This window comes from Polaromonas sp. P4_F6 (assembly GCF_056401275.1).
This window is the reverse complement of record NZ_JBFUJQ010000009.1, coordinates 1-57671: the sequence shown is the minus strand read 5'-3', so window position 1 is coordinate 57671 and position 57671 is coordinate 1. Positions and strand designations below refer to the sequence as shown.

Annotated in this window: 39 protein-coding genes (1 of these 39 running past the window's edge); 26 read left to right on the top strand and 13 right to left on the bottom strand. The window is 63.8% G+C overall.

Going from position 1 to position 57671, the window contains the following annotated elements:
- From AC1DUN_RS19240 to AC1DUN_RS19225, 4 genes are all read right to left on the bottom strand, one after another.
- On the bottom strand, positions 1–684 hold the 5' portion of the coding sequence (locus AC1DUN_RS19240) for a LysR family transcriptional regulator (RefSeq protein ID WP_477715364.1). It extends 249 nt beyond the left edge of the window; the window shows 684 of its 933 coding nt (coding positions 1–684); it begins with the start codon at positions 682–684; its stop codon lies beyond the left edge, outside the window.
- A 197-nt stretch (positions 685–881) separates the two neighbouring features.
- Entirely contained in the window at positions 882–1862 is a 981-nt protein-coding gene (locus AC1DUN_RS19235) for a Bug family tripartite tricarboxylate transporter substrate binding protein (RefSeq protein ID WP_477715363.1), read from the bottom strand.
- A gap of 41 nt (positions 1863–1903) precedes the next feature.
- Positions 1904–3124: a CaiB/BaiF CoA transferase family protein gene (locus AC1DUN_RS19230; RefSeq protein ID WP_477715362.1), complete on the bottom strand. Its 1221-nt coding sequence runs from the start codon at positions 3122–3124 to the stop codon at positions 1904–1906.
- The gene (locus AC1DUN_RS19225) at positions 3117–4082 is read right to left on the bottom strand and encodes a hydroxymethylglutaryl-CoA lyase (RefSeq protein WP_477715361.1); all 966 of its coding nucleotides are present in this window, start codon (positions 4080–4082) and stop codon (positions 3117–3119) included. The genes AC1DUN_RS19230 and AC1DUN_RS19225 overlap by 8 nt, the downstream gene beginning before the upstream one ends.
- Before the next feature lie 98 nt (positions 4083–4180).
- Between AC1DUN_RS19225 and AC1DUN_RS19220 the strand changes: the two genes are divergently transcribed.
- The gene (locus AC1DUN_RS19220; RefSeq protein ID WP_477715360.1) at positions 4181–4909 is read left to right on the top strand and encodes an IclR family transcriptional regulator; all 729 of its coding nucleotides are present in this window, start codon (positions 4181–4183) and stop codon (positions 4907–4909) included.
- 30 nt (positions 4910–4939) lie between these two features.
- Here AC1DUN_RS19220 and AC1DUN_RS19215 read toward each other — a convergent pair whose 3' ends face one another.
- Together AC1DUN_RS19215 and AC1DUN_RS19210 are read right to left on the bottom strand one after the other, a co-directional pair.
- Positions 4940–5866, bottom strand: a complete 927-nt coding sequence (locus AC1DUN_RS19215; protein WP_477715359.1) for an aldose 1-epimerase — start codon at positions 5864–5866, stop codon at positions 4940–4942.
- 68 nt (positions 5867–5934) lie between these two features.
- Positions 5935–6846, bottom strand: coding sequence for an SMP-30/gluconolactonase/LRE family protein (locus tag AC1DUN_RS19210; RefSeq protein ID WP_477715483.1), 912 nt, complete (start codon positions 6844–6846; stop codon positions 5935–5937).
- Positions 6847–6995: 149 nt separating this feature from the next.
- Between AC1DUN_RS19210 and AC1DUN_RS19205 the strand changes: the two genes are divergently transcribed.
- Positions 6996–7808 (top strand): SDR family NAD(P)-dependent oxidoreductase, encoded by an 813-nt coding sequence (locus AC1DUN_RS19205; protein ID WP_477715358.1) that lies wholly within the window; start codon positions 6996–6998, stop codon positions 7806–7808.
- A gap of 3 nt (positions 7809–7811) precedes the next feature.
- Here AC1DUN_RS19205 and AC1DUN_RS19200 read toward each other — a convergent pair whose 3' ends face one another.
- Positions 7812–8777, bottom strand: coding sequence for a LysR substrate-binding domain-containing protein (locus AC1DUN_RS19200; protein WP_477715357.1), 966 nt, complete (start codon positions 8775–8777; stop codon positions 7812–7814).
- A gap of 107 nt (positions 8778–8884) precedes the next feature.
- On the opposite strand from AC1DUN_RS19200, the gene AC1DUN_RS19195 reads away from it, so the two are divergent.
- The 12 genes from AC1DUN_RS19195 (at position 8885) to AC1DUN_RS19140 (ending at position 24879) form a co-directional block, all read left to right on the top strand.
- The gene (locus AC1DUN_RS19195) at positions 8885–10336 is read left to right on the top strand and encodes an aldehyde dehydrogenase family protein (RefSeq protein ID WP_477715356.1); all 1452 of its coding nucleotides are present in this window, start codon (positions 8885–8887) and stop codon (positions 10334–10336) included.
- Between the two features lie 54 nt (positions 10337–10390).
- Positions 10391–11356, top strand: coding sequence for an ABC transporter substrate-binding protein (locus AC1DUN_RS19190; RefSeq protein ID WP_477715355.1), 966 nt, complete (start codon positions 10391–10393; stop codon positions 11354–11356).
- Positions 11357–11419: 63 nt separating this feature from the next.
- On the top strand, positions 11420–12490 hold the full coding sequence (chvE, locus tag AC1DUN_RS19185; RefSeq protein ID WP_477662875.1) for a multiple monosaccharide ABC transporter substrate-binding protein: 1071 nt from the start codon (positions 11420–11422) through the stop codon (positions 12488–12490).
- A 118-nt stretch (positions 12491–12608) separates the two neighbouring features.
- On the top strand, positions 12609–14114 hold the full coding sequence (gene mmsA / locus AC1DUN_RS19180; protein WP_477715482.1) for a multiple monosaccharide ABC transporter ATP-binding protein: 1506 nt from the start codon (positions 12609–12611) through the stop codon (positions 14112–14114).
- Between the two features lies 1 nt (position 14115).
- Positions 14116–15333: a multiple monosaccharide ABC transporter permease gene (mmsB, locus tag AC1DUN_RS19175; protein WP_477715354.1), complete on the top strand. Its 1218-nt coding sequence runs from the start codon at positions 14116–14118 to the stop codon at positions 15331–15333.
- 55 nt (positions 15334–15388) lie between these two features.
- The gene (locus AC1DUN_RS19170; protein WP_477715353.1) at positions 15389–16927 is read left to right on the top strand and encodes a sugar ABC transporter ATP-binding protein; all 1539 of its coding nucleotides are present in this window, start codon (positions 15389–15391) and stop codon (positions 16925–16927) included.
- Positions 16920–17963: an ABC transporter permease gene (locus AC1DUN_RS19165; RefSeq protein WP_477715352.1), complete on the top strand. Its 1044-nt coding sequence runs from the start codon at positions 16920–16922 to the stop codon at positions 17961–17963. The genes AC1DUN_RS19170 and AC1DUN_RS19165 overlap by 8 nt, the downstream gene beginning before the upstream one ends.
- On the top strand, positions 17960–18994 hold the full coding sequence (gene yjfF, locus AC1DUN_RS19160; RefSeq protein WP_477715351.1) for a galactofuranose ABC transporter, permease protein YjfF: 1035 nt from the start codon (positions 17960–17962) through the stop codon (positions 18992–18994). Before AC1DUN_RS19165 ends, yjfF begins: the two co-directional genes overlap by 4 nt.
- 19 nt (positions 18995–19013) lie before the next feature.
- Positions 19014–20750: an IlvD/Edd family dehydratase gene (locus AC1DUN_RS19155; protein ID WP_477715350.1), complete on the top strand. Its 1737-nt coding sequence runs from the start codon at positions 19014–19016 to the stop codon at positions 20748–20750.
- 52 nt (positions 20751–20802) lie between these two features.
- Positions 20803–21732, top strand: a complete 930-nt coding sequence (locus AC1DUN_RS19150) for a dihydrodipicolinate synthase family protein (protein WP_477715349.1) — start codon at positions 20803–20805, stop codon at positions 21730–21732.
- Positions 21733–21881: 149 nt separating this feature from the next.
- Positions 21882–22589 carry a haloacid dehalogenase type II gene (locus tag AC1DUN_RS19145; protein ID WP_477662868.1) on the top strand — a complete coding sequence of 236 codons (708 nt, stop codon included), beginning with the start codon at positions 21882–21884 and terminating at the stop codon, positions 22587–22589.
- 49 nt (positions 22590–22638) lie between these two features.
- Complete coding sequence (locus tag AC1DUN_RS19140) at positions 22639–24879, top strand: malate synthase G (RefSeq protein WP_477715348.1); 2241 nt, start codon at positions 22639–22641, stop codon at positions 24877–24879.
- Here the strand turns inward: AC1DUN_RS19140 and AC1DUN_RS19135 are convergent.
- Positions 24876–25427 (bottom strand): hypothetical protein, encoded by a 552-nt coding sequence (locus AC1DUN_RS19135; protein WP_477715347.1) that lies wholly within the window; start codon positions 25425–25427, stop codon positions 24876–24878. The genes AC1DUN_RS19140 and AC1DUN_RS19135 overlap by 4 nt on opposite strands.
- Positions 25428–25751: 324 nt before the next feature.
- On the opposite strand from AC1DUN_RS19135, the gene AC1DUN_RS19130 reads away from it, so the two are divergent.
- From AC1DUN_RS19130 to AC1DUN_RS19120, 3 genes are all read left to right on the top strand, one after another.
- Complete coding sequence (locus AC1DUN_RS19130; protein WP_477715346.1) at positions 25752–28310, top strand: DUF1631 family protein; 2559 nt, start codon at positions 25752–25754, stop codon at positions 28308–28310.
- Between the two features lie 115 nt (positions 28311–28425).
- Complete coding sequence (locus AC1DUN_RS19125; protein WP_413326692.1) at positions 28426–28863, top strand: OsmC family protein; 438 nt, start codon at positions 28426–28428, stop codon at positions 28861–28863.
- Between the two features lie 26 nt (positions 28864–28889).
- Positions 28890–29168: a hypothetical protein gene (locus AC1DUN_RS19120; RefSeq protein WP_477715345.1), complete on the top strand. Its 279-nt coding sequence runs from the start codon at positions 28890–28892 to the stop codon at positions 29166–29168.
- A gap of 17 nt (positions 29169–29185) precedes the next feature.
- Here the strand turns inward: AC1DUN_RS19120 and AC1DUN_RS19115 are convergent, their stop codons facing one another.
- Both AC1DUN_RS19115 and AC1DUN_RS19110 read right to left on the bottom strand, forming a co-directional pair.
- Positions 29186–29521, bottom strand: a complete 336-nt coding sequence (locus AC1DUN_RS19115; protein ID WP_477715344.1) for a hypothetical protein — start codon at positions 29519–29521, stop codon at positions 29186–29188.
- Positions 29522–29573: 52 nt separating this feature from the next.
- Positions 29574–30926, bottom strand: coding sequence for a zinc-binding metallopeptidase family protein (locus AC1DUN_RS19110; protein ID WP_477715343.1), 1353 nt, complete (start codon positions 30924–30926; stop codon positions 29574–29576).
- A 260-nt stretch (positions 30927–31186) separates the two neighbouring features.
- Between AC1DUN_RS19110 and AC1DUN_RS19105 the strand changes: the two genes are divergently transcribed.
- The 4 genes from AC1DUN_RS19105 to AC1DUN_RS19090 all read left to right on the top strand — a co-directional run bounded on the left by AC1DUN_RS19105 (position 31187) and on the right by AC1DUN_RS19090 (position 34521).
- Positions 31187–31825 carry a hypothetical protein gene (locus AC1DUN_RS19105; RefSeq protein WP_477715342.1) on the top strand — a complete coding sequence of 213 codons (639 nt, stop codon included), beginning with the start codon at positions 31187–31189 and terminating at the stop codon, positions 31823–31825.
- A gap of 212 nt (positions 31826–32037) precedes the next feature.
- The gene (locus tag AC1DUN_RS19100; protein ID WP_092132274.1) at positions 32038–32229 is read left to right on the top strand and encodes a 4-oxalocrotonate tautomerase; all 192 of its coding nucleotides are present in this window, start codon (positions 32038–32040) and stop codon (positions 32227–32229) included.
- A gap of 16 nt (positions 32230–32245) precedes the next feature.
- Positions 32246–33724, top strand: a complete 1479-nt coding sequence (locus tag AC1DUN_RS19095; RefSeq protein WP_477715341.1) for an MFS transporter — start codon at positions 32246–32248, stop codon at positions 33722–33724.
- A gap of 2 nt (positions 33725–33726) precedes the next feature.
- On the top strand, positions 33727–34521 hold the full coding sequence (locus AC1DUN_RS19090; RefSeq protein WP_007872781.1) for a class II glutamine amidotransferase: 795 nt from the start codon (positions 33727–33729) through the stop codon (positions 34519–34521).
- Positions 34522–34527: 6 nt separating this feature from the next.
- Here AC1DUN_RS19090 and AC1DUN_RS19085 read toward each other — a convergent pair whose 3' ends face one another.
- Both AC1DUN_RS19085 and gshB read right to left on the bottom strand, forming a co-directional pair.
- Positions 34528–35160, bottom strand: a complete 633-nt coding sequence (locus tag AC1DUN_RS19085) for a histidine phosphatase family protein (RefSeq protein ID WP_477715340.1) — start codon at positions 35158–35160, stop codon at positions 34528–34530.
- Between the two features lie 52 nt (positions 35161–35212).
- Positions 35213–36169, bottom strand: coding sequence for a glutathione synthase (gene gshB, locus AC1DUN_RS19080; RefSeq protein WP_477715339.1), 957 nt, complete (start codon positions 36167–36169; stop codon positions 35213–35215).
- Positions 36170–37139: 970 nt separating this feature from the next.
- Between gshB and AC1DUN_RS19075 the strand changes: the two genes are divergently transcribed.
- A complete protein-coding gene (locus AC1DUN_RS19075; protein WP_477715338.1) occupies positions 37140–38768 on the top strand; it encodes a methyl-accepting chemotaxis protein in 1629 nt (542 codons plus the stop codon).
- Positions 38769–38774: 6 nt separating this feature from the next.
- Here the strand turns inward: AC1DUN_RS19075 and AC1DUN_RS19070 are convergent, their stop codons facing one another.
- Positions 38775–39773 (bottom strand): S1C family serine protease, encoded by a 999-nt coding sequence (locus AC1DUN_RS19070; RefSeq protein ID WP_477715337.1) that lies wholly within the window; start codon positions 39771–39773, stop codon positions 38775–38777.
- A gap of 543 nt (positions 39774–40316) precedes the next feature.
- On the opposite strand from AC1DUN_RS19070, the gene AC1DUN_RS19065 reads away from it, so the two are divergent.
- The 4 genes from AC1DUN_RS19065 to AC1DUN_RS19050 all read left to right on the top strand — a co-directional run.
- The gene (locus AC1DUN_RS19065) at positions 40317–42536 is read left to right on the top strand and encodes a type I secretion system permease/ATPase (protein ID WP_477715336.1); all 2220 of its coding nucleotides are present in this window, start codon (positions 40317–40319) and stop codon (positions 42534–42536) included.
- On the top strand, positions 42533–44080 hold the full coding sequence (locus AC1DUN_RS19060) for an HlyD family type I secretion periplasmic adaptor subunit (protein ID WP_477715335.1): 1548 nt from the start codon (positions 42533–42535) through the stop codon (positions 44078–44080). Before AC1DUN_RS19065 ends, AC1DUN_RS19060 begins: the two co-directional genes overlap by 4 nt.
- 121 nt (positions 44081–44201) lie before the next feature.
- The gene (locus tag AC1DUN_RS19055; protein ID WP_477715334.1) at positions 44202–45200 is read left to right on the top strand and encodes a lysozyme inhibitor LprI family protein; all 999 of its coding nucleotides are present in this window, start codon (positions 44202–44204) and stop codon (positions 45198–45200) included.
- 16 nt (positions 45201–45216) lie between these two features.
- Positions 45217–57671, top strand: a 12455-nt coding sequence (locus AC1DUN_RS19050; protein WP_477715333.1) for a tandem-95 repeat protein, incomplete at its 3' end; no start/stop codon positions are given.

Below are 57671 nucleotides of genomic sequence, written 5' to 3'. Positions count from 1 at the left end.
GTGCAGGACCTGGCCATCGGAGCAATCGAGCGGCCCGCCCGGCTTGAGGTGCACCAGCTCGCCGCCCACCTGGAAGGCCCAGCCCCGCGTCTGCGAGGCATCGCTGGACAGCGTGAGGCAGTCAAAACGCGCCAGCTCGCTGGGGTGCTGCGGCGTGCCGTGGGTCTTGAGGTAGCGCGGCGTGGCCACGCATAGGCGCCGGTTGTCGGCCATGCGCACGCTGACCAGCGAGGAGTCGGGCAGGTCGCCCACGCGCACCGCGCAGTCAAAGCCCTCGCCCGCCAGGTCCACCACGCGGTCGCTGAGGTTTAGCGAGATCGTCACGTCGGCATGCTGCTCGCGAAAGCGGGTCACCAGCGGCGCGACGTGCCGGCGCCCGAAGCCCGCCGGCGCCGTGATGCGCAAATGGCCGCTGGCCTTGACGCCGCCGGCCGACACGCTGGCCTCCGCATTGGCCAGGTCGGCCAGCAGGCGCTGGCAGTCTTCGAGGAAGGCGCTGCCTTCATGCGTGAGCGCGATGCGCCGCGTGGTGCGCACCAGCAGCTTCACGCCCAGCCGCTCTTCCAGCGCGTCCAGCCGCCGGCCCATGATGGCCGGCGCCACGCCCTCGGATTTGGCGGCCGCCGTCAGGCTGCCGCGCGCCACCACCGAGACAAAGGATTCCAGCTGTTTGAGTTTGTCCATGCGCCTTCATTATGCGCATGAATGTCAGTAATCAACAGAGAACCGCTGCTTATTCCGCTGTTCACTCTGGAGTGTCGTGTGAATACAAAAGCTGGCCTGGCGCGGGCAGTTCCGCCGCCAGCACGCTACCGGTCTGCGATTCCGTCATGAGCAGCTCGCGTGTGTCCGCCCGGCCGGGGGGCGCTCAAGAGGCCGGCTCAGTCCGGCTTGACGTGTGCAAGCTGGATCACCTTGCCCCATTTGTCCTGCTCCATGCGCTGGAACGCGGCCAGTTTCTCCGGCGTGCCTCCGGCGGGTATGGCGCCCAGGTCCGTCAGGCGTTTGGCCACCGCCGGCTGTTTGAGCGCCGCGTCCACCTCGGCGGACAGGCGCTTGACGATGTCGGGCGGCGTGCCGGCGGGTGCATAGAGCGCATACCAGGACGAGGCCTCGAAGTCCTTCATGTTCAGCGCCTCCGCGACCGTGGGCACATCGGGGTACTGCGGCAGGCGTTGCGCGGTGGTGACGCCCAGCATCCTGAGCTTGCCGCTTTTCACAAAGGGCGTGCTGGTCAGCAGGGTGTCGAACATCAGCTGCACCTGGCCCGCCACCACGTCGCCGATGGCGGGACCCGAGCCCTTGTAGGGAATGTGCGTCATGAAAGTGCCTGTGCGGTACTTGAAGTACTCCGGCACCAGGTGTGAGGAGCCGCCGTTGCCGGCCGACGCAAAATTGATCTTGCCGGGGTTGGCCTTGAGCCGCTCCACGAGTTCCGGCAAGGTCGCCACCGGCAGCACCCGCGGATTGGCCACCACCACGATAGGCACGGTCACCACCAGGGACACGGGCGCGAAATCCTTGTTGGCGTCGTAGGGAATCTTCTCGTGCAGCCTGGGGTTGATGGCCATGGTGCCTATGCTGGCCATCATCAGGGTGTAGCCGTCCGCCGGTGCTTTGGCCGCCTCGCCCACGCCAATGAAACCGTGGCCGCCCGCCTTGTTTTCCACAATCACCGGCGTCTTGAGCGACTCGCCGATGGCCTGCCCCAGGACGCGCGCCGTGATGTCGGTCGGCCCGCCCGCAGGGAAGGGCACGATGATGCGTATCGGCTTGGCGGGCCAGGCGGTTTGCGCCCAGGCCGTGAGCTGGGCCAGGCCCAGGCCTGCGGCCAGCAAAACCGCTTTCAGGTTTTTGTTCATGTCTGTCTCCGTGGGTGTTCTGTGGTTTTGTTCTGGAATGCTCAGCGCGTGATGCCGCCGGCCTGCAAGGCCGCGATGGCCTCGCTTGAATAGCCAAGCTCCTGCAGCAGCTCCCGCGTGTGCTCGCCCAGCCGCGGCGGGTTCATGCGCACGCCCGGCCGTTCCCCGCCCAGCGTGAGCGGCAGCAGCACGGTGGAGGTGGTTTGCCCCGCGCGTTCGCCGTCAGCCAGCGTGATGGGCGCCAGGCCGCCGGTGGCCTTGAGGTGCGGGTCCTCGAACAGGTCTTGCGGCCGTGTGATGGGGGCGAACGGCAGCGCGTGTTTTTCGAACACAGCGCCCAGCTCGGCGGCGCTGTGCCCCGCCAGCTGCGAGCGCAGCAGCGGCATCAGCCAGTCGCGCGCGCGCACGCGGTCGTTGTTGCTTTGCAGCCGCGGGTCGGCCCGCAGCTCCTGCAGGCCGAAGGCCTCGCAGAAAACCGCCCACTGCGTGTCGCTGACCACGGCGAGGAAAATCTGCTCGCCGTCCTTGACCGTGAACACGTCGTACACCGCCCAGGCCGAAATCCGGCTGGGCATGGGCGCGGCGGGCTGGCCGGTCACGGCGAACTGCATCATGTGCTGGGCCACCAGGAACACGTTGTTCTCGAACAGCGCGGCCTGCACTTCCTGGCCCTTGCCGGTTTTTTCGCGCGCGGCCAGCGCCGCCATCGCGCCTATCGCGCCGAACATGCCGCCCATGATGTCGTTGACGCTGCTGCCGGCGCGCAGCGGGTCGCCGGCGCGGCCCGTCATATAGGCCAGGCCGCCCATCATCTGCACCACCTCATCGAGCGCCGTGCGGTGGTCGTAGGGGCCGGGCAGGAAACCCTTGTGGCTCACGTAGATGAGCCGCTCGTTGAGCCGCGAAAGGCTGGCGTAGTCCAGGCCCAGCTTCTTCATGGTGCCGGGCTTGAAGTTTTCGCTGACCACGTCGGCCGTGGCGACCAGCTTGAGCACCAGTTCGCGCCCTTCGGGCGTCTGCAGGTCCACGGCAAGGCTTTTTTTGTTGCGGTTGAACATGGGGAAAAAGCCCGCGCCCGAGCCGATCAGCTTGCGCGTGTTGTCCCCGGCAATCGGCTCGACCTTGATGACCTCGGCCCCCAGGTCGGCCAGCAGCATGCCGCAGGTCGGCCCCATGACCATGTGGGTGAATTCGACGACGCGCAGGCCCGCGTAGGGCAGTTCCCTGGCGGGCCCGTTCGGTGGCGCGCTGGTATCAGACATGGACGGCTCCTTGCACAAAGCCCTTGGGCAAACCCGCCTCGGGTGTCATGCCGTAAATCGCCTCGCCCGGCAGCCCGGCCCGCAGCGGTTCCCGTGCGGCCATCAGCCTGGCGAGGTCCACGCCGGTGGCAACACCCATGGCCTCGAACATAAAAACCAGGTCTTCGGTGACCACATTGCCCGAGGCGCCCGGCGCATAAGGGCAGCCGCCCAGGCCGCCCAGGGACGAATCAAAGGTGCGCACGCCTTCCTCGTAGGCGGCCAGGCAGTTGGCCAGGCCCAGGCCGCGCGTGTTGTGCATATGGGCCGCGCCGGCGTGTTCGCCGATTTCCGTGCGCAGCCGGCGGAACAGGCGTCTGACCTGCGCCGGGTTGGCGTAACCCGTGGTGTCCGAGAGGCCCGACTCGTCGGCGCCCGCGGCAATGCACTGCGCGGCCAGGCGTATCACCTCGTCCTCGGCGACCTCACCCTGCAGCGTGCAGCCGAAGGCGGTGGAAATACCGGCCTCGACTTTCACGTGCGGCGCGGTGTCGCGCCGCAGCGCTGCGATGGCGCGCACCTCTTCGACCATCTCCTCGCGGGTCTTGCGCACATTGGCCAGCGAATGCGCGGCGCTGGCCGACACCGGCAGGGTAAGCTTGTGCACGCCGGCCGCCAGGGCCGCCTGCGCGCCGCGCAGGTTGGGCACCAGCGCCATGACGGTCAGGCCGGGCAAGGTCAGGGCATGCCGCACCACCTCGGCGGCGTCGGCCATCTGCGGCAGCAGCCTGGCCGGCACAAACGATGCGACTTCGATCTCGCGCAGGCCGGCTTCGTAAAGGGCGCTGATCCAGCGCAGCTTGTGCGCCGTCGGCATCACGGCCTTGACCGACTGCAGTCCGTCGCGCGGGCCGACTTCGCTAATCAACACCTCGGGAGGCGGCCGGGATGCCCGGGAGGCACTTGCATTCAGGGTCATAGTTCTGTAGGATGGAATATAGTTCTCTCTAATGAAATATTCCGCGCTAAACGCCGGCTTGTCAAGCCGCGCGCCGCGCCAAGCCTTGAAAGCCGCGTATGCCCCGCAAAGCCCAGATCGAATCCCTGGCCGACAGCCACGCCGCGCCCGGCGGCGCCGCCGCGGTGGACCGCGCCCTGACCCTGCTGTCGGCCTTCCGGGCGGGCGACACCTCGCTGAGCCTGGCGGAACTCGCGAGCCGCACGCAGCTGTACAAAAGTACGACGCTGCGCCTGCTGGCCTCGCTGGAGCACGCGCGCCTGGTGCAGCGCCTGGACGACGGCAACTACGGGCTGGGCAACGAGGTGGCGCGGCTCAACGCGGTGTATGCCGCCTCGTTTTCGCTGGACCGCGTGGTGCTGCCGGTGCTGCGCGAGCTGGTCGCGGCCACCGGCGAGAGCGCGGCCTACCATGTGCGCCAGGGCGAGGCCCGCCTGTGCCTTTACCGGGTGGACTCGCCGCAGCCGATCCGCGACCACATCCGGGCCGGCGACTTGCTGCCCGCCGACCGCGGCACGGGCGCCCGCATCCTGATCGCCTTCGACACCGACAGGGCAAAGGCCGCCGGGCGAAAAGACCACCAGCTTTACGCCAGGATCCGCGAGCAGGGTTACTACACGGCGGTTGGCGACCGGCTGGCCGAGGTGGCCGGCATTTCAGCGCCGGTGTTCAGGGCCGACGGCCTGCTGGCGGGCGCGGTGACACTGACCATGCCGGCCAACCGTTACAGCGAAGCCCATGTCAAGCCGGTGCTTGAGGCCGCCCGCCGCCTGACGGGCCAGCTTTAAGGGGGTGAAGGGTTAAGAGCCTGTATCGGCTCAGCCCTGCGCGGCCAGGGGCTCGATGCGCCACTGGATCTTGAGCGAAAACTGTTCCCCCGGCCCCAGCACACGCAGGCCGGGCTGGCCCGGCAGGTGGAAGGCATCGATGGGCTGCGTGATGGGCTCAAAACAAAAGGCGCTCCCCTGCGGCGGCCGGTAGACCAGGCAGAAGTGCTGCGCGGCGCCGCCGTCGCGCTCAAAGTCCGGCATGCCGGCCGTGACCTGCAGGCCCAGTTCGGGCCAGGCGATGCTGGCCTTGCCGCCCCAGCCGGTGTAGCCGTTGTCGATGAGCGGGCCGTTGGCCGGTGCGCCCCCGTTGAGGTCCCAGCCCGCCGGGAATTCGGTGGTGTGCGCCACCGGCAGCGGGTCGTCACCGCAAAGCCAAAGGCCTTGCACAGGCGCGGTGATCCGCGTTTGCGGCGTGCGCGGGAACCAGGGATGCACGCCCAGGCCATAGGGCAGCGGCGCAATACCCAGGTGGCGCACCTGCACCCGCTGGTCCAGCCCGCCGTCAACCAGCCGGAAGGTCTGCACGGCTTCATAGTCATACGGGTTGCCGTCGAAGCCGTGTGACACCAGCGTCATCACCAGCGTGTCGGCGGCGGGCTGCGAGAGCTCCCAGGGTTGCAGCCAGCCGTCGCCGTGGATGGGATAAGGCTCGCCCTGGCGGTTGGGCCGCATCGCATGAAACTGCCCCGCGTGCCTGAAGCCGCCGCCGCTGATGCGGTTGGACCACGGCACCATGGCAAACGATGCGGTTTGGTAGAGGTCTGCGGTTTTGCCGTCCCAGGGCCGCCAGAGATCCAGCAGCCCTTGCGGACGCTCGAGCTGCCAGGCGGCCACGCTGCCGCCCAGCGAGGGCAGCAGCCCCAAGTGCTGGCCGGCGTGGCGCAGCCAGGCAACAGGGTGTGCGGGATCGGTCATCGAAAGTCTTTCACGGTGAAGGCGGATGGATGCGGATGAAGGGGGGTAGCGGTGCTTTGTTCGCGGCGTCAGCCGCCGAACAGGCCGGCCGGCACGCCCGGGCTGTCCATGGCCACCGCGAACAGGCCGCCGGCCAGCGGCTGCGCGGCGAGTTGCTCCGGCGTGAGCCCGGTGCGGGCCGTGCTGATAAACAGTGTGCGCAGGTCCGGCCCGCCGAAGGCGCAGTTGGTCACATGACTGGTGGGCAGCGGCACGCGGCACAGCTCCTGGGCGGTAACCGGGTCGTGGCAGCTGACGCAGGCTCCACCCCAGTGGGCGATCCACAGGCGGCCTGCCGCGTCGGTGGTCATGCCGTCGGGCACACCATCGCCGGCCGCAAAGGCAAGCCAAAGCCGCTTGTTCGACAAGGTCCCTGCCGCGCTGTCGAAGTCGTAGGCATGGATGCGGCCCTTGACCGTGTCGTTGAAATACAGGCAGCGCCCGTCGGCCGACCAGGTCGGGCCGTTGGTCACCGCAAAACCCTGGTCATGGCAGGTGCAGCGGCCGTCGGGGTCGTAGCGGTACAGCCCGCCGGTGGGGGCCACGCAATCAAAATCCATGGTGCCCGCCCAGAAACTGCCCTGCGCATCACACTTGCCGTCATTGAAGCGATTGCCCGGCAAGGCCAGTTCCGGCTGGTGCAGGTAGTGCGGCTCGCCGCCCGTAGCCGGGTCAAACAGCGCAAAGCCGCGCCGCAGGGTGACGATCAGGCCGGGCGCATGGGCCCGTTCGGCCAGCGCGGAAATTTCCTCGCCAAAAGACCAGCTCTTGCGCTCGCCGGAGGCTGGGTCAAAGCGATGCAGGCGGCGCCCCAGAATGTCCACCCAGTACAGGGCCTGCTCACGCGGCGACCACAAAGTGCCTTCACCCAGCAGGGCCCCCGCCGGGTCCACGCAATGCGCCGTGCCGGGTGCCGGCGTGGCCGCTTGCGGCCCGTGCATGTCCGCGGGGGTATCCTGAATCGATGTCACTGATGTCTCCCTGTTGCGGGCCTGTGCATGGCGCTTTGGCTCTTGACGCGATGCATGATATCAATGCATAGTGATGTTGAAAACCTATTGTTTTTAAATCAATCTATATATAAATTGCAATGTCAAATACTTCGAGCCCCGTCTCCATGCGTTCCGCTCCCGCGAGCGACACCCTCTCCGTCTTTCCCAGCCTGAAAAACCGGTCGGTGTTTGTCACCGGCGGAGGCAGCGGCATAGGCGCCGCCATCGTGACGGCGTTTGCCCAGCAGGGTGCGCGTGTCGCATTCATTGATGTCGCGAAGGAAGCCAGCGAAGCGCTGGCCCAGCAACTGGCGGATGCGGGACATGCGCGCGCCTGGTGGCGCGTTTGCGACGTGCGGGACGTGGCCGCGCTGCAAGCGGCGATCGCCGAGGCGGCGCAGGCGTTGGGCGATTTTTCGGTGCTGGTCAACAACGTGGCCAGCGATGACCGCCACAGCCTGGAATCCGTGACGCCTGCCTACTATGACGAGCGCATCGCGATCAACGAGCGGCCCGCCTTTTTTGCGATCCAGTCGGTGGTGCCCGGCATGCAGCGGCTGGGCGCCGGCTCCATCATCAACCTGGGCTCCACCGGCTGGCAGGGCAAGGGCGCCGGCTACCCCTGCTATGCCATCGCCAAGTCTTCGGTGAACGGCCTGACGCGCGGCCTGGCGAAAACGCTGGGCCGGGACCGCATCCGCGTCAACACCGTGTCGCCGGGCTGGGTCATGACCGAGCGGCAGATCAAGCTCTGGCTGGATGCCGAAGGCGAGAAGGAACTCGAGCGCAACCAGTGCCTGCCCGACAAGCTGCTGCCCCACGACATTGCGCGCATGGTGCTGTTCCTGGCCTCCGACGACGCCGCGATGTGCACCGCGCAGGAGTTCAAGGTGGATGCCGGCTGGGTCTGAGTTTCAAGCCAGGTCTGCTTCCAGCCTGCGGCCGTAGAGCGTCAGGCTCGCCGCCTTCAGCGCCTTCATCATGACCTTGGCGGCGGGTGAAGGCAGCCGGTCGGTGCGGGTGATGATTCCGAAGGCGTCCATATGGCAGGGCATGTCCAGCGGCAGCATCGCGACGAGGCCGTGCGCCGCGTAATACCGCGCCACGTCGGCCGCGACCACGGCCACCATGTCGCTTTGCTGCAGCATGCGCGTGATGAAAAGCAGTGCCGAAGACTCGACCACGTTGATGGGCGGCGCCAGCCCGTCCTCCTGGAACATCAGCTCGAAGCGGTGCCTCAGCACGCTGCCCGCGGGCGGCACGATCCAGGCAGCCGCCACCACGTCGCGCAGGGTCAGGCCCGACACCCCCAGCAAGGGATGGCCCGGCCTGGCCATGGCGCACACCGGCTCCTCGACCAGCGGCTCATAACGCAAATGGGTCTTGTCGTGCTCGGCAAAAAGGCGCGCCACCAGGATGTCGAGCTTGCCCTGCTCCAGCCGCTCCAGCAGCACCGGGCTGGTTTCGATGTCCAGCGAGATGCGCAGGCTGGGGTGCTCCTGCTTGACCACGGCCACCGCGGGTGGCAGCAGGGCCAGCCCCGGCGAGGTGATCGCGCCGACGGCGACATGGCCGAAGTGCCCGGTCTTGAGCGCGGTGAGTTCGTCATGCGCCTGGTTCAGGCTGGCCAGCGCCATGCGCGCATGCCGGATCATGGTTTCGCCATACCAGGTCGGCCGCATGCCGCGGGGCAGGCGCTCGAACAGCGGCACCTCCAGGACGTCTTCCAGGTCCTTGAGCAGCTTGGAAGCCGCCGGCTGGGTCATGCTGAGCACCTGCGCCGCGCGGTGGATATTGCCTTCCTCGGCCAGCGCCACCAGCAACAGCAGCTGCCGGGTTTTGAGCCTTGCGCGTATGAACCAGTGGTTGTAGGTGGTCATCGGGTTTTCCAGAATGCGTAGAGCGATATCAATTCTGTCAAAAAAACGATTAGATTGATATCAAAATCGATTCTAGACTGCGTTGTTATGAAAAAGCATCTCTTCTCATGAGATTCGGCGAACTGCAGCACACCGCCCGGCATTACATCAATGGGCGCTGGGAAACCGGCACCACCACGGGCATCAGCAGCAACCCCTCGGACACCCGCGAAGTGGTGAGCGAGTACGCGCGCGCCGACCGCAACCAGACCGAAGTGGCGATACGCGCGGCCTCCGAGGCCTTGCCGCACTGGAGCCACAGCACCCCGCAGCGCCGCGCCGACGTGCTCGACCAGATAGGCAGCGAGATCCTGGCGCGCAAGGATGAGCTGGGCATGCTGCTGGCGCGGGAAGAAGGTAAAACCTTGCCCGAAGGCGTAGGCGAAGCCGCGCGGGCGGGCCAGATCTTCAAGTTTTTCGCGGGCGAGGCGCTGCGTGTCCAGGGGGAGACCCTGGCGTCGGTGCGGCCCGGCATCCAGGTGGACGTGACGCGCGAACCCGTCGGCGTGGTGGGCATCATCGCGCCGTGGAATTTTCCGCTGGCGATCCCGGCCTGGAAGATCGCGCCGGCACTGGCCTACGGCAACACGGTGGTCTTCAAGCCGGCCGAGCTGGTCGCGACCTGTGCCTGGGCCCTGGCCGAAATCATCAGCCGCTGCGGGCTGCCCGCGGGCGTGTTCAACCTGGTCATGGGCAGCGGCCGGGAAGTCGGGCAGGCGCTGGTTGACCATCCCCTGGTCAATGCGCTGAGTTTTACCGGCTCGGTGGCGACCGGCGAGCGCATCCTTCAGTCCGCGGCCGCGCGCCGCGCCAAGGTGCAGCTTGAAATGGGCGGCAAAAACCCGCTGGTGGTGCTGGCCGATGCCGACCTTGATCAGGCCGTCGAATGCGCGGTGCAAGGTTCGTATTTTTCGACCGGCCAGCGCTGCACCGCCTCGAGTCGCCTGATTGTGGAGGCATCCGTGCACGACGCCTTCGTCGCCCGGCTGCGTCACCGCATCGCCGCGCTCAAGGTGGGCCACGCGCTGGAGCAGGGCATAGAGATAGGGCCCGTGGTCGACCAGGGCCAGCTGGACAACAACCAGTCCTACCTGGAGATAGGGCGCAATGAGGGCGCCGAGCATGTCTGGGGCGGCGAGTTGCTCGAACGCGCCACACCGGGACATTACATGAGCCCGGCGCTTTTCCTGGCCAGGCCGGAGCACCGCATCGCGCGCGAAGAGATCTTCGGGCCGGTGGCCTGTGTGCTGCAGGCCGATGACTTCGAGCACGCGCTGGCCCTGGCCAACGACACGCCCTTCGGCCTGTGCGCGGGCATCTGCACCACCTCCCTGAAGCACGCCGCGCATTTCAAGCGCAACGCCGAGGTCGGCATGACCATGGTGAACCTGCCGACCGCGGGCGTCGACTTTCATGTGCCTTTCGGCGGGCGCAAGGGTTCGAGTTACGGCCCGCGCGAGCAGGGCCGCTACGCCGCGGAGTTTTACACGACGGTCAAGACCGGCTATGTGCTGGCCTGACCCACTTCGGATCACGGGAGACTTGTCAGTTTAATTTCAACCAAAGGAGACAACATGAAGATCCAACGCCGTACCCTCGCCGCAGCGCTCGCCTGCGCCCCCCTTGCCGGTTTGCTGCCGGCTTCCGCATGGGCGCAAAAAGCCATCGTGCTGGGTTTCAGCCAGGTGGGCGCCGAAAGCGAGTGGCGCACCGCCAACACCGAATCCATCAAATCAGCCGCCAAGGACGCCGGCATCGAGCTCAAGTTTTCGGATGCCCAGCAAAAGCAGGAGAACCAGATCAAGGCCATCCGCTCCTTCATCGCGCAAAAGGTGGACGTGATCGCCTTCTCGCCGGTTGTCGAGTCGGGCTGGGAAACCGTGCTGCGCGAAGCCAAGGCCGCGAAGATCCCGGTGGTGCTGACCGACCGTTCCGTCAATGTGAAGGACACCTCGCTGTATGTCTCCTTCATGGGCTCCGACTTTGTCGAAGAAGGCCGCAAGGCGGGCCGCTGGCTGGTGGAGAAAATGAAGGGCACCAGCGGGCAGGTCAACATCGTCGAGCTGCAGGGCACCGTGGGTTCCGCGCCGGCCATAGACCGCAAAAAAGGTTTTGAGGAAATCATCAAAGCCGACCCGAAGTTCAAGATCATCCGTTCGCAGACAGGCGACTTCACCCGGGCCAAGGGCAAGGAAGTGATGGAAGCCTTCCTCAAGGCCGAGGGCAAGAAGATCAATGTGCTGTACGCGCACAACGACGACATGGCCATAGGCGCGATCCAGGCGATTGAAGAAGCCGGCATGAAGCCGGCAAAGGACATCACCATCATCTCCATCGATGCCGTCAAGGGCGCTTTCGAGGCCATGATGGCCGGCAAGCTCAACGTCTCCGTGGAATGCAGCCCCTTGCTGGGCCCGCAATTGATGGCCGCGGTGAAGGACATCAAGGCCGGCAAGCCGGTCCAGAAACGAATCGTTACTGAAGAGGGGATTTTCCCGATGGAAGTGGCAGCCACGGAGTTTCCCAAGCGTAAGTACTGATGGGGCGCCTGCAAGGGCGCGCGGATACTCAAGAATCATTGACAACACACAAGGAGACAATTCATGAAGCGTATTTTTCTGAAGACTTTGCTGGCCAGCCTGGCCCTGGCCGCCGTCGGTATCGCACCGCTGGCCCATGCGCAGGACAAGGGCAGCATCGGCATCTCGATGCCGACCAAGTCCTCTGCCCGCTGGATCGCCGACGGCGACAACATGGTCAAGGTGCTCAAGGAGCGCGGCTACAAGACCGACCTGCAGTACGCCGAGGACGACATCCCGAACCAGCTGGCCCAGATCGAGAACATGATCACCAAGGGCGTGAAGGTGCTGGTGATCGCCTCCATCGACGGCACCACCTTGTCCAAGGCCCTGCAAAACGCGGCCGACAAGGGCATCAAGGTCATTGCCTATGACCGCCTGATCAAGGGTTCCAAGAACGTGGACTACTACGCCACCTTCGACAACTTCCAGGTCGGCGTGCTGCAGGCCACCACCATCGTCGACAAGCTGGGCCTCAAGCAGGGCAAAGGGCCCTTCAACATTGAACTTTTCGGTGGTTCGCCCGACGACAATAACGCTTTCTTCTTCTACGACGGCGCCATGAGCGTGCTAAAGCCCTACATCGACAGCGGCAAGCTGGTGGTGCGCAGCAAGCAAATGGGCATGAACAAGGTGGGCACCCTGCGCTGGGACGGCGCGGTGGCACAGGCGCGCATGGACAACCTGCTGTCGGCTTACTACGGCAAGGAAAAAGTCCACGCAGTGCTGTCGCCGTATGACGGCCTGTCCATCGGCATCCTGTCCTCCCTGAAGGGCGTGGGCTACTGCACCGCGCAGCAACCCTGCCCGGTGGTCAGCGGCCAGGACGCTGAAATTGCTTCCGTCAAGTCCATCCTGAAAGGCGAGCAGTACTCGACCATCTTCAAGGACACGCGCGAGCTGGCCAAGGTTACGGCCAACATGGTGGACGCCATGCTGTCGGGCAAACAGCCCGAGATCAACGACACCAAGACTTACAACAACGGCGTGAAAGTGGTGCCCTCCTACCTGCTCAAACCCGTGGCCGTCGATGCGTCGAACTGGAACCAGGTGCTGATAGGCAGCGGTTACTACAAAGAATCCCAGATCAAGTAAGCATTCGCTGAAAACAAAACGGAACAAACGGCCCCACGCCGCAAGGCGCGGGGCCGTCAACGCCAAGAGGTGGCAATCACCTTGCATCAAAGGACAGGCATTGGAAACGATTCTGGAGATGCGCGACATCCGCAAGACCTTCCCCGGTGTTGTCGCGCTGAACAAGGTCAACCTGCGCGTGCGCGCCGGTGAGATCCATGCCATCGTCGGCGAAAACGGCGCCGGAAAATCGACCCTGATGAAGGTCCTCTCCGGTGTCTACCCGCATGGCTCTTACAGCGGCGACATCGTCTACGAAGGGCAGGAGCGCCGCTTCCTCGGCATCCACGACAGCGAGCAACTGGGCGTCATCATCATCCACCAGGAGCTGGCCCTGGTTCCGCTGCTGTCCATCGCCGAGAACATCTTCCTGGGCAATGAGACCGCGCAGCACGGCGTGATCGACTGGATGGCCGCGCACAGCAAGACGCAGGCCCTGCTGAAAAAAGTCGGCCTCAAGGAATCACCCGCCACGCTGATCACGGACATCGGCGTGGGCAAGCAGCAGCTGGTGGAAATCGCCAAGGCCTTGTCCAGGCAGGTCAAGCTGCTCATCCTCGACGAGCCCACGGCCAGCCTCAACGAAAACGACAGCCAGGCGCTGCTGGACCTGCTGCTCGAACTCAAGGGCCATGGCATCACCTGCATCCTTATTTCGCACAAGCTCAACGAAATTTCACGCGTGGCCGATGCGATCACCATCCTGCGCGACGGCAGCACCGTGGAAACGCTGGACTGCCGCGAAGAGGCCGTCAGCGAGGACCGCGTCATCCGCGGCATGGTGGGCCGCGAGATGGCGGACCGCTACCCGCCGCGCCAGCCGGAAATCGGCGAGACCGTGTTTGAAGTGCGCGACTGGAACGTCTACCACCCGCTGCACACGGACCGGAAATTCATCAAGGGCGTGAGCCTGCAGGTGCGGCGCGGTGAGATCGTCGGCATTGCCGGGCTGATGGGGTCGGGGCGCACGGAGCTTGCCATGAGCATCTTCGGCCGCTCCTGGGGTCGCCGCATCAGCGGCCAGGTGCTGCTGAACGGCAAGCCCATCGACGTCGGCACGGTGGAAAAAGCCGTTCGTCACGGCCTGGCCTATGTGACCGAAGACCGCAAGGGCAACGGGCTGGTGCTGAACGAAGACATCCAGTTCAATGTGTCGCTGGCCAATCTCAAGGGCGTGTCGACCGCGACCGTGATCGACAGCGGCAGCGAATACCAGGTGGCGCAGCGCTACCGGGAAAAACTGCGCATACGCTGCTCCGGCGTGGGCCAGAAAGTCCTCAACCTCTCGGGCGGGAACCAGCAAAAGGTGGTGCTCGGGAAATGGTTGTTCACCAGCCCCGAGGTGCTCATCCTCGATGAGCCCACGCGCGGCATCGACGTGGGCGCCAAGTACGAGATTTACACCCTGATGGCCCAGCTTGCGGCCGAGGGGAAATGCATCATCGTCATTTCTTCGGAAATGCCGGAACTGCTGGGTATGACGGATCGCATCTACGTCATGAACGAAGGCCGCTTCATCGCCGAGATGCCGACGGCCGAGGCCTCCCAGGAAAAAATCATGCGCGCGATCGTGAAAGCAAGCTGAAATGAAGAACGAATCCTCCAACGCCACCATGCCGCCGGCCAAAGCCGCTTCCGCAGGCGACAAATCACCGCTGGACTACCTGAAGCACAACTTCCGCGAGTACGGCATGCTGGTCACGCTGGTGGCCATCATGGCTTTCTTCCAGTACATGACCGAGGGCACGCTGATGCAGCCCCTGAACCTGACCAACCTGGTGCTGCAAAACAGCTACATCGTCATCATGGCGCTGGGCATGCTGCTGGTCATCGTGGCGGGGCACATCGACCTGTCGGTGGGCTCGGTCTGCGGCTTCATAGGCGCATTGGCCGCCGTGCTGATGGTGCAGTACGACTGGAACTTCGTGCCGGCCTCGCTGCTGTGCCTGGCTTGCGGCGCGCTGATAGGCGCGGTGCAGGGGTGGTTCGTCGCCTTCTTCCGGATTCCTTCCTTTATCGTCACGCTGGCGGGCATGCTGGTGTTCAAGGGGCTGGCGCTGGCGCTGCTGCAGGGCCAGTCGGTGGGCCCCTTCCCCGAGTCCTTCCAGAAGCTCAGCTCCGGCTTCATGCCGGACCTGCTGAGCAGCGAAGGCCTGCGCATGACCTCGCTGCTGCTGGGCGTGGTGCTTGCCGCCGTGCTGGCGGCCGCCGGCCTGCGCGCGCGGGCCCGCCAGATCAAGCACGGCATCCAGGCCGAGCCCGCCGCCATCTTTTTTGTCAAAACCGCGCTGTTCGCCGCGCTGCTGGTGTATTTCAGCTACCTGCTGGCGTCCTACCAGGGCCTGCCCAATGTGCTGATCGTGATGGCCGTGCTGATCTTCCTGTTCCATTTCATCACGGGGCACACGACCATAGGGCGGCGCGTCTATGCGCTGGGCGGCAACGAAAAGGCGGCCAAGCTCTCGGGCATCAAGACCGAGCGCCTGTCTTTCTACACCTTCGTGAACATGGGCGTGCTGGCCGCGCTGGCGGGGCTGGTGTTCGCCGCGCGCCTGAACACCGCCACGCCCAAGGCCGGCCTGGGTTTTGAGCTCGACGTGATTGCCGCCTGCTTCATCGGCGGGGCATCGGCCTCGGGCGGCGTCGGCAAGGTCATGGGCGCGGTGATAGGCGCGTTCGTGATGGGCGTGATGAACAACGGCATGTCCATCCTGGGCGTGGGCATCGACTACCAGCAGGTCATCAAGGGTGTGGTGCTGCTGGCCGCCGTGTTTGTCGACGTCTACAACAAAAACAAGGCATGAACCCTGCGGCCGTCCCCAAGGCGAATACCGCAGCGCTAAGCGCCAAGCTTGCCCCATGACCCCGGCCGATACCCCCACCGACGTCGCTCCCGTGCTGGAGCTCTCGGGCATCCACAAGCAGTTTGCCGGCATCGATGCGCTGCGCGATGTGCGCCTGCGCCTGTATCCCGGTGAAATCCATGCCCTGATGGGGCAAAACGGCGCGGGCAAGTCCACGCTCATCAAGGTCCTGACCGGCGTGCTGGAAGCCAGCGGCGGCCGGATGGAGCTGGCCGGCCAGCCGGTGTGGCCGGCTTCTCCCCTGGCCGCGCAGCGCCTGGGCATCAGCACGGTCTACCAGGAAGTCAATCTCTGCCCCAACCTGTCCGTGGCGGAAAACATTTTCGCGGGCCGCTATCCGCGGCGCGGCTTTGCGCAGGGATACGGCATCGCCTGGGCCGAGCTGAACCGCCGCGCGCGCGAACTCGTCGCGCGCGTCGGCCTGGACATCGACGTCACGCGCCTCTTGTCCAGCTACCCGGTCGCGGTGCAGCAATTGGTGGCCATCGCGCGCGCCATCAGCATAGAAGCCAAGGTGCTGATCCTCGACGAGCCCACTTCCAGCCTCGACGACGACGAAGTGCAAAAACTCTTTGAGGTCATGCGCCGCCTGCGCGGCGAAGGCCTGGCCATTGTGTTTGTGACCCACTTCCTGAACCAGGTCTATGCGGTGTCCGACCGCATCACGGTGCTGCGCAACGGCGGCTGGGTCGGGGAATGGCGGGCCAGCGAGCTGGGGCCGCAGGCATTGATCGCGGCCATGCTGGGCCGGGAGCTGGCCGCGCAATCCGCAAGCGCCCCGGCAAGTTCCGCGTTCGATGACGCGGTGCCGGCGCTATTGCAGGCCGAAGGCCTGGGCCAGGCCGGCCAGTTGCAGCCCGTGGACCTGCGCGTGCGTGCCGGCGAGGTATTGGGCCTTGCCGGCCTGCTGGGCGCGGGCCGCACGGAGCTGGCGCGGCTGCTGTTCGGGCTGGAGGCGCCGGACCGCGGGGTGCTCAGGATAGACGGCGAGACAGTGGCTTTCTCCAGCCCCGCCGACGCGATCCGCCATGGCCTGGCCCTGTGCCCCGAGGAGCGCAAGACCGACGGCATCGTGGCCGAGCTGTCGCTGCGCGAAAACATCGCGCTGGCGCTGCAAGCCCGCATGGGCATGCGCCGGTTTTTGTCGCGGGCCGAGCAGACCGCGCTGGCCGAACGTTTTGTCCAGGCCATGGGCATCAAGACCGCGAGTGTGGACACGCCCATAGGCTTGCTGTCGGGCGGCAACCAGCAAAAAGCCATGATCGCGCGCTGGCTCGCGACCGAGCCGCGCCTCTTGATCCTGGACGAACCGACGCGCGGCATCGACGTGGCCGCCAAGCAGGAAATCATGGAGCAGATCCTGCGCCTGGCGCAGGCCGGCATGGCCGTGATCTTTATCTCCTCCGAAATGAGCGAGGTGGTTCGCGTGGCGCACCGCATCGTGGTGCTGCGCGACCGCCGCAAGGTGGGCGAGCTGCCGGCGGGCAGCAGCGAAGACGCCGTTTACGAACTGATTGCGGCTGAACATGTCTGAAAAGAAACCCCTACTGAGCATCATGCGGCACCGGCTGGCCTGGCCGCTGCTTACGCTGCTTTTGCTGCTGGTCGTGAACACGGTGTTCAATGCCAGCTTTCTGCATGTCGAGTGGCGCGACGGCCACCTCTACGGCAGCCTGGTAGACATCCTCAACCGGGCCGCGCCGCTGGTGCTGGTGTCGCTGGGCATGACCATGGTGATCGCCACGCGCGGCATCGACATTTCCGTGGGGGCCGTGGTGGCCATCGCCGCCGCGCTGGCCGCCTGGATGATAGGCGGCTCGGTAGCGGCGGGCGTGAGCCGCTTCCCGATGCCGCTGGCGATTCTGGCGGCGCTGGGCATCGCGCTGCTGTGCGGGCTGTGGAACGGGCTGCTGGTCGCCAGGGTGGGCATGCAGCCCATCATCGCCACGCTGATCCTCATGGTGGCGGGCCGCGGCATCGCGCAGCTCATCACCGGCGGGCAGATCATCACCATTTATTACGCGCCGTTTTTCTTCCTGGGCAGCGGCTACCTGCTGGGCCTGCCTTTCTCGCTGTTTATCGTGGTGCTGGTGTTTGCCCTGCTGTACCTGGCGGTGACGCGCACCGCCCTCGGGCTGTTCATCCAGGCCGTGGGCATCAATCCGACCGCGGCGCGTGTTGCCGGCGTGCAGGCGCGGCGCCTGATCGTCGCGGCCTACGCTTTTTGCGGCCTGTGCGCGGGCATTGCGGGCCTGCTGATCAGCTCCAACGTCAAAAGCGCCGACGGCAACAATGCGGGCCAGCTGCTCGAGCTTGACGCCATCCTGGCGGTCACGCTGGGCGGCACCGCGCTCACCGGCGGGCGCTTCAGCCTGGTGGGCAGCGTGATAGGCGCGCTGATCATCCAGACCCTGACCTATGCCATTTATTCGCTGGGCGTGCCACCCGAGATCAACCTGGTGGTCAAGGCCGTGGTGGTGTTTGCCGTGATGCTGCTGCAGTCGCCGGAGTTTCGGGCCGAGGTCGCCATCTGGGTGCGGCGGCCGGCCCTGCGGGGGATGCGGCCATGAGCGCGACGCTGAAAGCACCTGGCGCAGAGGTCGCGCCCCGGCCGCTGCCGCCGGCTGCGCCGGCTTCGCGCTTCAATCCCAAATACCTGCCGCTGGCGGCCACCATTTCGCTGTTTGTCGCCATGGCGAGCCTGGGCTCGGTGCTCTACACCGGCTTTTTTTCGGCGCAGGTCTTCCTCAACCTGCTGGTGGACAACGCCTTCCTGGTCATCGTCGCCGTGGGCATGACTTTTGTGATTCTTTCGGGCGGTATAGACCTGTCCGTCGGTTCCGTGGTGGCGCTGACCACCATGGTGTCGGCCGCGCTGGTGGAGCACCACGGCTGGAGCCCGGCCGCGGTGATTCCGCTGGTGCTGCTCATGGGCACGGCTTTCGGCGCCTTCATGGGATTTTTGATCGAGCGTTTTCGCCTGCAGCCCTTTATCGTGACGCTGGCCGGGATGTTTCTGGCGCGCGGCCTGTGCTACCTGATCAGTGTCGACTCCATCAGCATCACCAACGAGTTCTATTCGGAGGTCTCGCAGCTGCGCATTCCCCTGTGGGAGGATGCCTCGCTGTCGATCAGCGCCCTGATCGCCGCCTTGGTGCTGCTGGCGGCGGTGTTCATCGCGCACTGCACGCCTTTCGGCCGCACCGTCTATGCCGTCGGCGGCAATGAGCAGTCCGCGCTGCTGATGGGCTTGCCGGTGCGCCGCACGCTGGTGGGGGTTTACACGCTTTCCGGGTTTTGCTCGGCGCTGGCCGGCGTGGTTTTCACCTTCTACATGCTGTCGGGCTATGGGCTGCACGCCACCGGCCTGGAGCTGGACGCCATCGCCGCCGTGGTGATAGGCGGCACCCTGCTCAGCGGCGGCGTGGGGTATGTGGCCGGCACCCTGTTCGGCGTGTTGATGCTGGGCATCATCCAGACCCTGATTTCTTTCGACGGCAGCCTGAGTTCCTGGTGGACGCGCATTGTCGTCGGCGTCCTGCTGTTTGTTTTTTGCCTGCTGCAACGGCTGCTGGTGAAGCGCACACCCACCTCTTCCTGAAACGACCCTACACCACCCCATGACAAGCACCAAAAGAAAATTACGTTCCACCGAATGGTTCGGCTCGGCCGACAAAAACGGCTTTATGTACCGCAGCTGGATGAAGAACCAGGGCATTCCCGACCATGAGTTCGACGGCCGGCCCATCATCGGCATCTGCAACACCTGGTCGGAACTCACGCCCTGCAATGCGCACTTCCGCAAGATCGCCGAGCATGTGAAGCGCGGCATTTCGGAGGCGGGCGGCTTCCCGGTGGAGTTCCCGGTGTTCTCCAACGGCGAGTCCAACCTGCGGCCCACGGCCATGCTCACGCGCAACCTGGCCAGCATGGATGTGGAAGAGGCGATTCGCGGCAATCCGATTGATGCCGTGGTGCTGCTCACCGGCTGCGACAAGACCACGCCCGCATTGCTGATGGGCGCGGCGAGCTGCGACATCCCGGCCATTGTGGTGACCGGCGGGCCCATGCTCAACGGCAAGCTTGAAGGCAAAAACATAGGCTCCGGCACGGCCGTGTGGCAGCTGCACGAGTCGTTGAAGGCGGGTGAAATCCAGCTGCACCAGTTCCTGGCGGCCGAGGGCGGCATGTCGCGTTCCGCCGGCACCTGCAACACCATGGGCACGGCCTCCACCATGGCCTGCATGGCCGAGGCGCTGGGCACTTCGCTGCCGCACAACGCGGCGATTCCCGCGGTCGATGCGCGCCGCTACGTGCTGGCGCAGATGTCGGGCGCGCGTGCCGTCGAGATGGCGCGCGAAGGGCTGACGCTGTCGAAAATCCTCACGCGCGAAGCTTTCGAAAATGCGATCCGCGTCAACGCCGCCATAGGCGGCTCCACCAACGCGGTGATCCACCTCAAGGCCATCGCCGGCCGCATCGGCGTGCAACTGGACCTGGAAGACTGGACGCGCATAGGCCGCAACACGCCCACCCTGGTCGACCTGCAGCCTTCCGGCCGTTTCCTGATGGAAGAGTTTTATTACGCCGGCGGCCTGCCCGCCGTGCTGCGCCGCCTGGGGGAGAACGGCCTGCTGCCGCATCCCAATGCACTCACCGTCAACGGCCGGGCTCTATGGGACAACGTGCGCGAGGCCCCGCAGTACAACGACGAGGTGATCCGTCCACTCGACAATCCCTTGATCGCTGATGGCGGCATTTGCATACTGCGCGGCAACCTGGCGCCGCGCGGCGCGGTGCTCAAACCTTCCGCGGCCTCACCGGAGCTGCTCAAGCACCGCGGCCGCGCGGTCGTGTTCGAGAACCTGGAGCACTACAAGGAGCGCATCGTCGACGAGAACCTCGACATTGACGCCAGCTGCGTCATGGTCATGAAAAACTGCGGGCCCAAGGGCTACCCCGGCATGGCCGAGGTCGGCAACATGGGCCTGCCGCCCAAGCTGCTGCGCCAAGGTGTCAAGGACATGGTGCGGATCTCCGACGCGCGCATGAGCGGCACCGCCTACGGCACCGTGGTGCTGCACGTGGCGCCCGAAGCCGCGGCCGGCGGGCCGCTGGCCGCCGTGCGCGACGGCGACTGGATAGAACTCGACTGCGAGCAGGGCCGCCTGCACCTGGACATCAGCGATGCCGAACTTGCCGAACGCCTCGCGGCGCTGCAGGGCAAGGCCGCCGCGGGCATGCGCGGCGGCTACCAGCGCCTGTACGTCGACCACGTGCTGCAAGCCGACGAGGGCTGCGATTTTGGTTTCCTGGTCGGCTGCCGCGGCTCCGAAGTTCCCCGCCATTCCCACTAGGCAGCCGGTCTGCGAACCTGTGAAGCTTCCTCCAACCTGACCCCCTACCTCTATGACCACGCCCCGCCAGCCGCGCTACCGCGGCATCTTCCCCGTCGCTCCCACCACCTTCACCGAAACCGGCGAGCTGGACCTAGAGAGCCAGAAGCGTTGCATCGACTTCATGATCGACGCCGGCTCCGACGGCATCTGCATCCTGGCCAACTTCTCCGAGCAGTTCGTGCTGTCGGACGAAGAGCGCGAAACCCTGACCCGCACCGTCCTCGAACATGTGGCCGGGCGCGTACCGGTGATCGTGACCACCACCCACTTCGGCACCAAGATCTGCGCCGAGCGCAGCCGCCGCGCGCAGGACATGGGCGCAGCCATGCTGATGGTCATGCCGCCCTACCACGGCGCCACTTTTCGCGTCAGCGAGCCTCAGATCTACGAGTTTTATGCGCGCCTGTCGGATGCGGTGAACATCCCCATCATGATCCAGGATGCGCCCGCCAGCGGCACCGTGCTGTCGGCCTGCTTCCTCGCGCGCATGGCCCGCGAGATCGAACACGTCGCCTATTTCAAGATCGAGACCGCCGGCGCGGCGTCCAAACTGCGCGAGCTGATCCGCCTGGGCGGCCGCGCCGTGGAGGGGCCCTGGGACGGCGAGGAGGCCATCACGCTGCTGCCCGACCTCGACGCCGGCGCGACCGGCTCCATGACCGGCGGCGGTTACCCCGACGGCATTCGTCCCATCATCGAGGCGCACCGCGCCGGTGACCACGAAAAAGCCTACGCCCTTTACCAGCAGTGGCTGCCCTTGATCAATTTCGAAAACCGCCAGGCCGGGCTGCTGGCCGCCAAGGCCTTGATGAAGGAAGGCGGCGTGATTGCCTGCGAGGCGCCGCGCCATCCTTTCCCGGCCATGCATCCGGATACGCGCGCCGGGCTGCTGGCCACCGCCAGGCGGCTGGATCCGCTGGTGCTGCGCTGGGGGCGCTAGGCGCCGGGGCCGCCCCGGGCGCGGGGTCCAGGCCTGCGCCGTCGCTACCGGCCAATGGCTTGTTGGCGAAATTACGGCTGTAAATGTCATGGATTAAGCGATTTCACGTTAATTAATCGCGGTCCTTGTATCAAATACAGTAGAGGGCCATGGAAAAGCCCCGTTCCCATCCGCCCGCCGCGCTACGCGCGGTGCTGTTCGACGCCTATGGCACCCTGTTCGACGTGTACAGCGTGGGCCTGCTGGCCGAGCAGCTGTTCCCCGGAAAAGGCCAGGCGCTGGGCCTGCTGTGGCGCGACAAACAGATCGAATACACACGGCTGGTGACCACCAGCAACGGTGGCGCGCACTACCAGCCGTTCTGGGAGCTCACGCGCGCCGGCCTGCGTTATGCCTGCAAGCGCCTGGGCCTGGACCTGGGGCCGGGCCAGGAAGACCAGCTCATGAACCAGTACCGCCACCTGTCGGCCTTTCCGGAAAACCGGGAGGTCCTGCAGGCCCTGAAGGCGCGCGGCGTGGTCACCGGCATCCTGTCCAACGGCGACCCGTCCATGCTGGGCGTGGCAGTGCGCTCCGCCGGGCTTGAGGGCCTGCTGGACCACGTGATCAGCGTGGACGGCATCCGCAAATACAAGACCGCCCCCGAGGCCTACGCGCTGGGGCTTGAGGCCACCGGGCTGGAGGCCAGGCAGATCGCCTTCGTGAGCTGCAACGGCTGGGATGCGCTGGCCGCCACCTGGTACGGCTACCGCACGCTGTGGGTCAACCGCTACCAGCTGCCGTTCGAAGAACTGGGCACGCAGCCCGTGTACACCGGCAGCAGCCTGCGCGATGTGCTGGCGCTGCCTTTCCATTGACACCCGTTTTACGTTTTATTCTTGGTTTATTGAAAAAAGGGACAACACCATGAGCACCCACTCCGCCAGCAACACCGCGCGCACCGCCAGCTACCGCCTTCAGGTCGCGACGGAGCTTTACCGCTTCATCGAGGACCATGTGCTGCCCGGCACCGGCGTAGCCAGCAGCGCGTTCTGGAAAGGCTTTGACGGCATCGTGGCCGACCTGGCCCCGAAAAACATCGCCCTGCTGGCCGAGCGCGACCGCCTGCAGGCTGAGCTCGACGCCTGGCACAAGGCCAACCCCGGCCCCATCGCCGACATGGCGGCCTACCGCGGCTTCCTGGAAAAGATCGGCTACCTGGTGCCGCAGCCCAAAAAAGTCGGCATCACGACGGCCAAGGTGGACGACGAGCTGGCGCTGCAGGCCGGCCCCCAGCTTGTGGTGCCCATCCTGAACGCGCGCTACGCGCTCAACGCGGCCAACGCGCGCTGGGGCAGCCTTTATGACGCGCTCTACGGCACCGATGTGATCGCCGAAACCGACGGCGCCGAAAAAGGCAAGGGCTACAACCCGGTGCGCGGCGCCAAGGTGATTGAATACGCGCGTTACGTGCTGGACCGCACCGTGCCGCTGAAAAAAGGCTCCCACATCGACTCGACCGGCTACGCGGTCAGGGGCGGCGAGCTGGTCGTCACGCTCAAGGACGGCAAGAAGGGCCAGAAGACCACCACGCTCAAGGACAGCAGCCAGTTCGTGGGCTACCAGGGCAAGACCTCGGAGCCCACGTCGGTGCTGCTGCAGCACAACGGCCTGCACCTGGACATCCGCATGGACCGCGACACCCCCATAGGCCGCACGGACGCGGCCGGCGTGAGCGACCTGGTTGTCGAAGCGGCGCTGTCGACGATCCTGGACCTGGAGGACTCTGTCGCCGTGGTCGACGCCCAGGACAAGGTGCTGGCCTACCGCAACTGGCTGGGCATTTTGCAGGGCACGCTGACCGAAAGCGTGACCAAGGACGGCAAGACCTTCACCCGCGGCCTGAACCCGGACCGTGAATACACCTCGCCCAAGGGCCAGCCCGTCACCTTGCACGGCCGCTCGCTGATGTTCGTGCGCAACGTCGGCCACTTGATGACCAACCCGGCGGTGCTGTACACCGGGGCGGACGGCGCCACGCGCGAAATCCCCGAAGGCATCCTGGACGCCGTGGTCACGACCACGATCGCCATCCACGACCTCAAGCGCAAGGGCAAGCCCGGCATCAAGAATTCGCGCAAAGGCTCGGTCTACATCGTCAAGCCCAAGATGCACGGCCCGGCCGAGGTCGCGTTTGCCGCCGAACTCTTCAGCCGCGTTGAAAAAATGCTGGGCCTGCCGGGCAGCACCGTCAAGCTCGGCATCATGGACGAAGAGCGCCGCACCAGCGTCAACCTCAAGGCCTGCATCGCCGCCGCTTCCAGCCGGGTGGCCTTCATCAACACCGGCTTCCTGGACCGCACCGGCGACGAGATGCATACCGCCATGCATGCCGGCCCCATGATCCGCAAGGGCGACATGAAGACCAGCGCCTGGATCGCGGCCTATGAGAAAAACAACGTGCTGGTGGGCTTGTCCTGCGGCCTGCGCGGCAAGGCGCAGATCGGCAAGGGCATGTGGGCCATGCCCGACCTCATGAAGGCCATGATGGAGCAGAAGATCGCCCACCCCAAAGCCGGCGCCAACACCGCCTGGGTACCCAGCCCCACGGGCGCCACGCTGCACGCGCTGCACTACCACCAGGTCAAGGTCGGCAAGGTGCAAAGAGAGCTGGAAAGGGTGGACGCCAACAAGGAGCGCGACGCGCTGCTTAACGGCTTGCTGCAAATCCCCGTGACACGCACGCCGGCCTGGAGCGCCGAAGCCAAACAGCAGGAGCTGGACAACAACGCCCAGGGCATCCTCGGCTACGTGGTGCGCTGGATAGACCAGGGCGTGGGCTGCTCCAAGGTGCCCGACATCCACAACGTGGGCCTGATGGAAGACCGCGCCACGCTGCGCATCTCAAGCCAGCACATGGCCAACTGGCTGCTGCACGGTGTGGTCACCCAGGCTCAGGTGACGGAAACCTTTGAACGCATGGCCGCCGTGGTTGACAGGCAAAACGCCGGCGACCCGCTGTACAAGCCCATGGCCGGGCACTTTGGCAGCTCGGCGGCCTACAAGGCGGCCTGCGACCTGGTCTTCAAGGGCCTGGAGCAGCCCAGCGGCTACACCGAGCCCTTGCTGCACGCCTGGCGCTTGAAGGTGAAGGCCGGGACAGCTTAAAGCTCGCCCGCATCCACCAGCTGCCGCTGCCGGATCACCACGCGCAGGCTGGGATGGCCCGGCCTGCCCGAGCGGAACAGCATCACCTCGGCGTCCGCGCCGGTCCATGATGCGCTGTCGGCCGCGGCGCCCGGCGCGGCGCCGAAGGCCGCCAGTTCCGGGCCCAGCTTTGCGCGCAGCGACTGCAGCAAGGCCGCCTGGGCTTTGGCCAGTGCTTCCTCGGCGCCCGGGCCGGAGGCGGGGTTGAGCAGCACCAAGTCCATCTGCGCGAGCTTCTGGTGCGCGAAAAACAGGGTCTGCTCGAAATGGGCGCCCTCGCAGAGCGCGTCGGGCACACGCAGCGAGCCCAGCGCGCCCGAGGGCAAACGCCGTGGGGACCGCACCGGCTGGGCGCCGGGCAGGGCGGCGGTGACCTGTTCGGGGCTCATGCCCAGCAGGGCGGCGTTGTCCAGCACGGTATGGGACCAGGCGCTGGCACACATCCAGAGCGCGCTGGCCGCCAGCCAGGGCAGCCGAAAACTGGCGAAAACAGGCCCAAATGACGCCAAAACAGGCTCCGTGGAGGTTCGGGGCCGCTGCGGCGCTGAAAGTGTTGCGCCGAACCGACCTTTACAAAGAAGCGCCGATCTTACAAAAAACCCTCCTCCAGCCGTGCGTTCGGGGGATTTAAGCGGCAGCTTGCGCCGAGTTGTCCGAAGAGCGCGGCACAAATCGTATGTGTGCAGGAGAAACCAAATGAAACACTTTGCAAGCATCTCAAAGGAAACACGGTTGGCCTTTACCCTTGACATCTGTCTGGCCCCCGGCACGTATGGTTGCAAGCTGGCTGGCTGAGCGCTCTCACCTTTTATTTCCGGAAATCCTGGCTCCAGATGGCTTCGCAACCTGACGTTCTTCAATCCTGTCTCCAGTCGGCAGCCACAGCGGCGCGGTCTGCTCTGGAAAAGTGCGTGGAAGATGCCGTGGCGGGCCTGCAGGTGGCCGAAACCCAAAGCATGAAGGTGGCCGAACGCGACGAACTGGCCACGGCCTGGCGCGAACTGCTCAAAAACAAAGCCGCCTGGAGCGTGCAATACCCCGCCGACCTGCTGGTCCGTTTCAAGGCCAATGTGGCCGCCGCGGCCCAGGCGGCGCGAACGCCCGAAGCCTCAGGCGAGCAACTGGCCGCTTCGGCCGCGGCCTCGTCCAGCGCCTTTGCCGCCCTGAGCCATGCGAGCTTCTCGCTGGTCGACGACCAGGACGTCTCCAAGGCGATTGAATCCTCCCGGCTGCTCCAGCAGGTGTTGCCGGCCGTGGACCACATCCTGGCCGAACTCAACAAGCTGATCAGCACGGTGCAGGGCCTGCCCAATGTGAGGCCGGAACTCAACCCGCTGCGCCCCGAAGTCTTTGCGCAAACCCTGCGCGAAATGGCGGTGGCGAGCAAGGCCGAGCCGGCGGTGGTCTCGCTGTGGCTCAAGTACATGGCCGACCCGCTGGGTCGTGAGCTCAAGCGGCTGTATGAGCGGCTGGTCAACCAGCTCGAACTCGCCAACGTCCAGGGCGCCAGCTACCGCGTGCTGCCCACGCCGGCCAGTGTCGGACGCGGTCGCGGCCGCGGCGGAAACGGCTCCAGCCCGACGGGCCCCGGCGGCGCTGCCGAAGGTGACGCAAACGGTGGTGGCGGTGGCGGCGAAGGCGGATTTGGCGAGGGTGGCGGCCAGCCCGTGCCGCAATACGCCGACCTGTCCAACTACGAGATCCGGGACGAGCTGTTCCAGGACTTTTTGTTCAACGGCGGCAGCAATGCCCACCACGGCCTGGCGCCCTCTTATTACGAGACCGTCGAGGAGGAGCTCGCCGCCCTCCACGCCACGCCAGACTCCGGTTCCGCGCCGCTGGCCGAGTCACGCCCCGGCTACATGTCTGACTATGAGGGCATGCCGGCCGTTGACCGGCCGCAGCGCCTGGTCGACGAGCGCAGCCAGCTCAGCCCCCAGGTCTGGGGCTCGTATGCCAAACCCCGGGAGCGCGCCATCGTGCGCACCCAGCTCAAGAAGGAAGCCCGCCAGGTCGGCCAGGTGCTGGGCCTGGAGGTGGTGCGCAAGCTGGTCAACCAGGTGGCGCAGGACCCGCGCCTGCTGGTGCCGGTGCGCGAGGCCATCGTGGCGCTGGAGCCTTCGCTGCTGCGCCTGGCCATGGTGGACCCGCGCTTTTTCAGCGACGAAGGCCATGCCGGGCGCCGCGTCATGGAGCGGGTGGCGCAGCGCAGCTTCAAGTACAACGACGAATTCAGCCCCGAGTTCCTGGCCTTCTTCGAGCCGGTCACCCGCGCCTTCAACGAGCTCAACAGCCTCACGATTGAGGACGCCCAGCCCTTCGGCATGGCGCTGGCCAAACTGGAGTACGGCTGGGACGAACAGGACCAGCTCGAGGCGGAAAACCGCAACAACGTGCTGCAGGCCCTGCGTTTTGCCGAAGAGCGCCAGACGCAGGCCGACCAGATCGCCTTTGAGCTCAGCACGCGCTCCGACCTGGACAAGGTGCCCGGCCTGGTGCTCGATTTCCTGTTCGGCCCCTGGGCGCTGGCCATGGCCCACGCCAAGCTCGTCGACACGCGCAACCAGATAGACCCCATGGGCTTCGGCTCGGTGGTGCCCGACCTGCTCTGGAGCGTCAAACGGGAAGTGACCCTCAAGCGGCCGGCCAAGCTGATCGAGATGATCCCCAGCCTGCTGGCCAAGCTGCACGAGGGGCTGGAATTGCTGGGGCAGGATCCGCGCGAGAGCGAGCCCTTTTTTGAAGGCCTGATGAAGTTGCACCGGCCGGTGCTCAAGCTGCGCCGCCTCAAAAGCCAGCGCGACGCCGAAGAGTCGGGCGCCATGCCGCTGGAGCCCGAGGAACTGCCGGCCACGCCCGAGCAGCGCCTGGCCAAAGCGGCCGCCCACCCCTGGCTGGCGCGCGACGAACTCGATGCCGCCGGTTTTGAAGACACGCTGCCGACGGCGCCGGGCGAGCTCATGCCGCTGGAGGAAGAACACGCAACATCCTCGGGCATGGAGACCGCGGACTCCGTGGGGGAAGAGGTCGACTCCTCCCATGCCGAGCTGCTCGCCGAGCGGGAGGCTTCGACCAACGCCGTGCCGGCCCTGGCCCAGGGCGATGCCGAGCGCCTGCTGATGAGCTTGCGCGCCGGCCACTGGGTTGACCTCTACTCGCGCCGCCGCTGGCTGCGCGCCCAGCTGATCTGGGCCAGCACCAAGGGCACGCTGTTCATGTTCGTGAGCCACGGCGGCCAGCCGCACTCCATGACCAAACGCAGCTGTGAACGCCTGATCCGGGAACGCCTGCTCAGGCCGGTGGACAGCCAGGGCGTGGTGGCGCAGGCACTGGATGCGGTCGCCTCGGAAGTCGTTTCGCCGGCCACCCAGGCCGAGCCGGAAACCGCGTAACACCCCCGAGCCCTTGTAGGCAGCGCGCGGCGCGCCGCACGCGGCGCTGTCCGACATCCGCGCTCGCCGCCGGCGCGCACATTGGTGAATTCGCTTTCACCTTCAAGGGGCTTCCATGATTGAAAAAAATGCTTCCGTTCACTGGGAAGGCGCCGGCAAAAAAGGCCAGGGCCGCATCAGCACCGACACCGGCGCGCTCAAGAGTTATCCCTATGGCTTCGGCAGCCGGTTCGAAGATGACCGCAGCGGCACCAACCCGGAAGAGTTGCTGGGTGCTGCGCATGCGGCCTGTTTCACCATGGCGTTTTCCTTTGCCTGCGATAAGGCCGGTTTTGCCACCGCCTCGGTCGACACCCGTGCCAAGGTCCGCTTGGTACCCCAGGGCGACGGTTTTCTGATCGACCGCATCGCGCTGACGCTGGAGGCCAGCATCCCCGGCATCGACGAGGCCAAGTTCCAGGAAATCGCCGAGGGGGCCAAGAAAGCCTGCCCGCTGTCAAAAGCCCTGGCCAGCGTGCCCGAAATCACCCTTGCGGCCACCCTGCTCAAATAAGTGACCTTGCACTGGAGCACATTCCCATGAGCCCCAAGACCAATTTTTCATTTGAAGTGCAGTACGAGGAAGGTACGGACGCCGGCAAGGACGAGCGCGACGGCGTGATGGCCTCGTTGGGCCCGTCGCTTCAAAAGCTGTTCGCCGCGGGCGACCCCGCGGCCACCGTGACGGTGAGCGACAGCCACAAAGGCGGCGGCAACAAGCTCGTGGAGCTGACCACCACGCTGCAGGACGGCGAGATCGCCGGCATCCTGCTGGCGTTCTCCGGCCAGCACGGCGTCCGCGTGAGCGCGCTGGAATAGGCGCCGGCAGGCCGGTTTCAGGCCTGCCAGACCCCGTAGCCCGCCTCGCGCAGAGCTATGCCCAGCTCGACCTCCATCTCGCGCGCCGCATCGTAGGGCATGGGGTTGTACATCTCGTAAAGCCGGGGCAGCAGGCGCAGGCCGAAATCGCGCGCGAAGCGGTTGGACTGTATGCCGGCCTTGTGCTTGTCAAAGCGCACATCCGGGTCCAGCCCGGTCATGCCCACATAGACAAAAGGTTTGCCCAGCTGGTAGTCCGGGTTGGCGCGGCGAAAGCGCGCTACGTCCCAGACCTCGGGTGCGAGCTCGATCACATAGACGCTGTAGTGATGGCTTTTGGGGCGGCGCGGCATGGCGCCACCACTGTAGCGTACGCGCCGCGCCCGGCCCGCGCCCGGCCCGCGTTTACCCCGCCGGCTGCGCTTGCGGCGCCTCTTGTGTCTGCGCCTGTCCCGCCTGGCTTGCCTCCGGCTCGTTTGCCTCCTGCTCGCGCCAGCTGCCCGAGACCACCAGCAGGTGAATGAACTGCAGCTTGCCCACCGCGTCCAGAGGCAGCACAAAAGGATAAAAGTCGGGCTGGCCCATGCTGCGCGACATCTCGTTGAGCATGGTGGTCAGCCGGGTCCAGTGGTTGATGAAGGCCAGGAACTGCGCCGTATCCGGTTGCTCCGGCTGGTACAGCGCGTCCAGCGTGAAGGGCGTGAACTCGAGGTCGAAGCGGTCCACGCTCAGGCCGAAGCTCAGCGCGGTGTCTATGGCGTCACGCATGTGCATGTAGTGCGCCCAACATTCGGCCCAGTCTTCCCAGGGGTGGGTGCTGGCATAGGCGCTCACGAAATGCTGCGGCCAGTCGGAGGGCGGGCCTTCGTCGTAGTTGCGCTGCAGGGCGGCCGCGTAGTCCTGCGTTTCGTCGCCGAAGAGTTCGTGAAAGCCCTCCAGCCACGGCGTGCCGGCCACCAGCCGGTCCCAGTAATAGTGGCCTACCTCGTGGCGCAAGTGGCCCAGCAGGGTGCGGTAGGGCTCGCGCATGGCCTTGCGCACCGCCTCGCGCTTGGCGTCGTCGGCCTCGTCGATGTTGAGCGTGATCAGGCCGGTGTTGTGCCCGGTCATGATGTGCGGCCCGTTGACGGGCGAGCGCAGGAAATCGAACATCAGGCCGCGCTCCGGGTCTTCGCTCATGCGCGAGGCCACCGGCAGTCCCAGCAGGATCAGCGAGGACACCAGCCGCCGCTTGGCCAGCTCTATGCGCCCCCAGAGGTAGCCGTTGTCGGGCTGTTCCGGGTTCGTCAGGTCGGGAATCGTGCGGTTCAGCCGGCAGGCCCGGCACATGTCCGCGGGGTCGTGCCAGGCCACAAGCCAGTTGCAGGAGGCGGGGGTGGAGAGGTTGAGGCAGCGTTTGTAGGTCGGGATACCGTCGTCATCGCCGGCCTCGCCGTCCGGTGCGGCGGACAGCGCTGGCGCGGCGTCGGGTGCGGACTCCTGGCCGGGAATCTCATCCAGCGAGGGGGGCTGCGTGTCGTCGGGCGGCGGCGTGGCCGGTGCGGCGCCCGCCTGCCACTCGCGCCAGCTGCCTTTGCGCGGTCCCGGCATCAGGGGCAGCAGCAGGCCGCGCTCGCAGTCATAGCCCAGCGGCGTGTTGCAGGCCAGGCATTTGCTGTTGCGAAAGAACACCGGCTGCCCGCACTGGCAGCGGTAGTTGCGGCCCGCCAGCAGGGGAAGAGGGGGTTCGGTGGAAGGGGCGGAGGTGGTGAGAAACAAGTAGCTTGCCCGGATAGGTTATGGGCCTGCACAGCTGGAAAGCGCAAGCACTCGACGGGAAATCTAAGGCGAAGGTACAGGATATCGCCGGCAAGGCGTTTCGGGGCCCGGCGGCAACGCCTGTCATGCTGTCAGTGCAGGCCGACAAAACAACGCGGGCCGCTTGCTTTTATCATCGGGTGTCAGACGTGTGTGCGGGCCTGCCCGCCGAACACCCGTAGTGACTTAAATTACAGCGACACAATGGCCAGGGAGGCCCGATGAAGTTGAATTCGCGCGAAATACTCGTCGCGGCAATCGGTGCCGCTTGGTCTTTTTCAGTGATGGGCGCTGCACCGTACACCGTCACCGGCTCGCTCGATGCGCCCGGAAGCGCCGAATTGATCATGATCGACGGTCGCCCTCCCGCCGGCCAGTTGGCACGCAAGGTCGTCACGCCCCAAGGCGAAGCCGAGCGGCTGGAAGACGGCGCTTTTGAACAGATGCCGATCGAAGCACTCAGAGGTGCGTTGGCTGAACAACTGGACGAGCAATTGCGGGTAAAGCTCAGCGGGCAGTTGCGGTTGACCGCTCTGAACGTCGCAGTTGGCGAACGGCTGGGCCGACCCGCCACCCGTGCCGAATACGCGCCCTTTGCCATCGGCGGCTTGATTGGCGGTCTCATCGCTTCCCGAGCTGTGCCCGCCATGGTCAGTCACGACGGTCCTCTCCCGCTCTACGTCGATTTGACCCTGGACCACCAGGGTCGCCCCATCGCCTGCAAAGCGATGGCCACCTTCTACGGCGACAGTATCGGCAGCGCCTGGCAGGCGGCCCTTCGAGAGGCGGTCGTGCACTGCGCCCACCAGCTGGGCGTGCCCAAGATGCTCGAAGAGGCGGGGCCCAATCGGGTTCGATAACCTTGCCGTCGGGTCGGCGTTGTGCCAACCAGCCGGTCCGCAGGCCAAATGAAAGATCGTCGGCCCGGTCGACTCGGTAATCGACGTTACCGCCCGTACTTCATCGCCTTCCCCGCAGGCCGACAAAACCGCCCGCGGCGCTTGCTTTTATCATCGGGTATTCACACGCCCCCCGGCAATCCCGCCGCAGGCATTTCATTCCAGAGGAAACCATGCCCACTTACCACGTCGAAATGATGGAAGGCCGCACCATCGAGCAGAAGAAAAAGCTCGTTGAAGCCATTACCCGCGTCAGCGTTGAAATCCTGGGCGGCCAGCCCGAGTCGGTGGACATCCTGATCACCGACATCAAGCGCGAGAACTGGGCCACCGGCGGCAAGCTCTGGTCCGAACCCAGGGATTAAAGACCAGGCCAGCCGCATGTCCGCTTCCCTCGCCGACCTGCAGGCGCGCCACGGCCCGCGTTACCGCTGGCTGCTCCTGCTGTCGGTCATGATAGGCACGATGGCCTCCATCATGTCGTCGACCATCGTCAACGTGGCGATCCCCGACATGAGCCAGCACTTCACGCTGGGGCAGGAGCGCGCGCAATGGGTCAGTTCGGGTTTTATGGTGGCCATGACGGTCTCCATGCTGACCACGCCCTGGCTGCTGGCGCGCTACGGCTACCGCCGCACTTATGCGGGCACCATGCTGCTGCTCATGGCCGGCGGCATCGTCGGCGGCCTGTCCAACCATTTCAGCCTGGTGCTGGGCGCGCGCGTGGCCGAGGGCCTGGCGGCCGGCGTGGTGCAGCCGATTCCCGCCATCATCATCATGCGCGCCTTCGGCCCGCACGAGCAGGGCCGTGCCAGCGGCCTCTTCGGCATGGGCGTGGTGCTGGCGCCGGCGGTCGGGCCCAGCATAGGCGGCGTGCTGGTGGATTTGTTCGGCTGGCGTTCGATTTTTTTCATGGTCATCCCGCTGTGCCTCGTCTCGCTGTGGATGGCCTACCGCTATGTGCCCGACACCGCGCCCGGCGGCGTGGCGGCCAATCGCAACACGGCCATGATCGACTGGCGCGGCCTGCTGCTGGGCGCGCTGGGCACGCTGTGCCTGCTCAACGGCATGGTCCAGCTGCATGGCGCGGGCGGTGGCGCTCAGGCTTTTTCCCTGCTTGGCGGCGCGGCGGCCGCGCTCGCGGCTTTTGTCTGGTGGCAGCGCCGCCTGGCCGCCAATGGCGGCGCACCGTTGATGAACCTGGCGCTTTTCGGCTACCGGCCCTTCGCCATGGGCAGCATCGTCGCCTTTATTTACGGCACGGCACTGTTTGGCTCGACCTACCTGCTGCCGGTCTATTTGCAGCTGGGCCTGAAGCTCTCGGCCTCGCATGTGGGCACCATACTGCTGCCGGCCGGGCTGGTGCTGGCCGCCACGATTGCCGGCGTGGGCCGCCTGGCCGACAAGCACCCGACCTGGCTGCTGGTCAGCACGGGCCTGGCGCTGCTGGCCGCCTCCTTCGCCTTGATGCTCACGGTGAGCCTGGCCTCCGGCCTGTGGATGCTGGTGGCCTGGGCCACGCTGGGCCGCATAGGCCTGGGTTTTATCCTGCCTTCGCTGAACCTCGGGTCGCTGCGGCCGCTGCATGAGCACCTGCTCTCGCAGGGCGCGAGCGCGATCAACTTTTTGCGCATGCTGGGCGGCGCCATCGGCGTGAGCCTGTGCGGCATCGTGCTCGAATGGCGGCTGGCCGCCCATGGCGATTCATTGGCCAATACCAGCAGCAGCCCGGCGCGGCTGGCCGCCTTCAACGAGGCGTTTTTGATGCTGGCCGCGCTGTGCCTGCTGGCCATGGTGGCGGCCTGGCAGCTTCGCCTGCCCGTGAACAGCCTTCCCACCGACCCACAGAAAGCAGGCTGACCATGTGCCAACTCCTGGGCATGAACTGCAACGCCCCCACCGACGTGACCTTCAGCTTTCGCGGTTTCGCGCAGCGCGGCGGCCACACCGACCACCATGCCGACGGCTGGGGCATCGCTTTTTTTGAGGGCGACGACAGCGTGGCCGGCGCTGGCGACAAGGGCCTGCGCCATTTCGTCGACCACCAGCCGGCCAGCAGTTCACCGGTGGCCGAGCTGATCAGCCGCTACCCCATCAAAAGCCGTAACGTGATTTCGCACATCCGCAAGGCCACGCAGGGCCGCGTGGCGCTGGAAAACTGCCACCCCTTTGTGCGCGAGCTCTGGGGCCGCTACTGGGTGTTCGCGCACAACGGCGATCTGAAGGATTTTTCGCCGCGCCTGCACGGCAGCTTCCGGCCCGTGGGCAGCACCGACAGCGAGCGCGCCTTTTGCTGGATCATGCAGGAGATGGCCAAATCGCACGCCGGTGTTCCCAGCGTGCGGGAACTCAGCATCACGCTGCGCGAACTCGCGGCGCAGATCGCCGGCCACGGCACTTTCAATTTTTTACTCAGCAACGGCCAGGCGCTGTGGGCCCATGCCTCCACGAACCTGTATTACGTCGAACGCAAGCACCCCTTTGCCCATGCCACGCTGAGCGACGAAGACGTGAGCGTGAACTTCGCCGAACACACCCGGCCCACCGACAAGGTGGCCGTGGTCGTCACGGCGCCGCTGACCACCAACGAGCAATGGACGGCCTTCGCGCCGGGCGAACTCAAGGTGTTTGAGGACGGCGCGCTGGCAGCCGCCTAGCTTTCCCTAAGGTTTGGGGCAGGCCGCGGCCTGCCCATCCAGCTGCTGCTGCTCATGGCGAAAACTCGCGACGGTCTTGCCCCCGTCGCGCTGCACGGTCAGCACATAAATGCTGTCGAAGTCGCTGCCCTTCCAGTGCGGCACGGCGTCCGGCTGGCCGCCCATGCCCGCTAGCATGGCCTTGACCATGTCCTCGAGCTTTTTATGTTCCCAGGCGACCAGCACCACCGCGTTCTGGTAGCGCGGCGCCGCCAGCTCCCGCTGCAGTCCCTTGATGTCCTCGAAGCCGAAAGAGGTGTTGATCGGCAAGCTGGCCTGCACCGCCGTGGGCGCGACGGTCAGCAGCGGCCGCACATAGTTGTACAGCTGGCCGCCGTCGGGTTTTTTCTCGTGCGGGTCGGACGCGAACACAAAATCCGGTTTGCCGAATTTCCCCAGCAGCACGGCCGGCAGGGCCAGCGCGCGGTTCAGGCCCTGGCAGTTGAGCTGGCCCAGGCCCTGGTCGGGTTTTTCCGCGTGGCGGATGAAGATGATTTTTTGCTCGGCCGCCTGCGCCAGCAGCGGCAGTGCGGTGCAGGCGATCAGGGCAAGCGGGCGCAGCGCGCGGCGCAATGAAGGGAATCGGCGGGCGGTTTTCATGGCTCAGGCCTCGTGGACGGGGCCTGCCAGCTTAACCGGCGCGCCGGCGGCGTCAAGCCTTCAGCGCCGCCTCCAGCGCATCGATGAACATGGCCGCCACGTCAAAGCCGGCCTGGTCGTGGATTTCCTGGAAGCAGGTCGGGCTGGTGACGTTGATCTCGGTCACGTAGTCCCCGATCACGTCGACGCCGGCCAGCAGCAGGCCGCGCGCGGCCAGCACCGGGCCCAGCGCCTCGGCGATTTCAAAGTCGCGTTTGGACAGCGGCTGCGCCACGCCCAGGCCGCCGGCCGCCAGGTTGCCGCGCACCTCGCTGCCTTGCGGGATGCGCGCCAGGCTGAAAGGCACGGGCTTGCCGCCTATGACCAGCACGCGCTTGTCGCCCTTGGCGATCTCGGGCAGGAACTTCTGCACCATCACGCTTTGCGCGCCGTCACGGTTCAGCGTCTCGGTGATGCTGCCCAGGTTCAGGCCGTCTTCCTTCACGCGGAAGATGCCCATGCCGCCCATGCCGTCCAGCGGCTTGAGGATGATGTCCTTGTGCTCGGCATGAAAACGTTTGATGTCGGCCGCGCTGCGCGTCACCAGCGTCGGGCCGCTGAATTGCGCGAATTCGAGGATGGCGAGTTTTTCCGGGTGGTCGCGCAGCGCGCGCGGCTTGTTGAAGACTTTGGCGCCCTCGCGTTCGGCCTGCTCCAGCAGGTGGGTGCTGTAGAAATACTCGCTGTCGAAGGGCGGGTCCTTGCGCATGAGCACCGCGTCAAAACCGGCGACGGCTTCGCGCGCATCGGGGCGTGACGTGTCCGCCGTGAACCAGGTATCGGCGTCGCCCGTCAGCCGGATGTGGCGCACCTGGGCCGTGACCTTGGCGCCGGTCTGCCAGTTCATGTCGGCCGGCAGGCAGGCGCTGATGCGGTGGCCGCGCCTTTGCGCCTCGCGCATCATCGCGAAGGTGGTGTCTTTGTAGATCTTGAAGGACTCAAGCGGGTCGGCGACGAAAAGGATGTTCATGGTTTGGAAGTGTTTTGGGTGTCTGGCCGTATTGTTGTACAAACGGCGACAGCGTGCTGTTGTCGGGTCTTGCTCCGGCTTGCGCGCTTTCCCTCTCTACCTCTGCTTCGTCTGCTCACTCTTCTAGGGCTTGCTGGCCGGGGGTTGCCCGGCGGCAACTCACTTTTATCGAAACCCGCAAAGCGGGTTTTCTTTTGTTCGCCAAAAGGCGCGCTACGCGCGCGGAGTTTGCTCACTTCGCGTAGCGAAGTTACGCAAACACCAAAAGTAAGCAAAAGAAAAGGCGACCCTGGTGTCTGCGTCCCTTCGCTTCGCTGCGGGCAGCCTGCGGTGCTCGGCTCAGGCGGGGTCTCGCTAAACTCGCTCCGTTTCACTCCGCTCAGACAACGCGATCCCTGATCCGCCTGAACCTGCGCTCCTCGGCGCATACACAAGGGGGAGGGAGAAAAATACCAATACCGAAAACCACAAGGACACGCCATGGCGTGTCCTTGTTTGTATTTGTCTTCTTGGTTTTCTGTCCCCGCTCCCGATTGCCCCGTCCTGGCTGGGCCGAGGAGCGCAGAGACAAGCGGATAAGGGCTGGCGTTGTCTGAGCGAAGCGCAGCGTAGCGAGTTTAGCCAGACCCCGCTTGGCTCGAGCACCGCAGGTTGCCCCGTAGCGAAGCGTAGGGGACCCAGACTGCGGGTCGCCTTTCTTTTGGGTACTTTTCTTTGGCGAAGCAAAGAAAAGTGCCTCGCCCGCCGGGGCGAGACCCGGCCAGCTGAACTAAGAAGAGGAAGGAGCAGGATGAGGAGGAAGAGCGCGCTCAGCCGGAGCAAGACCCGGCCGACTACCCAAGTCAATTCAACAAACAAAGCCCTGTTTCACGCCCTGTTCGGGCGCAGACAGGGCGGCCTTTCTTGATACCGTCCATGAGCAAGCCCTCTCCCGCCGCTTCAGGCGGAAGCGGCTCGCAGGAGACACACCATGCAACTGGACAATCTGAAAATCAGCACGCGGCTGGGCGCGGGCTTTGGACTGGTATTGCTGCTGGCGGGCGGCTTGATGGCGGTGGGGCTGGGCCAGCTGGCCGGTGCCGGCGCCTTCAGCCGCGAGCTGAGCGGCGATGCCTGGTCGCGCGCCGGCGCCGCGACGGCGCTGGGCAACTGGTCGCAATCCAATGCGCGCGCCACCCTGGAGCTGTCCCTTGCGGCGGATCCCGCATTGGCGGGCGCCGCGCGCCGGCAAATCGCCATGGGCGACAAGAATATGACGGATGCCCTGGCGGTGCTGGAAGCCGGCACCCCGCCGGCGGAAGAAAAGGCCTTGCTGGCAAGCGTGCGCGCCGCGCAGGCCTCTTATGCGCAGGCGTTGGCCAAAGTGGCAAGACAGATTGAAACTGGCGACCGCGAGGGGGCTGTCCGCGCCTGGGCGGGCGAGGCCGCTCCATCGCTGGGCAAGCTGCAGCAGGAACTGGCCGCGCTGGCCGAAACGCAGGCTAAGCAGGCCAGGGCTGGCGGCCAAGCCGTTGAGGCTGACATTGCATCGGCGCGGCGCTGGATGCTGGGCCTGGCGCTGGCGGCTCTGCTGGTGGGCACCGCCGTAGCCTGGCGCCTCGCCCGCGGCATCGCGCAGCCGCTCAATGAAGCGATTTACATCGCCGAGACCGTGGCGGCCGGTGACCTGAGCCAGGAGTTTTCCACCGAACGCGGTGGTGATTTCGGCCGCCTGCTGGGCGCCCTGGGCGACATGGAAGACACGCTGACCGACCTGGTCAGCCGCATCAAGGCCTCCACCGATTCCATCACCCTGGCCTCCGGCGACATCGCCGCCGGCAACGCCGACCTGTCGCGCCGCACCGAAGAGCAGGCGGCCTCGCTGGAAGAAACCGTCTCCAGCATGGAAGAGCTGACTTCCACCGTCAGGCTCAACGCCGAGCATGCGCGTTCGGCCAGCGGCCTGGCGGCCAGCGCCTCGGGCACCGCGGAACAAGGCGGCGCGGTGGTGGCCCAGGTGGTGGACACCATGGCGGCCATCAGCGGCAGCTCCAAAAAAATCGTGGACATCATCGCCGTCATCGAAGGTATTGCCTTCCAGACCAACATCCTGGCGCTCAACGCGGCCGTGGAAGCCGCGCGCGCCGGCGAGCAGGGCCGCGGTTTTGCCGTGGTGGCCAGCGAGGTGCGCGGCCTGGCGCAGCGCAGCGCCGGGGCGGCGCGCGAAATCAAGGCGCTGATCGCGGACTCCGTCGCGCATGTCGAGAGCGGCTCCGAGCTGGTCGGCCAGGCGGGCCGCACCATGCAGGACATCGTGCAGGCCGTCAAGCGCGTGAGCAGCCTGCTCGAGCAGATCTCCGCCGCCTCGGTCGAGCAAAGCAACGGCATCGCGCATGTGAACCAGGCCATGGTGCTGATGGACAAGGCGACCCAGCAAAACGCCGCGCTGGTCGAGCAGGCCTCCACCGCGGCCGCCTCGCTGGCCGAGCAGACCCTGCAGCTGCAGGCGGCGGTCGATGAATTTAAACTGGATGCGGAGCCTGAAGCCGCGCCATCGGCTGCGCTGCATTTCCAGGCGATAGGCCGGGACCTGCACCGTACAGCGCCGCTCCCAGCCTAGCCTGAGTCAGATGCCCGGTGGCTTTTTGAGCGTCAGCATGCGGTCCTGGGCGCGCAGCACGATGGTCTTGACCTCGGCGCCCTGCAGCACCGTGAGCCGGATTTCCGCGTCGGGCGCGGCATGGTCCCAGAGTTTTTTGTAAAAAGCTTCCAGTGTCGCGACTTTCGCGTCGTCCACCGCCAGCACCACATCGCCCGCCGACAGCCCGGCCAGCTCCGCCGGGCTTTCCTTGCTCACGCGCAGTATCTGTATGCGCCCACCCTGGTCGTTGGAGGTGATGCCCAGCCAGGGCCTGCGGCTCTTGGCGCTGTAACCCGAACGCTGCAGCTCCGCGAGTATGGGGCGCAGCAAATCCACAGGCACAAACATATTGCCCGGCAGGCGGCGGTTTTCATTGGTCGCATCCGACACGAACAGAGAGCCTATGCCTATCAGTTCGCCGCGCTGGTTGAAGAGCGGCGCGCCACTGTGGTTGCCGCCGCTGGCCAGCACCGGCGGGCTGGTGAAGAGGGCCGATTCGATGTGGTATTCCCAGCTGCCCGAGAACGCGCGCCGGCTGACCAGCCGCGTCATGCTCACATCGCCGTCGTCATCGGGCTGCGGGCCGGTCACGGCCATCAGCGGCTCGCCCGGCTGCAGGTCCCTGCTGCTGCCCAGCGTCGCCACCGCCACATTGCGCAGCGGCAGCAGCGGGCGCAGCAGGCCGAAACCCGTGGCCAGGTCGTAGGCCACGGCGCGCGCCGGCAGCGTCCGGTTGTCCTGGGTCACGACCTCGATCTGCTCGGCCTCCAGCATCAGGTAGCCAATCGTCAGGATCAGCCCGTCCTGGCTGATCAGCACGCCCGAGCCCGCGCGCCGCAGGCCCAGGGTTTCGGCGGAGCGCGCGTCCTCCATGGCCGTGACCTTGACACCCACCACCGCCGCCGTGGCCCGGTTCAGCGCATCCATCATGGCCTGCGCCGCCGGCGGCGGCGCCGTGGCCGCCTGGGCTGTGCCCAGCAGCAAAATGCCTGAAAGGAGCAGACAGAGCCAATGACGCACGCTGCACATGACGGACTCCAGACGCGGCTGCGAGCAGAGAAAAGAGGGCTGTGGAAGAAATATCAACCGCGAATCGAGAATGCGCTTTATTGAATGGCGTTGCAAGCGGCAGGGTCAAAAAGCGTCAACCCTGGCGCGCCAGACCAGATAGGGGCAGGGCTTCATGACACTGCACTCATAACACCCCAATAGGAAAACGGGAAGGCATCCGCACAAACCCGAGGGCGCTTTGGTAAATATTGCCTAAAAAACAGTGCAAAAAATACGTGAACTTTCTTATTTATTCAAAAGGGAATTGCGATACAGTTTGGAACAAATTCAGAGGGTGTGCGCCTTGCCAGGAGGGCGCTTTGTGATGCAGAACAATATCAGCAACTCAGGGGAACTTGTGTACGGCACCTGCGTAGCCGTCTGCATGCCATTGGCGTTGATGGCAAACCCGCCCGATCCGCAAGGCTGGAGCCCCAATTGACAGTTGCCGGTGCGGTTTCGCCAGACTCCCCCCCCGTGCTGGCCGCACCCGTGCCGGCGGGTGAGCCGCCGCTTCCCCACAGCCACGCGTTGGCTGCTTTGTGCCTGGTGGCGCGCTTTCACCAGGTCGCCGCCGACCCCCAGACGCTGGCCCACCAGCTGGGCATCGCACCCAGCGACAGCGTGGATACCAGCACCTTGCTGCGGGCGGCCAAGCACCTCGGGCTCAAAGCCAAACTGTCCAGGTCCAGGCCCGACCGCCTGAAGCTGGTGCCGCTGCCGGCGCTGGCCTTCCTGAAGCCCGTAGACGATGCCGCAAACAGCGCCGGTGGTGGCAAGCAAGTGCACACTGTCATCCTGGCGCAGTGCGACGGCCAGCGTGTGCTGTTCCAGGACCCGGCCACGCCGGCCAACCGGCCCACGATTGAATCGGTCGAGGCGTTTGCCGCCCAGTGGACCGGCGAGCTGATCCTCATCACCAGCCATGCGGCGCTCACCGGCGAACTCGCCAAGTTCGACTTTTCCTGGTTTGTGCCCAGCCTCGTCAAATACCGCAAGCTGCTGGGCGAGGTGCTGCTGATTTCCTTCATGCTGCAGCTTTTTGCGCTGGTCAGCCCCTTGTTCTTCCAGGTCGTGATGGACAAGGTGCTGGTGCACCGCGGCCTGACCACGCTGGACGTGCTGGTCATCGGCCTCGTGGTGGTCGTGCTGTTTGAGAGCGTGCTCAACGGCCTGCGCGCCTATGTGTTCAGCCACACCACCAGCCGCATCGACGTGGAACTGGGCGCGCGCCTCTTTCGCCACCTGGTGCAACTGCCGCTGGCCTACTTCCAGGCGCGTCGCGTGGGTGACTCGGTTGCGCGCGTGCGCGAGCTGGAAAACATCCGCAGCTTCCTGACCGGCAATGCGCTCACCGTGGTGCTCGACGTGCTGTTTTCGGTCATCTTCATCGCCGTGATGCTGTTCTACAGCGTGCCGCTGACCCTGATCGTCATGGTCAGCCTGCCGCTGTACTTCGGCTTGAGCCTGGCGGTGGTGCCCATCCTGCGCCAGCGGCTGGATGTGAAATTCGCGCGCGGCGCCGAAAACCAGTCCATGCTGGTCGAAACCATCACCGGCATCCAGACCGTCAAGGCCAGCGCGCTGGAGCCCAGCTTCGGCAAGCGCTGGGACAACCAGCTCGCCGCCTATGTCAGCGCCAGCTTCAAGACGCAAAACCTCGCCACCTGGGCGCATGAGGGCATCAACCTGATCGGCAAGCTCGTGAACGCGGCCACGCTGTGGTACGGCGCCCATCTGGTGATGAACAACGAGCTCACCGTCGGCCAGTTCGTCGCCTTCAACATGTTTGCCCAGCGCGTGGCCCAGCCCATCATGCGCATGGCCCAGCTGTGGACGGACTTCCAGCAGACCGGCATTTCCGTGGCGCGGCTGGGCGACATCCTCAACACCCGCACCGAAGTGCCGCCCACCAGCGCCGCGCAGCTGCCGCCCGTCAAGGGCCGCATCACGCTCGACGGCGTGGTGTTCCGCTACCGGGCCGAGGCGCCGCCCGTGCTGCACGGCATCAGCCTGGACGTCAAGCCCGGCGAGATCATCGGCATCGTCGGCCGCTCCGGTTCCGGCAAAAGCACGCTGACCAAGCTGGTGCAGCGACTGTATTCCCCCGAAGGCGGTCGCCTGCTGGTCGACGGCATCGACATCAGCCTGATCGACGCCGCCCAGCTGCGCCGCCAGGTCGGCGTGGTGCTGCAGGAAAACCTGCTGTTTAACCGCAGCGTGCGCGAGAACATCGCCATCACCGACCCGGCCGCGCCGATAGAAGCCGTGGTGCGCGTGGCGCAGCTGGCCGGCGCGCATGAGTTCATCAGCGAGCTGCCCGAAGGCTACGACACGCACGTCGGCGAGCAGGGCAGCGCGCTCAGCGGCGGGCAGCGCCAGCGCATCGCGATTGCGCGTGCCTTGTTCACCAACCCGCGCATCCTGATTTTTGACGAAGCCACCAGCGCGCTGGACTACGAGAGCGAAGCCATCATCCAGCGCAATATGGCCCACATCTGCAAAGGCCGCACCGTGCTCATCATTGCCCACCGCCTGAGCGCCGTGCGCCATGCGCACCGCATCATCGTGATGGACAAGGGCAAGATCGTGGAGGCCGGCCCGCACGACGCGCTGATCCAGAAACCGCAAGGCCTGTATGCCCACCTCTGGCGCATGCAGGACGGCAAGCAGCCCATGGAAGGGGCTTCGGCATGAGCCGCCCTGAAGACAACAAGCCCTCCGCGGTGGAGGATGTCACCCCTAAAGGCGAAGCGCCCGCGGACGCTCCCCAGGTTGCCGCCGTGCCCGATAAACCCGTGCACCCCGTCATCGCGCTGCTGGCCCGTTACCGCGCCATCTTCGGCGCCGCCTGGGCGCACCGCGACGAGCTTGCCGGCCCGCGCCGCCTGAGCGACGAGGCCGCCTTCTTGCCCGCCGCGCTCAGCCTGCAGGACACACCGGTGCACCCCGCGCCGCGCCGCCTGGCCTACGCCATCATGGCGCTGTTTGCCATCGCATTGGTCTGGTCCATCTTCGGCAAGATCGACATCGTGGCCGTGGCGCCGGGGCGCGTGGTGGTGAGCGAGCGCACCAAAGTCATCCAGCCGCTGGAGCGCAGCGTGGTCAAGGCCGTGCTGGTGAACGACGGCGACCACGTGGCGGCCGGCCAGCCCCTGGTCGAGCTGGACCCGACCGCCGCCAGCGCCGACAAAACCACCGCGCACGACCAGCAAAAATCAGCCTTGTCGGAAGTGCTGCGCGCCCGCGCCATCCAGCAGGCGTTGCAAAATGTGCAGCAGCTCGCCTACGCCGGTAACGGCTTGCCCGGCAAATACATCCCTGAATTTCCCAAGGATTGGTCCGCCGCCGAGATAGCGGCCGCGCAGGCACAGCTGCAAGGCGAGTGGGGCGACGTGACCGCCAAGCTGGCCAAACTGTCGGCGGAAATCAGCCGCCGCCAGGCCGAGATCGTCACCGCGCAAGCCGTAGTGGCCAAACTCGAAACCACGGTGCCCATGGCCCAGGCGCGAGAGGCAGACTTTAAAAAGCTGGTAGACCAGGGCTATATCTCCGGCCACGCCACACAAGACAAAACCCGCGAACGCGTCGAGCTGGAGCGCGACCTGACCACCCAGCGCGCCAACCTTCGCGCAGCACAAGCCACCCTGCACGAAAGCGAGAACAGCCGCGCCGCCTACCTGGCCGAAGTGCGCCGCACCCTCTATGAACGCGAAGCCCAGGCCGACCTCAAACGCCAGCAAGCCACGCAGGAACAAGCCAAAGCCACCCAGCGCGAAAACCTCACCACCCTGAAAGCGCCCGTCGCCGGTGTGGTGCAGCAGCTCGCCATCCACACCACGGGCGGCGTCGTCACCGAGGCGCAAGCGCTGATGATCATCGTGCCCGAAGGCGCGCAGGTCACGGCCGAAGTCACGCTGGAAAACAAGGACATCGGCTTCGTCAACGTCGGCAACGGTGCCGAGATCAAGCTCGAAACCTTTCCCTACACCCGCTACGGCACGGTGTCGGCCAAGGTCGACAGGGTCACCGCCGACGCGGTGAACGACGAGAAGCGCGGCGCGATCTTTCCGGTCACGCTGGCCTTGAACACCAAGCAGATTGATGTGGACGGAAAGATGATCCAGCTGGTGCCCGGCATGAATTTGACCGCGGAGATCAAGACCGGGCAGCGGCGCGTGATTGAGTATTTGTTGAGCCCGATTCAGAGGGCGGGTAGTGAGAGCTTGAGGGAGCGGTGAGTGTTGGGGATATGTGAACCCGTCGATTTGAATAATTTGGCTGACTCGCGGAGTACCAATTATTCAAAGAGCAGCATTGAGTAGATATTCGATTCGATGAATTCCTTTGGAGGAGCCGGAAATGATCAGTCTGTTAATGCGGACGCCATGGATGCTTTCATGGTTAGGACTAGCTTGTCTATGTACAGTTGCGAGCGCTGCATCTTTTAGCTGTGGTCTTGCCTCTAGCTCAGTAGAAAAGCTTATTTGCCTGGACTACCGTCTTTCGGATCTGGATTCTCAGTTGGCTGCAGCATACATAGCCAAGCAACCCCAACCGGATACTGAATTGCGATCCAGTCAAAGTAAGTGGCTAGCTAATCGTAATCGCTGCAGATCGTTCTCATGTGTGCGCGATGCTTACATTGACCGTATCTCCATACTGCAACCTGCGGTCGGTGCAACTTACGCCACGCTGCGCGTACCTTCCCCAAAACGCTGGGAATATGTTCCTCCCGATGGATCAACAATTGATGGCCGTTTTATTTTGAACGGTCGAGTTCTTGCCATGCAAAGAGGATCGTTTGGATCAGATGTATGGGAATGGGTATCGCTAGATGAGGGAAAAACTATTCCCCGCGAATTTGTAGACAAACTCCCGCCATATGAACCTTTACTCCTTAATGATCGAACAGAGAACTTAGGGGGGAACTTTGTTCTTTCCACTGCGGGCCCCAGCATGTGCATAACAAAAGTTGGGGAGTTGGGTTTAAAAGTTATAAGCGAGAAGAGCCCTTCCGGGTCGGAGGTCTCCCGAGTATTGGTGGCCTTGGTATCTGAAAAGTGGACCAACTCGGAACCGTCAGCAAACTGTTTTGAACTGGAATTGAGTTACAGACGAGCAAGCTTTGCTCAATCAACTGTTTATGAAAATTCGCTGTACTGGCTAGACAAAAAATTCTCAATCCGCTTTGATCAACAGTTGTGGACCCAATCCGATCTAGTGGGCAAGAAGGTCTTTCTTGTGTGGGGGGGCGATTTGAGTGCAATGGTGGAAGCGCACTGCAAAGCTTTTGATCGTGAGTGCGCGGATAAGCGCTTTAGAGAATTGCTTGAGAACGTTTCGAGTTTTTACCGGTAAGAAGGAATAGTTCGCTATGTACACAACTGATCAACGCATTCGCATACTTGCTGAAATTCTCAAGAACACAGAAGCCAAAAGTGGCGTCTGGTTCAAGCTAAGCAATGCTGGTTTCGTTGAGAGTAATTGGCAAACTGGCCAAACACTTAGAGATACCAGGGATGGGATTACCGTTGCTAGTAAATTGAAGGGAAATAGCGGTTTCTCGGTAGGGCTGGTGCAATTTGACTTTGCATCAGGAAACGCATTTGAAGGAGCTGTGCGAGCTGCTATCCGGGATAGAGCGGTTGCGCTCAACTTGTTGACTCAAAATGACGCCGAGAAACTTTATGAGGCACTCGGTAATTTTCACGCCCGTAATCTATCTGGGTTCTCGAATTCGACAGCCTTTCTGAGCGGGCAAGTTAGCTCAGCCGTTCAGACAACAGCTGAAGCACAATTTGCCTTGATCTCCGCGAACAGATCTTTGATTGAGACCCTGTTGTCGAGCGATCCCATCGTGAATCGAGCTTTGAGCGTTGCGACTCTGAATCAAATTAAGGCCATTGACGCGCAGGCAGTAGCCGCAGTGGCAAATGCAGAACAGCAGCTTGCGAGTCAGGGCGTAACTTCACAGTTGCTCGCTGCTAATAAGGACTCTGTGCTGTTGCTCCTGGGTGATGTCGCTAATCAAGGCCCTGAGAATCTTGCTCAATATACCAATTGGCTTGTAAACAACCCACAGGGCAGTTTTGATGAGTTGCGCGGTATTAGGCGTCCAGATGCTGGTAAGCGATTTGACGACGTCTCATCGGTCGTTGGCTTGTTTGTATCGGGGAAGATCGATCCGAATTCCCCTTTTAGTTTGGGCGGTGCTACTGCCGGAGGCGCAGTTGGCGTTATCACCAATTATCCCGATATTGCGGCTCCGGGCGGCACGCTTGTCTTTGCTAATGGCGCGACTTTGACGTATGGAAGTGAGAGCCAAGTAAACGTGGGCAATGGTGGCAGCTTCGCTACAGTTGTCCAGGTGCTCGATGCAGCCGTAGGTATTCAGATCGAATACAGGATTGATGCCTTTGGGCAGTCGTCGGGCGGTCAATTGTCCATAGCAGATCCCAGCGTCCCTGGTGGTCGAAAAATTTACTCCTTTACTGACCAATCACAGATCAAGCTGGCGCTAGGCGGTGGTGCTTTCTTGCTCAATGATGGCATCAGTGGAATGTATTTCAATCTGGCGGCAGGGGATGCGGCCGGGAATGGGAATGGTGGGCGCGTTATTCTGTACTTTGATCCCGCAACCGGACAAGGCAATCTTTATCGCCAGAATTCCTTGAATGCTGGTTTTACGATGGAGGTAGTACCAGCCGGCAGCCGAATTGAGATGCAGCTCAGTGGCGGCCTTCTTATTACCAAGCCAGACAACAGTGCCATCAGCGTGGCTGCTCCCGGTATCGCCTCTCCGCTCGGCGGTTCTGTTGTATCTGGCTATCAGGTCATCAGAGAAGTGGCCCCCGGGCTTTTTCTTGGTCGTTCTAATGCTGGCGGGGGCGCACAAATGCTCTATACCCAAGACACAGGGGACAACAACCCGGTAGTCGCCTGGGTGCCCGTCGGAGCCAAAATCGAAGCGCTTAAAACGAATCCCACCGACAGTTACGCCAGTGTGATTCTCATCACCGACCCCGCAACCAAGGCTCAGACTTACTACGACATCGTCACTCGCACTAGTGGGCGATTTGATGGGCAGGGTAATGGCGAATTCATATTGCCTGACGGTACCAGGCAGAAAGTAGCTGCCGGTGAATGGTATGTCACATCCAATGGCACAGCCGCTATCTATAACAAGGACGGCAGCGTTTCAATGCTGTCCAAAGTGGGTGACACCGTAACGTTTGATACCTATGCAGGGCCGGAGCTTCGCAGATTGTCTTCGTTGCCGCAAGCACAAGTGGGTGTTGGTGACAATGCCACCGGTGCTCCCCGTGTTACGCAAGCGGGCCAAGTGGCATGGAGCACTGGCAGCAATCCCCAGGAGTTTTCCGATCTGGTGGGTGGGCAACTACTGCAGGCATTGGGCGTACAAAATCAGGCGCAAATTGACGCCAGCAAAGCTACTTTGCAACAGTTGACCTCCAGCTATGGCGAACCCGTTGGCGCCACTATTTTGAGTAATGGGACGGTGCTGGTAGAAATTAATGGTCAGAAATACGCCGTTAATGGTGCGGAAGCTGCTCGCTTTAGTCTCGACGAATTCAATACCTTGCGAATTACAGTGGTGACGGGGCCCAACGCCGGCCAAGTCGCTACCTTTGACAACTTCACTGCCTTCGCTTCGGCCAATCCAGATAGCAAGCTGGGAGGCATTATTCCTACCAGTGCCATTCTGAAGAGTGCGGGTGCTGCTGCACTCACGACTCACTTCAGCAGCGTTGAGGATGACAACGGTTCCGTCTCGTATTCAGGTGATGTGCAATACCAGGTGGATGGCGATGGCTATATCGTTGACAACGAAATAAAGAACGTCATAGGAACAGTTTCCACCGGTTCCGGTGTTTTGCAGTTCAGCGTCGATTGGACAGACTCCGGTTTTGATGTGGGGAAGATTCTTGTCATAAATGGGCACGAACTGGCAAGCGGACAAAACTCAATCAATTTGCAAGATGTAGGTCTGAGCCTGAACGACATGGTTGATATCCATCGTCAAGGGTTTGGTACGGGGAGTGGCGCTGCTTGGGTAGACACTGTCCTCTCGCAACTGGTTCTCAATCTGGATCCTGCCGTGATCCAGTCCAATGGCTGGGCGTATCCGCAGTTGGTAGTTACCGATCTTGCCGGCGGCTTGACTCAACGTAGCGTGACGCTTGGAAACGGCACGGTTTTATCCAGCGTACGTAACGAAGATCGACTGCTCATTAGCGCCACACAAATTGAAGAGTTTGGTGATGGCTCGTCAATTACAACGACTAACTATCCGAATGGCAACAGCCAAGCTATCACCACCAATTCGGATGGCAGCGTGTACCGGCGTAGCGAAACTCAAGTCATTAACTCGGGATTGCTACAAACCAAGATGTATGACGGTGCAGGTGTCCTGGTAAGTACAGGAACCAGGCAAACCTTTAACGACGGTGATGTTTTGGAGAGTGTTGCCACAACAACAAGTGGTAGCGCAGGTACCGTCATAGTTACGACGGACATTAGGCGGCACGACGGAGCTGGGGATTTTGCCGGTCACAACATTGTTAGCGTGACCACCAACGCTGCGGGTTTGCAGTTGGGGATGGTTGACGTTAGCTATAACGAACAGGGGCAGATCACCCAAACTCGTGTAGCCGAATCGCTACCGAACGGGACCCAAGCCGTTACCGTTCGCGACGGTCAAGGCAATATAGTCTCCACGGGTACCTTGCAAGTGTTTGATGACGGCAGCGCCTTGGAAATCGCGAACCCCGCCGGAGGTGGCCCTGCAATGTTGCATGCCACTAACTCAACAGACCCCGCCAGGAGTGTTGCACTTTCATCGTCGACTTCAGATCAACAGAAGTTGGAAGATGCTCTGTATAGCGACATGGCCGGATTCATCAGCGCGTTGCGCAATAAGGATGGATTGGGTGTTCTGCTTTACGGCGCTAAAACTGTTATTGACCAGCAATTGTTGGATAACAGAACCCCGACGCTCGATGATATCCATGGCGGACTGAATGTTGTTAGCGGCGTAGTTGGTGTCTTTGGAGCTCTGAATGCGTTGCAGTCCAATGACATCTTGACGCAACTTAATGGCGTTGTGGGTTTGTTGAATAGCGTCCAGACTATTGCTACCGAGCTGAATGCCACTTTCCTGAGTAACAGTTCTCTCGCCATGTTGAAAGACTTTGGCGCCATTCTCAGCATTGCGAATTTGGCAAATCTGGGTGACATGCTGGAGCACGGCCAAGTGGGTTCTGCTGCCGCTACCATGATCAGTGCGCTCAATGCGGCGAGCTTCCTTACTGGTGGCTCCTCCGCGCTGGCAGGTTCGGGTGCTCTGATCGCCATCAATCCAGTCGTGATGGTTGTTGTGGCCTTGGTACTGGACCAAGTATTCGCTGACGACGAGGAACCGCCTCCACCACCACCTGTAGGCGACGCGGTCTTCAAACGCCTTGCCGACGGCAGCCTGGGCTATGAAATTCTCAATGCCGCCAACGGCGGTGCTGAAATTCTGACGGCCAAAATGGATGCTTTGCTCGTCAAGCTGAACCAGCAGCTCGGACAAGCCAACAACGGCAATACCGATCCAGATATGGCGCTGGCGTTGATTGCCGGCCGCATGCCGAAAATCAGCATTCAGAGTTGGCCCAGCAAGACGGAAAATCTGGTCAGCAATTTCTTCTTTGTACTGGAGCAGATCCACCCGCAGACCGGTGAAAAAATGTACAACGGTATTGCGCGGGAGGACCTTGTTGAGCACTATGCCGAAGCCCTGGTCGGGCCAGAGGCGATTGTCAACCAGTGGCAGATTAACCACCTGACAGCCAAGTTCGGTACCGACGAAGCCAATTGGAAAACCGAAGGCCAGTGGCTGTCGGCCATGAGCCCCATCGAGCAGCAGCGCCATGCTTTGCAGCAAGCACTTTCGGATGCCAATGCGACGCTTGAAAGTGCAAAGCAGTCCATCCTTGTGCTTGGTAATTGGGTGCCTGTGGGCGCCTTTACAGGCAATGTGGCGCAGGGCGCCGCCAATGCGCCCAGCACGGTCAGTGCGGCCGAGGCCGGCCTGGCGGCGGCCACCGCGGCGCTGAAAGCCTTTGAGGCGCAGCACCCCAGCGACCCGCAACTGGCGGCGCGCATTGTGGATGCCGCCATCACCGACCCCGTGCAGCGTGCGGCCGCCATTGAGAGCGCCTCACGCCAGTGGCTCAAAGTCATTGCGGTTGACCTTGGCGGTGATGGTGTGACCAAGACGGCGCTGCCGGCCGTCGTCAAGCAGGACTACGACAGCCTGCAAAGCGATGGCGTCGCGCGATTTGATGCCGACAACGACGGTTTCCGCGAGGCCACCGAATGGATTGCGCCTTCGGAAGCCATGCTGGGTATTGACCGCGATGGCAATGGGCTGATCGACACGGCCAGCGAATTGTTCAACGGTGCCAGCACGCCGTTTGACCAGCGCGGCCTGGCCAGCCTCAAGTATTACGACAGCAATAACGACGGCAAGATTGACGCGTCAGACCCGGTGTACAAGCTGCTGCGCTTGTGGATAGACCTGAATGGCGACGGCAGTGCCGGCAGCATGGAGATCTATGACCTGCAGATGCGCCACCCGGGTGTGGACATGGCGGCATTGCGTGCGCGGCTGGATGCGGCAGGGCAGGCGGCCATGGATGCGCTGGCCGGCAGCGCCGTGCAGTCGATAGACCTGACGACCTTCAAGCTGCGCCTGGCCGACGGCACTGACGCGCAAGCCAGCGACGTGGGCCTGCAAGCCCAGACAGAGGGTATCGCGGTGGTGGTGGACCAGGCGACACAAAACGTCAGCATCCTGCACGAAAACGGCTTGCGTGAAAACTACATCACGCTGGTGCAAGACATGAGCGTGCTGCTGGAGCTGCAGAACGCGAACATCACCACGGCACGCCGTGCGGAGCTGGAAGCGCTGGCCTTGCGCTACGGCCTTAACACGCAGTCGGCCGACTTCATCAATGTGGTGAAAAGCCTGCGCGCGGGCGGCGAAAACATCGGCGCCAGCGGCATGGCGATTTACATCGGCGACAGCGATGTCTGGGTCGACCAGAACGTGCGCCAGCGGCTGGAACAAATGCGTTTCAGCTTCCACGCGGCGTCGACCGTGGGCGGCACTGACGTGTTCGGCACAGCGCATTTCAGCCCGCCTGTGTGGGCCGGCCCGAGCACAGACACTCCAGCTTTTAACGACCAGTGGGCGTTAAGCCACCATGTGACGACCGGCGAAGTCACCAGCGACACGGCAACGGCGGGCCCGCCCGCTCCACCCAACCCGCAGCAATGGGTTCTGCCGTCCGACGTCTACACACTGGACTATGTGGTCAAGGGCGCGCAGCTGGGCGGCCTGGTCACGCAGCAGGCGGTGATCGCCAGCAATGCGGCCACGCCTGGCGCGCCGGCGCAGACCATTCAGGTCTACACAACAGCTTCGCCCACTTCATCCCTGGGCTCCGTCACCGTGGCGGGCAGGGAAGACGAGCAATTCGCCTTTGGCTATGAGCAGCTTGAACAAGAAGCCCGCACGCTGATTGCCGGCGCCACGCCTTACACGACGGTGCGCCTGCTGGGCGTGCGTGAAGTACGCCACGGCTATGTCGAAGTCGACGACGTCAGCGGGCGCATCCGCTTTATTGGCGATGCCAATTACTTTGGCACAGAGGCTGGCTTCAGCTATGCCGTGATGGACGGCCAGGGCCAGGTCATGGAGCGGCGCATCAACTTCAATTTGACGGAAGTCAATGACGCGCCGACGCTGCTCGGTGAAACGATCCAGGCGCAGGAAGATGTTCCCTTGTTGCTTGACGCCGCCACCTTGCTGGCCAACGACACGGACCTGGAAGGCGACACGCTCACCATCATCGGCATAGGCCGCGTGGGCATGGGCCGCGCCGAGCTGCTGGCCAACGGCCAGATCAGCTACAAGCCACCGATGGACTTGTATGGTGTCACCGACACCATCGAATACATCGTGCAGGATTCACGCGGCGCCAGTGCCGTGGCGGTGATCAAGATCAAGCTCACGGCGGTCAACGACGCGCCTACGGTGGTCAGCGAAGTGATCCGCAATGCCAAGGAAGACACCAACCTGCGCATTGACGCAGCCTTGCTGCTGGCCAATGACTTCGACCCTGACTTCAATGCCCAGGCCGGTGCTGCGCCGCTGCACATCACCGCGGTGGGCAATGCCGTCCATGGCCAGGCATTTGTCGATGGCACGGGCCAGATCATTTTTGTGCCCGATGAAAACTTCAACGGCACAGCCACGTTTGAATACACGGTAACGGACGATACCGGGCTTTCCACCGTCGGCAAAGCCGAAGTGGAAGTGGGCGCCGTCAATGACGGGCCTCGTGCTTTCGGTGAAGTCATCACCAGCAACGAAGACGAAAAACTCGTTATCGACCCGGACCTTCTGCTGGCCAATGAAGAAGATGCTGACATCCAGCGCGGCGAACAGCAACACCTGATGGTGGTGGCTGTCGACCAGGCCGTTAACGGAACGGTGGCGCTGGAAGGCGGGCACATTGTGTTCACGCCGGCTGCCAATTACTCGGGTGAAGCGAGCTTTCGCTACACCGTCAGCGACGGCGCGGGCGGTTTGTCGCAAGCGGTGGCCAAGGTCAATATTGCGGCTGTCAATGACGCACCGACCTTGTTCAACCGGGCCTTCCAGGGCACGGAAGAAACGCCTCTCAACATCACGGTCAGCCAGCTGCTCGCAGGGGTGCTTGACCCTGAAGACGGCGCGGCCGGCATCAGCCTGGTGGAGGCCCGGAACGCGGTAGGCGGAACGCTGGAACGAAGCGGGGATACGTTTACCTTCACGCCGGGTGCCAACTTTACGGGCACCGCGCATTTTGACTATGTGGTGCAGGATGCGCAGGGTACTGAGTCCGTCGCGGTTGTGACGATGAGCTTCAACAACGTCAACGATGCACCGGTGTTTGTGGCGGGCAGCCACCTGGCCAAGGCAGGCCAGGAAGACCAGGAAGTGCGCATCTCGCTGTCGGCGCTCAAACAGATGTTTGTGGACGTGGACGGTGACGCCATCACGGTGGACACCGCCAACCTGACGGCCGTCAACAGTGGCGACACCATTCGCTTTGACGCACAGACACAGGAGATCGTGTTCAAGGCCAAGGCGAATGCCAATGGCACACGCCAGTTCGACGTGCGAGTGCAGGATTCAAATGGCGTTTACAGCGCGTACGAACGTCTGGACATTGGCATTCAGGCGCTGAACGACGCGCCCATCGTCAATGCCGTGGGCTTCCAGATGCTGGAAGACGGCGGTTACAACGACCCAAACCTGCAGGCCTGGAGCTATATCTCGTACAGCAGTTTGCTGTCGGGCGCCAGCGATGCGGAAGGCGATGTGCTCAGCATACTGAGCGCCGCGAACGGCCGCACATTGGACGGCCGCGGTGTGAACATCGTGAACGATGCTGCCAACAACCGCGTCGGCATTCTGGCGCCGCTGAACTACAACGGTGCCATTACGTTCGACTTCACTGTCAGTGACGGCCATGGTGCGCAGGTGTCCCAGAAGGCTTACGGCAACGTCGTTGCCGTCAATGATTTGCCGACGGCCAGCGTTACCTTTCTGATGGACGCCTCCGGGGTCAGTCAAATCGGCCGCGCCTATTACCGTCTTGACACCTACGATGTGGAAGACGGCTACAGCAACTCGACGGTGACGGTTGAGCGCCACCCCTTGTGGGGTACTGTGGTCCAGGGCGTGACAATGGGCTACCGTGATCCGGTGCTGAATGAAAACGGCTATGTGCTGACGGAAGGTGGCTGGATAGAGTCGCCGGCTGCTGCCAACTATTTTTCGCTTCCAAGCATTCAACTGCATCAGAGCCAGAACGATTCGGTCACCTTCCGTATCACGGATTCCCAGGGCGGCTTTAACTTCCGGTCGGTCAATTTCATACTTCAGGGCTACGACCCGGTGGTGATCGACCTGGGTGGGGATGGGCTGCAGTTTCTGGACATCGATGAGAGCAATGTCACCGTCAACAGGAACGGTGTCGAAAAGAATGTTGCGTGGATTGCCCCCAGTGAAGGCATTCTGGCCTGGGACCATAACCACGACAACCAGATCAACCAGGCCGATGAAATTGAATTCTGGTCGCACGTCAATCCGCAGGACCCGGCCCGAACTGACCTGCAGAGCCTGGCCAGGCCGGAATTTGACACCAACCGGGATGGGAAGTTTGACGCCTCGGATGCCAAGTGGGCCGAGTTCAAGCTGTGGCGCGACCTGAACGGTAATGGCGTCAGCGACGCGGGCGAGCTGCAAACCCTTGCGGAAGCCGGTGTGAAGGCGCTGCACTTGACCGCCAATGTGTTGAACCGCCACTATGGTGAAGATGTGCTGGTGCGAGGCTATACCCGGGTTGAAATGACCGACGGCCGCATGCTGCAGGCCGGTGACGTGCAATTGGGCATTGAAGATCCCGACCGTATCTCCGGCACGACCCCGCCGGCATCAGGCCAGGACGCCGCGGTCATCCCCGTGACGGATGCACAGGCCCTGGCGCAACAGCAGCAGCAAGCCCAGGCGGCCGCCATGCGTGCCGGTTCGCCCGAGTTCAGCGGTGCTTTGCATGACCACAAGGTGCTGACCGGCCAGGCCTATCGTTATGTGCTGCCGGAGGCCTTGTTTGCGAATCTGGCTGCCGGCGCGCAGTACACCGTCAAGCTCGCCAGTGGCCAGCCCCTGCCGGCGTGGCTACATTTTGATGCGGCAACGCGCACCTTGAGCGGGTTGCCTACCGACGGACAACTCGGCGACTGGACGATCAAGGTCATTGGCACGGATGCGGCCAATGCCACCAACGCCGGGGTTATGACGCTGCAGGTCGCGCAGTTCAACCAGGCGCCTGTCGAGTACGGCCATGTACCGACCCAATATGCCGATGAGGACCAGCCTTTCAGTCTTGAGATTTCCTCCAACTTCTTCATTGACAAAGACATACGTGACCAGTTGCGTTTCAGCGCCACCCTGGCCGACGGTTCTGCCTTGCCTGCATGGCTGCACTTTGATGCGCAAGCCATGCGGTTTTATGGCACGCCCGGTGGCAGCCAGGCAGGAGCGATTGAGATCAAACTGACCGCTTCTGACGAGGCCAATGCCACGGCAAGCACCCTCTTCAAGATCGTGGTCAGCGGCATCAACGATGCGCCCTACCTGGCGGGCCCCGTGCCCACCATTGGGCTGACAGCCGGCATCGCCAATAGTTTTGTGCTGCCCCAGGACCTCTTCGCCGACCAGGACGTGGGTGATGTTCTGCATGTGGCGGTGTCCGTCGCCGACGGCTCCGCCCTGCCGGCGTGGCTGGTTTATGACTCCGCGACGCGGACTTTCTCGGCCAGTCCCACCGCCGAGCAAATCTCTGCGCCTTTGCAATTGCGTGTGACCGCCACCGATCTGGCAGGTGCGTCGACGTCCACCTTGATCACGGTAGCGTCGATGATCCGGGGCACTGCCAGCGATGACGCATTGACTGGTTCTGCCTACAGCGAATACATATGGGGAGGCGCCGGTAACGACCTGCTGGACGGGCAGGCGGGCGCCGACCGCCTGATCGGCGGTCTTGGTGATGATCGTTATGTGGTGGATGGACTCGACACAGTGGTGGAGCTCGCCAATGAAGGCACGGACACAGTGTTTTCTGCGGGAAGCTGGACTTTGGGCGACAGCCTGGAGAACCTGACGCTGACTGGCAATGCGGCCGCCAACGCGACCGGCAACAGCCTGGCCAACGTGCTGACCGGCAACAGTGCATCCAACATCCTGGCGGGCGGTGCGGGTGACGATGTTTATATCTTTGGCTTTGGCAGCGGCCAGGATACGTTGGTCGAGGCCGCGGAAACCGGCGCCAGCAACGACGTTGTCCAATTCACGGCAGGAGTCACCGTCGACCAGGTATGGGTGAGCGCTGACGCAGGGTATGTGTATTTGAACCTCATGGACGGTACGAACCGCCTGGCCATACAGCGTGTGGCGGGCGGCGGAATAGGCATCGAGCGGGTTCGTTTCGCAGACGGCACCCAATGGGACCAAGCCTCGGTGATGTCCAGGATCGTGCCCAACCCGGCACCTGTGTCGTCAGCATCCGCCCACGTGCGAGTGGCGACGGAAGACGTGGCGTTCGAGGATACGTCCGCCTGGTTCAGCACGGGTTCGCCCGGCCTGAGCTACTGGGCGACGCTGGCTAACGGCAGTGCATTGCCGAGCTGGCTGGCACTTGATGCTGCCTCCGGAAAATTCAGCGGCCTGCCGACAAACGCGGACGTCGCGGCATTCGAGATGCGGCTGTATGCCAGGGACACCTACGGGGCGGTCAGCAGCACCTTGATCCAGTTCTCGGTGGCCAACGTCAATGACGCGCCGACGGCGCAGGCCCTGCCGAACCAGCAACTGGCGAAGAGCCAGGCCTTTGTGTACTTGTTGCCGGCCAATACCTTCAGCGACGTGGATGCGGGCGACCTGCTGTCCGTTGAAGCGACGCGCGCCAATGGGACACCCCTGCCTTCGTGGCTGGCGTTTGACGCGGCAACGCGGACTTTTTCGGGAACGCCTCCGGCCAATGCCGAAGACACGGTCGGGATTGTCGTCAAGGCGACGGACCTCTCGGGGGCCTCGGTGTCGACGGGCTTGCAGTTGGACATCGGGAACAAGATCACGGGAACCGCTACCGGTGAAACACTGACAGGTACCGCCGGGCGCGACCTGATCAGCGGTCTGGCCGGAAACGACACGCTCAAAGGGGGGGCGGGCAACGACCTGCTGGACGGCGGCACTGGCTCGGATGTGCTGGATGGCGGTTCGGGTAATGATGTTTATTTTGTCGACAATGCCGGGGATTTCGTGATTGAGACTACGTCGACGACCACGTATGTTGATCAAGGATATTACGTAACGACATATGTTGATCAGGGCTTCTACGAGATCATTTTCATTGGTTATGACGAGGGTGGTAATCCCATCTATGGGACAGGGGCATGGATTCCCATTTTGGTCCCGCAGACTACTTGGGTTCCCAATGTGGTGGCGCAAACCACGGTGTCGGATTCCGGAGGCATTGACACGGTGAACAGCTCGGTGGCCTTCGCCCTGGGCGCCAACCAGGAAAACCTGAACCTTATCGGCGACGCCGCGATCGGCGGCGCCGGCAACGCCCTGAACAATGTGCTGACCGGAAATGCCGCCGGCAACTCATTGATGGGCTGGGGCGGCGATGACACGCTGGATGGCGGCGCTGGCGACGATGTCCTGGCGGGTGGTTTGGGCAATGACCGCTATATCTTCGGCCGGGGCTATGGCCACGACATCATCTCGGACGTCGATACGAGCGCCAACAATATCGATACCGTGGTCTTCAAGCCGGGAATCGCCGCCAGCGAGATCACGGTATCGCGTACGGCGACCCAGATGGTCTTGACCCTCAGTGCGTCGGACCAGGTGCTGATCGACTGGGACGTGGCCAGCGGGAACCGTGTCGAACGGGTCGAATTTGCGGACGGCACGGTCTGGACTGCCAACGACCTGCTGCGCATGAGCAACCGCGCACCGACGGCGGGTACCTTGGCCGGACAGAGTGCGACAGAAGATGCCGCCTGGAGCTTCACGATACCCGCAGGGACGTTTGCGGACCTCGATAGCGGTGATGTACTCAGCTACAGCGCCAGCCTGGCGGGTGGCGCTGCCCTTCCGTCGTGGCTGACATTCAATGCGGCGACCCGAACCTTCAGCGG

Bases quoted from the DNA above. Each gene is read 5' to 3' on its own strand.
- AC1DUN_RS19235 (WP_477715363.1), bottom strand. From the start codon at position 1,862: ATGAACAAAAACCTGAAAGCGGTTTTGCTGGCCGCAGGCCTGGGCCTG.
- AC1DUN_RS19230 (WP_477715362.1), bottom strand. From the start codon at position 3,124: ATGTCTGATACCAGCGCGCCACCGAACGGGCCCGCCAGGGAACTGCCC.
- AC1DUN_RS19225 (WP_477715361.1), bottom strand. From the start codon at position 4,082: ATGACCCTGAATGCAAGTGCCTCCCGGGCATCCCGGCCGCCTCCCGAG.
- AC1DUN_RS19220 (WP_477715360.1), top strand. From the start codon at position 4,181: ATGCCCCGCAAAGCCCAGATCGAATCCCTGGCCGACAGCCACGCCGCG.
- AC1DUN_RS19215 (WP_477715359.1), bottom strand. From the start codon at position 5,866: ATGACCGATCCCGCACACCCTGTTGCCTGGCTGCGCCACGCCGGCCAG.
- AC1DUN_RS19210 (WP_477715483.1), bottom strand. From the start codon at position 6,846: ATGCACGGGCCGCAAGCGGCCACGCCGGCACCCGGCACGGCGCATTGC.
- AC1DUN_RS19205 (WP_477715358.1), top strand. From the start codon at position 6,996: ATGTCAAATACTTCGAGCCCCGTCTCCATGCGTTCCGCTCCCGCGAGC.
- AC1DUN_RS19200 (WP_477715357.1), bottom strand. From the start codon at position 8,777: ATGACCACCTACAACCACTGGTTCATACGCGCAAGGCTCAAAACCCGG.
- AC1DUN_RS19195 (WP_477715356.1), top strand. From the start codon at position 8,885: ATGAGATTCGGCGAACTGCAGCACACCGCCCGGCATTACATCAATGGG.
- AC1DUN_RS19190 (WP_477715355.1), top strand. From the start codon at position 10,391: ATGAAGATCCAACGCCGTACCCTCGCCGCAGCGCTCGCCTGCGCCCCC.
- chvE (WP_477662875.1), top strand. From the start codon at position 11,420: ATGAAGCGTATTTTTCTGAAGACTTTGCTGGCCAGCCTGGCCCTGGCC.
- mmsA (WP_477715482.1), top strand. From the start codon at position 12,609: ATGCGCGACATCCGCAAGACCTTCCCCGGTGTTGTCGCGCTGAACAAG.
- mmsB (WP_477715354.1), top strand. From the start codon at position 14,116: ATGAAGAACGAATCCTCCAACGCCACCATGCCGCCGGCCAAAGCCGCT.
- AC1DUN_RS19170 (WP_477715353.1), top strand. From the start codon at position 15,389: ATGACCCCGGCCGATACCCCCACCGACGTCGCTCCCGTGCTGGAGCTC.
- AC1DUN_RS19165 (WP_477715352.1), top strand. From the start codon at position 16,920: ATGTCTGAAAAGAAACCCCTACTGAGCATCATGCGGCACCGGCTGGCC.
- yjfF (WP_477715351.1), top strand. From the start codon at position 17,960: ATGAGCGCGACGCTGAAAGCACCTGGCGCAGAGGTCGCGCCCCGGCCG.
- AC1DUN_RS19155 (WP_477715350.1), top strand. From the start codon at position 19,014: ATGACAAGCACCAAAAGAAAATTACGTTCCACCGAATGGTTCGGCTCG.
- AC1DUN_RS19150 (WP_477715349.1), top strand. From the start codon at position 20,803: ATGACCACGCCCCGCCAGCCGCGCTACCGCGGCATCTTCCCCGTCGCT.
- AC1DUN_RS19145 (WP_477662868.1), top strand. From the start codon at position 21,882: ATGGAAAAGCCCCGTTCCCATCCGCCCGCCGCGCTACGCGCGGTGCTG.
- AC1DUN_RS19140 (WP_477715348.1), top strand. From the start codon at position 22,639: ATGAGCACCCACTCCGCCAGCAACACCGCGCGCACCGCCAGCTACCGC.
- AC1DUN_RS19130 (WP_477715346.1), top strand. From the start codon at position 25,752: ATGGCTTCGCAACCTGACGTTCTTCAATCCTGTCTCCAGTCGGCAGCC.
- AC1DUN_RS19125 (WP_413326692.1), top strand. From the start codon at position 28,426: ATGATTGAAAAAAATGCTTCCGTTCACTGGGAAGGCGCCGGCAAAAAA.
- AC1DUN_RS19120 (WP_477715345.1), top strand. From the start codon at position 28,890: ATGAGCCCCAAGACCAATTTTTCATTTGAAGTGCAGTACGAGGAAGGT.
- AC1DUN_RS19115 (WP_477715344.1), bottom strand. From the start codon at position 29,521: ATGCCGCGCCGCCCCAAAAGCCATCACTACAGCGTCTATGTGATCGAG.
- AC1DUN_RS19105 (WP_477715342.1), top strand. From the start codon at position 31,187: ATGAAGTTGAATTCGCGCGAAATACTCGTCGCGGCAATCGGTGCCGCT.
- AC1DUN_RS19100 (WP_092132274.1), top strand. From the start codon at position 32,038: ATGCCCACTTACCACGTCGAAATGATGGAAGGCCGCACCATCGAGCAG.
- AC1DUN_RS19095 (WP_477715341.1), top strand. From the start codon at position 32,246: ATGTCCGCTTCCCTCGCCGACCTGCAGGCGCGCCACGGCCCGCGTTAC.
- AC1DUN_RS19090 (WP_007872781.1), top strand. From the start codon at position 33,727: ATGTGCCAACTCCTGGGCATGAACTGCAACGCCCCCACCGACGTGACC.
- AC1DUN_RS19085 (WP_477715340.1), bottom strand. From the start codon at position 35,160: ATGAAAACCGCCCGCCGATTCCCTTCATTGCGCCGCGCGCTGCGCCCG.
- gshB (WP_477715339.1), bottom strand. From the start codon at position 36,169: ATGAACATCCTTTTCGTCGCCGACCCGCTTGAGTCCTTCAAGATCTAC.
- AC1DUN_RS19075 (WP_477715338.1), top strand. From the start codon at position 37,140: ATGCAACTGGACAATCTGAAAATCAGCACGCGGCTGGGCGCGGGCTTT.
- AC1DUN_RS19060 (WP_477715335.1), top strand. From the start codon at position 42,533: ATGAGCCGCCCTGAAGACAACAAGCCCTCCGCGGTGGAGGATGTCACC.
- AC1DUN_RS19055 (WP_477715334.1), top strand. From the start codon at position 44,202: ATGATCAGTCTGTTAATGCGGACGCCATGGATGCTTTCATGGTTAGGA.